A 56372-nucleotide genomic window follows, 5' to 3' on the forward strand; every position below is an offset into this window, starting at 1 on the left:
GTCTGGTGTCCTGGCTGTTCCAGCGGCCGGTCGAGTCGACGATCACGTTCCTGGAGACCAAGTTCGCGAGCAAGCCGGACATCCGGGACGCGAACATCGCGGCCTTCCGGGCCGGCTACAACTTCGGCGAGACCGCCGAGGAGTTCTCGGTCCGGTACGAGGTGAAGCCGGCCAGCATGCCGAGCGGCACGTACCGCAACATCTCCGGCAACCTCGCGCTGGCGTACGGCCTGGTGGCGGGCGCCCAGCGGGCCGGGCTGCCGCTGGTCCTCGGCGCGTATCCGATCACGCCTGCGTCCGACGTACTGCACGAGCTGTCGAAGCTCAAGCGGTTCAACGTCACCACGATCCAGGCCGAGGACGAGATCGCCGGTGTCGGCGCCGCCCTGGGCGCGTCGTTCGGCGGGGCGCTCGGCGTCACCACGTCGTCCGGCCCGGGCATCAGCCTGAAGTCCGAGACGATCGGCCTCGGCGTGATGCTCGAGCTGCCGCTGGTGGTCTGCGACATCCAGCGCGCCGGCCCCTCGACCGGTATGCCGACCAAGACCGAGCAGGCCGACCTGCTGCAGGTGATGTTCGGCCGCAACGGCGAGGCGCCGCTGCCGGTGCTCGCTGCCCAGTCCCCCGCGGACTGCTTCGCGATCGCGATCGAGGCCGCCCGGATCGCGGTCACCTACCGCACGCCGGTGATCGTGCTGTCCGACGGCTACCTGGCCAACGGCTCCGAGCCGTGGCAGATCCCGGCCGTCGACGAGCTGCCCGCGATCGAGCCGAACTTCACGCTGGAGCCGAACGCGACCGGCGACGACGGCGCCCCGAAGTACCTCCCCTACCTGCGCGATCCGGAGACCCTCGCCCGAGCGTGGGCGGTGCCGGGGACGCCGGGTCTGGACCACCGGATCGGCGGTCTGGAGAAGGAGGACAAGACCGGGAACATCTCCTACGACCCGGCCAACCACGACCTGATGATCCGCACCCGGCAGGCGAAGGTGGACGCGGTCGCGCGGTCGATCCCGCCGGTCGAGGTCGACGACCCGGACGGTACGGCGAAGGTCCTGGTGCTCGGGTGGGGTTCGACGTACGGCCCGATCGGCGCCGGGGTGCGCCGGGTCCGCCGGGTCGGCGGCAAGGTCGCGCAGGCGCACCTGCGGCACCTGAACCCGTTCCCGGAGAACCTCGGCGACGTGCTGAAGTCGTACGACAAGGTCCTGGTCCCGGAGATGAACCTCGGCCAGCTGGCGCTGCTGCTGCGCTCGAAGTACCTGGTCGACGTGGTCTCCTACGCGCAGGTCCGCGGGATGCCGCTCGGCGCCGCGGAGCTGGCCGAGGTGATCGGCAACCTGGTCGAGGAGACCGCGGGGATCGACGACGACGCCCGCCACCTGGGGGCGGCCGCGGCTGCCGTCAAGCACGGCGAGGCACTGGCCGACCAGAACGGCCACGGCCACCTGAAGGAGGGAGCACGATGAGCACCGTCGAGCTCGGCATGCCGAGCCTGCCGAACGGTCTGCGCGGCGTCCCGGCCGCGACCGAGCCGCAGAACCGCAAGGAGTACGTGTCGGACCAGGAGGTCCGCTGGTGTCCCGGCTGCGGTGACTACGCGGTCCTCGCGGCCTTCCAGGGCTTCCTGCCCGAGCTGGGGATCAAGCGCGAGAACGTCGCGATCGTCTCCGGTATCGGCTGCTCGTCGCGGTTCCCGTACTACCTGTCGACGTACGGCATGCACTCGATCCACGGCCGCGCGCCGGCGATCGCGACCGGCCTGGCGACGGCCCGCCCGGACCTGAGCGTGTGGGTGGTGACCGGTGACGGCGACGCGCTGTCGATCGGCGGCAACCACCTGATCCACACCCTCCGGCGGAACGTGAACCTCAAGATCCTGCTGTTCAACAACCGGATCTACGGCCTCACCAAGGGGCAGTACTCGCCGACGTCGGAGCCCGGCAAGGTAACGAAGTCGACGCCGATGGGATCGGTGGACAACCCGTTCAACCCGGTGTCGCTGGCGCTCGGCGCGGAGGCGACGTTCGTGGCCCGGACGGTCGACTCCGACCGCAAGCACCTGACCTCGGTGCTGCGGGCCGCGGCCGAGCACCGCGGTACGGCGTTCGTGGAGATCTACCAGAACTGCCCGATCTTCAACGACAACGCGTTCGAGGCGTTCAAGGACCCGGAGACCCGGGACGACGCGATCATCCCGCTCGTGCACGGCGAACCGATCCGGTTCGGCACCGACGGGCGGCTCGGTGTGGTCCGCGACGGGTTCGCTTCGCTGGCCGTGAAGGAGATCGCCGACCTGCCGAACGGCGAGGCCGACCTGGTCGTGCACGACGCCCACACCGAGGACCCGGCGTACGCGTTCGCCCTGTCCCGCCTCACCGACGGCGGCGTGCTGCACCGAGCACCGGTCGGCGTGTTCCGGTCCGTCGAGCGTCCGTCGTACGACGACATGGTCCGCCAGCAGATCACCACCGCCCAGGAAGCCCAGGGCCCCGGCGATCTGCAGGCGCTCGTCACCGGTTCGGACACCTGGACGGTCAACTGATTGCGGCCACCTGGTGACCCCGGCCTCCGAGAGGCTTGGCCGTGTGATTGACATCAGCGATTCGATCGCCAAGAAGACGGTGAAGTTCGATCGGCCACTCAAGGGCAGCGAGGTGATCGAGGCGGTGCGGGCCGCGTGCGGTGACGACCGGTCGTTCGTGCAGCAGCATCGGTACGACGACGGTCATCTGTACGCCGTGGGGCGGTCGTCGTCGTACGAGTACGACAACGTGCTCGTCACGCCGAACAAGACCGACGCCTACATCCGGGCGGACGAGACGTACGACTCCGCGGTGGTCGTGAGTCACGATCTCGGCGGTGGGCAGCGGTACGGCGTTCGCGGGAGCGACGGCGCGGAGATCGAGGCCGTCCTTGAGTTCGCCGGGCAGCTGGAGCAGCACCTGCCGTCCGGGCGCCAGGAGGACCTCGGCCGTGGCCGTGACCCGTACGCACCGGCGGCCGGCGCCGTCGCCCGCCGGCCGGACGCCGCACCCGCTCCGCGCCAGGACGGCGCGGCGGCGAGCCATCAGCAGGGCCCCAAGTGGAGCAACCTCGCGCGCTGAACTCGGAGCAGATCGGTGAGCACGGTCCCGGCCGCGCGGTCCAGGTGGCGCGCGGCCAGGCCGGCTGCTCGGGCGGCCAGGACGTCCAGGTCGAGGTTGTCGCCGATCATCAGTACGTCGGACGGCTCGCAGCCGAGCGCTTCGCAGACGCGCTGATAGGCCAGCGGATCGGGCTTGCTGACGCCGAGTGACTCGGACGTGCACACCACGTCGACGAGCTCCGCCAGCCCGGTCGCGGCCAGCTTGGCGTTCTGTTGGGTCGTGCTGCCGTTGGTGAGTACGCCGATCCGCCATCCGTTGCCGCGAGCAACTTCCAGGGCCCGGCGGGCGTCCGGGTAGGCGGTCCAGCTGGCCCGGTAGAGTCTGAGGTACCGCTCGAAGAACTCGTCCTGCGCGTCCTCGGCCGACGGCACCGGGTGGCCGATCAGCGGCAGGAACTCGTGCAGCCTGGCGCGCCGCTGGCCCTGGTGCGTGAGTTCACCGGAGAGCCAGCGCGGGTAGACGCGGTCCTCGATCACGAACCACTCGGCGACCAGCTCGTCGGACGGCGGAACGCCCAGCTCCGCCACCCAGCGGCGAAGGGCGGTCGTCGCCGAGCCCGTGTGATCGAACAGTGTGTTGTCCAGATCGAACACGACCGCCTTCACGCGCGGACCACCGAGTCGCGGTTGAGTTCTCGGTGGTTGGCGTAGCCGGAGAGGGCGAGGGTGAGGTCGAGTTCGGCGAGGAAGCAGCGCAGGACGTGTTCGACTCCGGCTCGGCCGGCCAGGGCGAGGCCGTAGAGGAGCGGGCGGCCGAGGAGAACCGCCTTGGCGCCCAGGGCGAGAGCCTTCGCCGCGTCGGATCCGGTGCGGATGCCGGAGTCGAAGAGGATCGTCAGCTGTTCACCGACCGCGTCCGCGATCGCCGGCAGCGCGTCCAGTGCCGCGATCGCGCCGTCGACCTGGCGGCCGCCGTGGTTCGAGACCACGACGCCGTCCACGCCGTGCTCGGCCGCGAGCTTGGCGTCCTCGACGTGGGTGATGCCCTTGAGCACGATCGGCCCGTCCCAGTTGTCGCGCAGGAACGACAGGTCGTCCCAGGACAGCCCGACGTTCGGGAACATCTGCGCCCAGTGCATCACCGCCGCGCCGGCGTCCTCGTCGATCGGCTTGGCCAGCTTCGCCCGGAACGCCGGGTCGCTGAAGTAGTTCGCCAGGCCCTCGCCCTTCAGGAACGGCAGGAACCCGCGGTCCAGGTCGGCCGGCCGCCAGCCGATCGTCCCGGTGTCGAGCGTGACCACCAGGACGGCGTACCCCGCGGCCTTGGCGCGCTGCAGGAAACTCAGGCAGACGTCCCGGTCGGTCGGGTAGTAGAGCTGGAACCACTTGTTCGAGGCCTCGATCTGCTCGATCGCGTGACTCGCCTGCGTCGAATGCGTGTAGGTGAGGCCGAGGGTGTCGGCCGCGCGGGCGGTCGCCAGCTCGCCGTCCGGGTGCGCGAGCGTCTGGACACCGATCGGCGCGACCAGCACCGGCGCCGGCATCGGCGTCCCGAGGATCCGGCAGGACAGGTCGCGCTCGGTGCTGCCGCGAAGCATCCGCGGCACCAGCCGCCAGCGGTCGAAAGCGGCCCGGTTCGCCCACGCGGTGGAGCCTTCGCCGGCGCTCGGCACGATGTACCCCATCGCCTCGGCCGGCAGCTTCCCGGCGGCCTGCGACTCCAGCCGCGCCAGGTCGGTGGTGATCTCCGGCGTCACCCCCTGCAGCATGCCCTGCAGGTAGATCTGCAACTGGTAGTCCCCGAAGTTGGCCATGCCGGATGCTTTCACAACGCCATGACATCCGTCAGCAGCGTGTTTGCGACAATCAGGTGTGAAAAGTTCAGTGGCTCCTGACGAGCGCACGGCGCGGCACGTCAACCTGGCGTTGTTCGCGCTGGCGACCGGCGGCTTCGCGATCGGGACCACCGAGTTCGTCACGATGGGGCTGCTGCCGCAGATCGCCGACGGCGTCCAGATCTCGATCCCGACGGCCGGGCACGTCGTCTCGGCGTACGCGCTGGGGGTCGTGGTCGGCGCCCCGCTGATCGCGGCGCTCGGCGCGCGGACCGGACGGAAACGGTTGCTGCTCGGGCTGATGGCCGTCTTCGTGGCCGGCAACGTGCTGTCGTCGGTTGCCTCGAACTACGAGTTCCTGCTGGCCGCGCGGTTCCTGTCCGGCCTGCCGCACGGCGCGTTCTTCGGGATCGGCGCGGTGGTCGGCGCGTCGATGGTGCCGCCGGGCCGGCGGGCGCGCGCGGTGTCGATGACGATGGTCGGACTCCCGGTTGCCAACATCATCGGCGTACCGGTCACGACGTTGCTGGGCCAGCGACTCGGGTGGCAGGTGCCCTTCCTCGCGGTCGGCGTCCTCGGCCTGCTGACGCTGGTCGCCGTCTGGTTCTGGGTGCCGCCGCAGCCGGTCGGGAGCGACGTGAACGTGCGCAGCGAGCTCAGCGCACTGGCCCGGCCGCAGGTGTGGATGGCGTTGCTGGTCGGGATGGTCGGCTTCGGCGGCATGTTCGCGACCTACTCGTACATCACGCCGACGATGACGGAACTGTCCGGTTTCTCCGAGTCCGCCGTGACGATCGTGCTCGGCGTGTACGGCGTCGGCATGACGGTCGGCACCGTCCTCGGCGGCCGACTGGCCGACCGCTCACTGATGGGCAGCGTGTACGGCGGGCTGGTCGCGGTGGCCGTCGTACTCGGAATGTTCGGCTGGCTGGCGCAGAGCAAGCCGGGGGCGCTGGTCGCGGTGTTCGCCCTGGGGTGCTCGGCGAGCATCCTGGTACCCGCGCTGCAGACCCGCCTGATGGACGTCGCGCACGAGGGCCAGTCGCTGGCCGCGTCGCTGAACCACTCCACGCTCAACATCGCCAACGCGCTCGGCGCCTGGCTCGGCGGCGTCGTCCTCGCCGCCGGCTACGGCTACGAATGGCCGAGCCGCCTCGGCGCCGGCCTCGCGGTGGCCGGCCTCGCCCTGGCCGCGATCTCCGGCCTGATGGAGCGCCGGGGGTCGACTCAGGTACTTGCCTGAGGGTTTCGTCACCGCTCACTTGGTTAGATCAAGGTATGGCGACCTTGACGTTGGGCGCCGCCGATCTGGTACGGCGGCGCGGGCTGCGGCGGATGCGCTCGGTGGCATTGTCGCTGCTGGTGCTGGCCGCGGCGATCTATGTGGCGACCCTGCACCGCGACGGCGGCTGGGCGTACCTCAACGCGGCGGCCGAGGCGGCGATGGTGGGTGCGCTGGCCGACTGGTTCGCGGTGACCGCGCTGTTCCGGCGGCCGCTCGGGCTGCCGATCCCGCACACCGCGATCGTGCCGACGCGCAAGGACAGCCTGGCCGAGAGCCTGGAGCAGTTCGTCACCGAGAACTTCCTCTCCGAGGAGGTCGTCGCGGAGAAGATGCGCACGGCGGCGGTGAGCCGGCGGGCCGGTGAGTGGCTGGCCGCCGGGAACCACGCCGAGCGGATCGTGGCCGAGGGCGCGCGGACGGTCGGGGCGGCGCTGCCGAAGCTCGGCGACGAGGACGTGACGGCCTTCGTCCGCGGGTCGTTGCTGCCGCGGTTCGTGAAGGAGCCGTTGAGCCCGATCGCGGGCCACTTCGTGGAGTCGGTGGTGAAGGACGGCGCCCATCACGCGCTGTTCGACCTGCTGCTCGTGGAGGCGTACGACTGGCTGGCCGCCAACCGTGACCTGCTGGCCGACGTCGTCGGGCCGCGGGCGCCGCGCTGGTCGCCGCAGTGGGTCGACCGGCTGGTCATCGACCGGATCCACCGCGAGGCGCTCGCCTGGCTGGCCGACGTCCGGGACAACCAGTCGCATCCGGCGCGGCGCGCGGTCGACCGGCTGCTCGGGCAGCTGGCCGACGACCTGCAGCACGACCCGGACACGATGGCGCGGTTCGAGGCGTGGAAGGCGCGAATGCTGACGCACCCGGACATGGGCTCGAGCCTGGCCGCCGTCTGGGACGCGATGCGCACAGCGCTGATCGACGCGATCAACGACCCGGACAGCACGCTCCGGACCCGGGCGATCCGGGCGCTGCAGGATCTCGGCAAGCGGCTGCAGGACGAGGAGGGGCTGCGCGCGAAGGTCGACGCCCGGGCGAGCGAGGCCGTCGGGTACGTCGTGCGCACGTACGGCCGCGAGATCGTCTCGGTCATCTCCGACACCATCGAGCGCTGGGACGGCCGCGAGGCCGCCGCCCGGATCGAGCTGCACGTCGGCCGCGACCTGCAGTTCATCCGCATCAACGGCACCGTGGTCGGCGCCCTCGTCGGCCTGACCATCCACACCCTCAGCCAGCTGCTGTGACCCCGACCTACATCCGCAAGCGCAAGCGCCCGCGCGGTTCGGGCCTGTGGCCGGCGTACCTGCTCGACACCGATGCCTTCGGCACCTGGTTCTACACACCGACGCGTTCGCTGTTCCGCGCCGACGACGGCGAGTTCTGCGAGATGGCCCAACTCGGCCCGGGCGGGCCGGGCGAGCACTGCGTACAGCTCGCACCGCACGACGGGTGGTGGTTCGCCTACTTCCGGCAGAGCGGACTCCTGCACGTCGACGTGAGTACGACGCCGGCGCTGGTCGGGGCCGAGTGGACGTTCGACGACCTGGAGCTGGACCCGTTTCGGCAGCCGGACGGAACGATCGGCACCGAGGACTGGGAGGAGCTCGCCGAATCTCACGCGGCCGGTCTGATCAGCGATGCCGAGCGGGACGCGGCCGAGGACGCCGCGCGCGGTCTGGAGCGAGACTTCGCGGCCGGCGTGGAGCCGTTCGGACAGGTCGGCTGGGAGCGGCTGGCCGCGGCGGTAGCTCTCGGGCTACCGCCGCTGACCGAATTCGGGGACCGTCCGCTGGATTAGATGCCGCAGTTCGGGGCGCTCCAGCTGTTGGAGGTGCGGATGTCGACGTGGGTGTGGTCGTTGTGGCCGGGGTAGCCGGGGCCGAAGATGCCGCCGAAGCCGTGGTAGCGGGCCTGCTTGGCGAGCGTGCACAACGACGGGTTGCCGACCAGGTCGGCGGACCGGCCGTACAGGTGCTGGCTGTCGCTGGCGCCACCGACCTGGCTGTTGCACGAGTAGCTGCGGAAACCGCTGCTGATGTTGAGCGGCACGTCGCCGAGTGCGTGCCGCATCGCCTCCAGGTGCCACATCGTCTCGAGCGCGTTGGCCCTGGTCGCCGCCTCGGACAGCGGGCCGCCGTCGTACCCGGACCCGCCGCAGCCGTCGTCGAGCTCGGCGTACGTGAAGTGGATCGGCGTGCAGTCGTCGTCCTGCAGCGCATAGATCTTGCTGAACGTGGCGGACCCGGCGATGCCGTCCTGGGCCAGCCCGTACGCCGCCTGGAAGCGCTGCACGGCGGCCTTCGTGGCCGGGCCGAACTCGCCGTCGATCGCCAGGTGCGCGCCGTACCCGGGATAGCCGGAAACACGGATCTGCAACTGCCGGACGTCAGTTCCGGACATGCCCTGGCTGAGCGTCCGGCCCCACGTGTAACAGCCGTCGGCGTGCGCGACGGTCGCGGAAACGACTTGCGACGCGGTCAGCGTCGCCAGGAACAACAGGAGGACGGCCAGTAAGCGCGGTAACGGCCTGGTCAGGGACATCGGACACCTCCGGGGCGGTGAAGGAACCTCTCTCGGACAGGATTCCGTCACTTTCCGCCGTTTGACCAGTACTCGGCGGAACTTTCCGCCAAACTGCCGGGCAACTTTCCGGGGTGGCCGGGTGGTCCCTCAGGATGTGAGCATCGACGACGGTGTACTGGCCACGGGGGTGACCGCGGTGCGCGACGGCACGGAGAGCTTCGACCGGTTCGTCGCCGCCCGCTCGCGGGCCTTGCTACGGACCGCCTACCTGTTGACCCGTGACCACGCGCTCGCCGAGGACCTCGTCCAGACCGCGCTGGCCAAGGCCTGGTTCCACTGGTCCCGGATCCGCGAGGACAACCCGGAGCCGTACGTCCGGCGGATCCTGGTCACGACGTACGCCTCCTGGTGGCGGCGCCGCTGGAACGGTGAGATCCCGACCGAGGAGCTGCCCGACGCGCCGACCCCGAGCGACGCGGACGGGCTCGACCTGTGGGACGCCATCGGCCGTCTCCCCCGCCGGCAGCGCGCGGTCGTCGTCCTCCGCTTCTACGAGGACCTCACCGAGGCCGAGACGGCCCGGCTGATGGGCAGCTCCGTCGGCACCGTGAAGAGCCAGACCGCCAAGGCCCTCGCCAGGCTCCGCCTCGACCCCGCCATCGCCACCCCGGCAGATCTGGAGACGCCGCGATGAACCTCCAGGACCTCCGCGACGAGCTCAGCAGTCGCGCCGCTGACGCCGACCACCACGCCGGCGACCCGCTCCCCGGCGTACAGCGGAAGATCCGCCGCACCAAGCGGCGCCGCGCCGTCACGGCACTCGGCGCCGCCGCCGTCCTCGCGGCCGTCGCCGCCGGGCTCGCCCCGACCCTGACCTCGACGACGCCACCGGCCGACACGCCGCCCGCGGACTACACCCGCGACGGCCAGACGGTCCCCGGCACGGTCCGCAACGACAAGTTGCTCAAGGCATGGATCGGCGACCGCGGCCAGGACAAGGTGTCGTTCGTCTGGACACCGACGACGGACTCGATCGCACTGCACTCCAACTGTGAGACCACCGGCAGCGGCATGTTCGCGATCCGCTACACGATCAACGGCTGGTACGTCGGTTCGGGCGTGTGCGACACCGGCCCGGACGCCTGGTCGATGGGCAGCACCGCCACGGTCGAGCCCGACGATGCCCTCTGGCTGGACTCACCCGTCGGGAAGCCGGCCCGGGTGACCGCCGAAGTGGTCGACATGGACACCCACCGGACCGACGCGGAGAATGCCCGGATCTCGCTCGGCATCTACTCCACGGAGCCGGCCTCGGTCGTCAACGGCGCCCCAGTCCGCATCGCGCCGCCCGGTCCGGACGACTATCGCAAGGACGGCCTGACCTACCGGACGAGGATCGGCGGCAACACCCTGGCCGCCGCGCAGATCGGGGACCCGGGTCAGAACGAGGTGCGCTTCAGCTTCACCGCGACCGGAGCCAAGCTGGTCCTGCACGACTTCTGTACGGCGAACGCCGGCTCGGACTCCGCGGACCCACCGTACGCGGTGTCGATGCGCATCGGCGGCCGGCCCTACGGGTCCATCTGCCAGGCTGCCTCCGTCGACGCGGGCTCGCAGGGCAGCAGCCTGACCGTCGACTCGCCGGTGCCGGCCGGGCAGCGCGTCGACGTGGTCGCGCGCGTTGTGCCGACCCACCCGAAGGGCCCGGCGGTCCCGTCGAACGTCCGGCTCGGACTCGGCGTGTACTTCGAGGGGCCGCAGCGCGTCGTCGACGGGACGCAGCTCCCGGAGCGGACCGAGATCGGCGGTTACACGTACAGGCTCGCCGAGCTGAAGACCGCACCCGCCCCCGACGGCCGGCTGACGACCGAGACCCCCGCGGACCGGCCGTACGTGGTGGCCTACAGCGCCTCGGCGCTCGGCACCGGCCGGTTCCGGACCGCACTCACGGTCGGCGAGACCGAGATGAGCGCCGAAGTCGCGGCGGGCGCCGCCGGCCCGGGCGTCGGCTGGGACCCGCACGGCGCCGGCCCGGCCGGGCACGCCACGCTGACGATCTCCGAGGACAAGCCCACGAAGGGCACCTTGATCCTCGCGATCTACGTGCCCGACTAGGGCATGTCTGATAATCCAGCGCCGTCGCGAGGAGGTGCTCGGTGCGGTAGCTCGGCGTGCGGGAGCGAAGGTCTCGATGCGGCGCATCGTGGCCTTTGCTCACGTGCGGCGAGCTGCCGTGCCGAGTGCCCCGCAGTAGGCGCTGGATTATCAGACATGCCCTAGGGCCTAGACCCAGCTGTGCAGGTCCGCGGCGTCCTTGGTGAGCTGGTCGGGCGAGTCGTCGGCGACGAACTCGAGCAGCGCGTTGATCTCGCGGGGCTCGGCCGCCAGGCGGTCCAGGACCGGGCGCCACAGTGACTCCCGAGCCGCGAGCGGCAGCCGGTTGTTCGACGGCCACCACGAGAAAACGTGCACCGTGCTCAGCCAGGGCATCAACGACTCGAGCTGCTGCAGGCACGCCGCGTCGTCGAGGTCGACCGGCGGCTGCCAGTACGTCGTGAGGTTCGGCGCGCCCACGTCGAGCAGCAGGGTGATCGTCGAGTCGACCTCGTCGGTCAGCGTGTTGCGGTGGAACTCCATCGCGATCTCGATCCCCGCGCCGGCGGCCATGTCGGCGAGCTCACCCAGGCCGCGGGTCACCGCCATCCGGTCCCCGACGCCCGCGTCCGCCGTACCGACGTTGCCGGCCCAGACCCGGATCCGGGGCGCGCCGAGCGCCTGGGCGGTGGCGACCGCGGAGCGCATCTCCTCGCGGTCGACGCTGCCGGCCCGCAGGTACGAGCCGTACGCCGCGACCTGCAGGCCGTGCACCTCGGTCAGGTTGCGGACCCGCTTGGCGTTGACCAGATTGCCGAGCGGGACGTGCACGTCACCGCCCCACTCGATCGCCGCGAGCCCCGACTTCGCCGCCACCTCCACCACCTGGTCGACCGGCAACTGGCGAAACGTCACCGAGACCAGACCGGTCCTCACACCCACGCGCGCCTCCTGGTGTCCACCCCTCCATCCAACCGCATCACACCAGCGGCCTCACGCCCCGCGTCAGCCGATGGACGGGCCGTGGCCGTCTCACGTCATGAGCAAAGCCGGTGGATGCGAATGTCAGGCGATTAGGCTGGCCGGGTGCCGGAACAGCGACGAGGGTTCATCTACGGGTTCGCCGCCTATCTGATCTGGGGGCTGTTCCCGCTGTACTGGAAGCTTCTCGACCAGTCCGGCCCGCTCGAACTGCTCGCCCACCGGGTGCTCTGGTCGCTGGTGACGCTCGTCGTCCTGGTCGCAATGCTGCGCAAGTTCGCCGCGGTGAAGGCCCTGCTCGCGGAGCCGCGCCGGCGGTGGCCGTTGATCGCGGCGGCGTTCCTGATCTCGGCGAACTGGGGGACCTACATCTGGGGCGTGCGCACCGGTCACGTCGTGGAGACCTCGCTCGGCTACTTCATCACGCCGCTGTTCACGGTCCTGCTCGGCGTCTTCGTCCTGAAGGAACACCTCCGCCCGGTCCAGTGGACGGCGCTCGGGATCGCGTTCGTGGCCGTCGCCGGCCTGACGATCGAGAACGGGCGGCCGCCGTGGGTGGCGATCATCCTGACCTTCTCGTTCGGGTTCTACGGGCTGGCGAAGAAGCAGGCCGGCGCCGGCGCGATCGAGGGGATGGCGATCGAGTCCGGCACCGTCGTACCGTTCGCGATCGCGGGGATCGTCGCGCTCGGGATACACGGCGACACGACGGTCACCGAGCACGGGACGGCGTACCTCGTGCTGGTGATCCTGACCGGGCCGATCACGGCCGTACCGCTGCTGCTCTTCGGCGCCGCGGCGACCCGCAGTTCGATGACGACGCTCGGGCTGCTGAACTACATCGCGCCGATCATGCAGTTCGTCTTCGGCCTGGTGGTCTTCCGCGAGCACATGACTGCGATGCGCTGGCTGGGCTTCGGCCTGGTGTGGCTCGCGCTGGCGCTGTTCACCGTCGACAGTTTGCGCACCCGCCGCCGCCGGACGGTCGCCCTCGAACGTACGGCGGTGACCGCGTCGGCGGTCTGACTTGCCGGGCATCTCATCGGCTCAGGTCTCTCTTGACGCACCGTATTCAGGACATCTAATATCCAGATTATGCGGATGAACGAAGGCGTCGAGTGGGTGATGCACAGCTGCGTGAATCTGAGCTGGATCCCCGGCGAGGCGGTCACCGCCAAGCGGCTCGCGGCCTTCTACGACCTGCCCACGGCCTATCTGAACAAGCAGCTCCAGGCGCTCACCCGGGCCGGCATCCTCACGTCGGTCTCGGGACCGAAGGGCGGCTTCCAGCTGGCTCGCGACCCGCGTGACATCAGCCTGCTCGACATCGTCGTCGCGATCGACGGGCCCGACGAAGCGTTCCGCTGCACGCAGATCCTGAAGGGCGGCCCGGGCGCGGACGCGAAGGCCGATTACACCAAGGTCTGCGTGATCTCGCAGGCGATGCGCGGCGCCGAGCTGACCTACCGCCGCGAGCTCGCGGACCGGTCGATCGCGGACATCGCCGACGGGGTGGTCCGCCTCAACCCGGAGGCCCCCGGCAACACCCGGAACAGGTTCGCCAACCTCTGAGCCTCCTCCCGCGACCTGCTCTCATGCATCGATTCTGGACATTCAATATCCCGAACAAAGGAGACTCCGATGACCGTACTGATCCGCGCCGGTGAAGCCGAGACGTTGTCCGCGAGCGGAGTCACGTTGCTGGCCGACGTGAGCGACACCGGCGGGCACCTGACCAGCCACCGGTCGATCTTCCGGCCCGGCACGGAAGGCGCTCCCCCGCACCTGCACCGCGAGGCCGCCGAACTGTTCTTCGTTCTCGGTGGTACGTTGCGCGTCCTCACCGGCGAGAAGCTCGTCGAACTGAACCAGGGCGACTACCTGCTCGTTCCGCCGGGCACGCCGCACGCGTTCGAGGCCGCGGGCAACGAAACGGCCGAGGTCCTCTTCGTCCTCACCAACGCCAAGCCCCGCTTCGGCTACTACCGCCTCCTCGAATCCGCCTACCGAGGCGAAACCGACTGGCCCGAGGTAGCCAAGACCAGCGACCTCTACGACAACCACTACGTCGAAAGCCCAACCTGGCAGAACCGCTGACGACATTCGGCCGGCCGGCGGCCATCCTGGCCCATTCACCTTACGCACAAGGGATTCCCAGCCATTGCCGGTTTGGCCGTAACCTGTTCGTGATCTACAATCGAACACATGTTCGAGTCCGATCTGGATGAACTCAGCGACACGGCCTTGCTGGCCGCGGCCGCTGAGTACGGTCGAGATCAGGAACACGCCGCGGTCGGGGTCTTGCGGGCAGCGCTGGCGTTCGCGGACCGCAATGCCACGATTCCGGGTTACCAGCGGCTGCCCGGGTGTGAGCGGTTCGTCGTGTACGGCGGTGACGGCTGTCCGGAGGTGGCGGAGTTCGCGCCGGTCGAGTTCGGTGCCGTGCTGGGCATGTCGAGTGGTGCGGCGGCCTCGTTGATGGGCGAGGCGCTGGCGCTGCGGCACCGGCTGCCTCGCGTATGGGCAGCGGTGCTGTCCGGGCACGCGCTCAGCTGGCGCGCCCGCAAGATCGCCGAGGCGTGCCTGTCGCTGTCCTTGGAGGCCGCAGCGATCGTGGACCGCAGGGTTGCGGGGATCGTGAACACCGTCACTCCGCGCAAGCTCAAGTCCATCGCCAGCGCGGCGATCTGGGAAGCCGATCCCGAGCAGGCCAACGCGAATGCAGAGGCGGCCGCCAAGGCCCGCGGTGTGTTCGTCGCTCAATCCGATGAGCACGGCACCAAACGGATCTGGGTGCGCGCAGCCGCCGGCGATGTGATCCGGTTCGATGCCACCATTGACGATCTGGCCTGGGCCCTGAAGATGCTCGGCGATACCGACGGCCTCGATCAGCGCCGGGCGAAGGCGATCGGCTGGATCTGCGATCCCGCCGCCGCGAACCAGTTGATCGAGGTCGCACGCCATCTCGCCCGCACCCGTCCCACAGCCACAACCGCGCCAGGCGAACCGGCCCGCACGGACGCTACGGACACCGCTGCACCAGATACCGAGGCGAATCACGCCGACTGTTCCGACGGCATGGACGCGTTCACGCGGCAGGCGCTGGGCGGGAGCCTGCCGGCTCGGCTGGCCACGATCAAATGCGATGCCTACAGCAACGGTCTTGGCGCAGCGAGCGGCGGACCCGGCCGCCGGCGCCAACACACGCTGTATGTGCACCTCACCGACAAGACTCTTGCCACCGGCACCGGCGTACTTCGGGTCGAGGACCTCGGCCCCCTGCTCGCTAGCCAACTCAGCGAACTGCTCGGACACGACCAGGTGATCATCAAGCCCGTGATCGACCTGCACGACCAAGTCAGCGTGCACAGCTATGAGATCCCCGACCGCATCCGCGAACGCGTCCGCCTACGGCACCCGGTCGACATGTTCCCGTACAGCGGCGCCGAAGCCACGGTCTCGATGGATCAGGACCACATCAGGCCGTACGACCACACTGGCCCAGCACCAGCACCTGTGCGGCCAGCGCCTGCGGCACCGATGCGGTCGGCATCGGCAAGGCCACCGGGCTCAACGCGCCCACCTGCGACTCCGGTCCCGCGCGCCGGAGCGCGGACACCTGGCCGGAGACGCTCACTGGACGGCACCGGCTTGCCCGGTCAAACCAGCGTCGACAACCTCATACCGCAGAGCCGGCTCCATCACCGCGCCAAAACCTTCGGCGGCTGGAGAAGCCGACGCCTGCCCACCGGCGGAATCGAATGGACCAGCCCGCACGGATTCCGCTTCGTCGTCGACCACACCGGCACACACCAAGTCCCACCTCGGCCACACCCACACGCCGGCCCCTGAAGTTGGGCTTCGGAGGTTGCCGACTCAGCGCTGGGGTGGGTATTGGGCGGCCTGACGCGCGAGGTCGGCGGCCAGTGCCTGGACCTCAGCAGCGGGCGGGCTGCCTTTGTCGTCCGCTTGTTCGAGCTTGGTCTCGATCACCACGTTGTCGAACAGGCTCTCGACGCCGACACCCGAGGTGTCCTCGGAGTTGAGGTAGCTGTCGTACAGGTACCAGTAGGACTGGTCGTCGTACACGAGCGCGGTGACCCCGTGGCCGTCGTCCCACCCACACCGAGCGGCGGTTCACTCAGGACGTAGCGGCCGTTACCCAGGGTGCGTTCGGTCACGCCCAGGACCTTAGCTGCCCACAGTTCCACCGTCGCCGAACTTGCAGAGACCGTCCGGCAACCGTCCGCAACCGGCCATGGCCCGCGCACGTGAGGTGCAGCACGTCGCGTCACAGTCGCGTGCGCTGCGGTGTCGTATGTATGACCGAGGGAGGTCGAGCATGCAGAGTCGACTGGGCAATCTGCGAGCGAGAGTGTTTCCCGACCACTGGTCGCTGTTGTTCGGCCAGATCGCCTTCTACAGCTTCGTCGTGATCATGATCAGCGGCGTCGTCCTGATGGTGGACTACAAGCCGTCCGTCGAGCCGGTCGTGTACGACGGGCCGTACGGACCACTGCGCGGCACCGAGATGTCGCGGGCGCTGGACTCGACGCTCGCGATCACCTTCGAGACCCGTGCCGGGCTCCTGGTCCGGCAGGTCCACCACTGGGCCACGCTGATCATGGTCGCGGCGATCATGCTGCACCTGCTGCAACTGTTCTTCACCGCGGCCTTCCGCCGGCCGCGACGGCTGCACTGGCTGGTGGTCTTCGGCTTGCTCGTCCTCACGCTGGGCGCCTGCCTCACCGGGACCTCGCTCCCGGACGACATGGCCTCGGGCACCAGCCTCGCCGTCCTGGACGGTGTCCTGCAGGCGACGCCGTTCGTCGGCTCCGCGCTGTCGCACCTGCTGTTCGGCGGCGAGTTCCCGGGCGACGTGATCTCGCGGTTCTACCCGCTGCACATCGTCGTACTTCCGGTGGCGATCATCGGGCTCTTCGTCCTGCTCGCGCTCCGCAAACCCGCGAAGCAGACCGCGCCGAAGCCCGAACGCACCGCCGGACGCGTCGACGTGGTGAAGAGCGCCGGCCTGTTCTGCTTCGTCGTCGGGGTCTCGCTCGTCATGGCCGCGACCGCGACCATCAACCCGGTCTGGCTGTACGGTCCTGCCGACCCGGCGGACACCTCGGCCGGCGTCGGCCCGGCGTGGTACCTCGCGTTCCTGGACGGGTCGCTCCGGCTCGCGCCCGGCTGGGAGGTCGTCTGGTGGGGAAAGACGATCAGCCTGGCCGTCCTGTTGCCGGTCGCGCTCTGCACGCTCTTCCTCCTGCTCGTCGCGGTTTACCCGTTCATCGAGGAACGGGTGACCGGTGACCGCTCGGATCACTACGAGCTCGAGCGACCGCGCGCCAACCCGACGCGCACGGGCATCGGCGTCGCGGGCATCGTGTTCTACGGCGTCCTCTGGGCCGCCGCCGGCGCCGACACGATCGCCGTACAGTTCCATCTCTCGTTCAACACGCTGCTGCGGCTGTTCCAGATCCTGCTGATCGTCGGTCCGCCCGCCGCCCTCTTCATCACCCGCCGCGTCTGCCTCGGCCTGCAGCAGCAGGAGCAGGAGATCGCGACGCACGGCATCGAGACCGGCCGGATCGTCCGGCGCCCCGACGGCGGGTACGTCGAGGACCACCGCCCGTCGGTTCGTCAGCTCACGTCGCGATGAGCGCGCCGTGAATCGCGCCGTGAATCCGGCCCGTCGTGGTGGACAGCGGACGCGCACTGGCCGCGCTGCGGGAGGCGATGATCTCGGCCGCGATCGAGATCGCCGTCTCCTCGGGCGTCCGGGCGCCGAGGTCCAGGCCGGTCGGTGACGTCAGCCGGGCCAGCTCGTCCTCGGTGACGCCCGCGGCGCGCAACCGCGACAGCCGGTCGAAGTGGGTACGCCGCGACCCCATCGCGCCGATGTAGCCAGCGTCCGTCCGCAGCGCCACCTGCAGCAGCGGTACGTCGAACTTCGGGTCATGGGTCAGCACGCACAGCGCCGTCCGGCGGTCTACCTGGTCGAGGGACCCGGCGAGGAACCGGTGCGGCCAGTCGACCACGACCTCGTCGGCCTCGGGGAACCGTGCGCGGGTCGCGAAGATGCCGCGCGCGTCGCACACCGTCACGTGGTAGCCGAGGAACTTGCCGACCCGCGCCACGGCCGCCGCGAAGTCGATCGCCCCGAACACGAACATCCGCGGCGGCGGCGTCAGCGCCTGGACGAACACGGCGACGTCGGTCCGCCCGCAGTCCCCGTGCACGCCGTACTCGCGGATCGCGGTCGAACCGCTGCTGATCATCGCCAGCGCGTCCTGCACCACCGCCGCGTCCAGACCGGCGTCCCCCAGGGTGCCCTGGACATCGACGGGGACATCGACGGGGACCTCGACCGCGCCGGTGACCGAAGGGCCGATGACGAGGCGCCGGCCGAGGCGCTCGCCCGCCGTGACCACGGTCGCCACCGCCATCGGCCGGCCTGTCGCGATCGCCTCCGCGACCGCGCCGAACTCCGGGTACGACGCCGGGTCGACCGGCTCCACCAGGACGTCGAGCAGACCGCCGCAGGTCAGCCCGATCGTGAACCCGTCGTCGTCGGAGATCCCGTACCGCCGGACCACCGGCACCCCGGTCCGGATCACCTCTTCGGCCACCGCGTACACGTCGGCCTCGACACAGCCGCCCGAGACGCTGCCGACCACCGTCCCGGCGCCGGACACCGCCATCGACGCGCCCGGTTGCCGCGGCGCCGAACGGAACGTGCCGATCACCGTGGCGAGTGCGAACCTCTCGCCGTACCAGGGGCGGACCTGCGCGACGACGTCACGCACCCATGTCCTCCGCGCCGGCCTTCACGGCCTCGCGAATCCGGGAGTACGTGCCGCAGCGGCAGATGTTGCGCAGCTCGTCGAGGTCCGCGTCGGTGATGTCGCGGCCCTCCGCGCGGGCCTGCTTCACCTTCGCGACGGCCGCCATGATCTGACCGGGCTGGCAGTAGCCGCACTGGGCGACGTCGTACTTCAGCCAGGCCTCCTGCATCGGGTGCAGGTCCTTGCCGACCGTCGCCGGCAGGCCTTCGATCGTGGTGACCTCGTCCGTCGGCTCGATGTCCTTCACCTGGACCGAGCACGGGTTGAACGCCTTGCCGTTGATGTGCGAGGTGCACGACTTGCACACCTCCAGCGCGCAGCCGTACTTCGGCCCGGTGACGCCGAGCAGGTCGCGCAGGACCCACAGCAGCCGGACGCTGTCCTCGGCCTCGACGCTGATCTGCCGGCCGTTGAGCTTGAAAGTGTGCGTTGGCATGGGATTCCTCAGAACGTGTGGTCGAGGCCGTCGGTCGGCGACTGCGGAGTGGACGGCTGCACCGGCAACGGCTCGAAGCTCAGCGTGCCGTGGTTGATCGGGAAGTACGTCGGCAGCGTGCCGGTGGCCCGCGCGTACGCACAGGCGACCGCGGCGAACGCCGGGGCCACCGACAGCTCACCGGCGCCGCTCGGGCTCTCGCCGGTGTTCGGCATGATCACCACCTCGACGTCCAGCGGCGTGTTCCACTCCCGGGTGTAGAAGTAGTTGTCCCAGCTGCCCTCGAGCGGGATGCCGTTCCTGATGTGCAGGCTCGACGTCAGCGCCAGCGCGATCGCGTCCTGCAGGCCGCCGATCATCTGGGCCTCCAGGCCGCGCGGGTTGATGCAGAACCCCGGATCGACGGCGATCACCGCCTTGGTCACCCGCGGACCGGTCACCGCTTCGCCCTCGACCGGCCGGTTCACGGTCTCCGGCCGGCAGTCGATCTCGACCAGGGTCGCGACCGCGGCCCGGTACTCCGAATGCACCGCGATGCCCTGCGCCGTACCCTTCGGCATCGCCTTGCCCCAGTGACCGACCTCGGCCGCCTTGTTCAGCACGGCGAGCAACCGCTGGTCCTTGAGGAAGTTCCGCCGGAACCGGACCGGGTCCTGGCCCATCTTCCTGGCGAGCTGATCGACCACCAGTTCCTCGGCGCAGACCACGTTCGGCGAGTAGATGTTGCGCATGCTGCCGGTGTTGAACTTCAGCGGGATCTCGTTGAGCAACTGCGTGGTGACCCCGAAGTTGTACGGCGAGGACTGGGTCAGCGCGAAGATCGTCTCCGCGAACGACAGGTTGCCGCCGACCGGCAGGTCCGCCGCGAACGCGGTGATCATCTCGCCGAGACCGTGGCCGAAGTCGGTCTGCACACTCGTATGGCGCTGCTCGTAGCTGAGCACGTTGCCGGCCATGTAGTTCACCCGGACGCGGGACGTGCACATCGGGTGCGTGCGGCCCTGGCGGAAGTTGTCGGTCCGCGACCAGGACAGCTTCACCGCCTTGCCCATCTTCTGCGAGATCTCCGCCGCCTCGGCCGCCACGTCGTGGAACAGGTGCCGGCCGAACGAGCCGCCGCCCTGGACGACATGCACCTTGACGGCGTCGATCGGCAGGCCGAGCTGCTTGGCGATGTCCTCCTGGGCCACGATCGGGACCTTCAGGCACGACCAGATCTCGGCGCCGTCCGGGCGGACGTCGGCGATCGCGCAGTCCGGTTCGAGCGGGCTGTTGCTGGCGAACGCGAACACGAACTCGGCGTCGATGGTCTGCGCCAGCACCGGCGGAACGGCCATCGGCAGCTGCGCGGCCCGCAGCTTGGCCAGCACCGTCGCGTCGGACTCGTCGTCGACGGTGCCCGGGCCCCAGGTCGCGTCGACCTTCTGGATCGCGTCGATGCACTGCCCGAAGGTCTCGCCGCGGATCGCGACGCCGTGGGTGATACCAACGACATCGGTGATCCCCGGCATCGCCCGCAGGGCCGCGAGGTTGTTGATCGACCGCAGCGTCCCGTTGATCGTCGGCGGCCTGGCCACCATCGTCGGCTTCGCGCCCGGGACCTGCAGGTCCATCGCGAACTCCTTGCGACCGGTGACGATGTCGTGGCCGTCGACCCGGTTCCGCGGCTGCCCGAGGACCTTGAACTCGGACGGATCCTTGAGCTCGGCGGCGAACGCGACCGTCTTGAGCGTCGCCGCTGCCTTGGCCAGCGATCCGTACGACGCCGTACGACCGCTCGGGCCGCTGACCACGCCCTTGCGGGTGGTCAGCCTGCCGGCGTCGACGTCCCAGTGCGCGGCGGCCGTCTCCACCAGGCGCTGCCGGGCGAGCGCGGCCGCCGTCCGGACCGGGAGGTACATGCTGCGCATCGAGTTCGAGCCGCCGGTGAGCTGGTTCATCAACAGCTCCGGCCGCGCGTCGGCGAGGGTGATCTCGACCTTGCTCATCGGGAGATCCAGCTCTTCGGCCACCATCATCGCGAACGCGGTCGTGATGCCCTGGCCGACCTCGCAGCGCGGCACCGCGAAGTGCGCGGTCCCGTCGGTCTTCAGCTCCACGGTGATCAGGCCGGATGTCGGCGCCGCGGCGAGATTCTGCAGATCGCCCAGGTCGAAGATGTCCTCCGGCTGCGGCAGCGAGGGAACCGCCGCATCCGCGGACCGCGGGTCGGATTCGTTGGTGACCCAACTGACCCCGACCGCGAGTGTGGGGGCGGCGATCAGGTACCCGAGCACCTTGCGTCTGCCCAGCAGGCGCCGTCCGCCGGCCGGCTTCTCGCTGCGTTCGGTCATCTGGGTCCTCCGTGCTCGAGCAATGCTGGGAACGCAGTCTGGCACCGCCGCCGCGGCGGCGGCATGGCCGCAATGCCCAGGTTTTGCGGGGGTTCACTGTGCACAACGCACAGGCACACCCATCGGTCACGCAGGGAAGAGCTTGAACGCCCGCAGGGCAAGGCCGAGCTCGAGCTGACAACCGTCCTCGGTGACGTCACGGCCGGTGATCTGATGCACCCGGTGCAGGCGGTTGATGACCGTGTTCCGGTGACAGTGCGCGAGATCCGCCGTCCGGCGGACGGATCCGGCCGCTGTCACCCATTTGTCCAGGGTGTCGAGCAGGAGGTCGCGTTCCGATGCCGGCACCGTGGTCAGGGGAACCAGCCAGGTCTGGACCAGTTGCCCGGCCAACTCCGGTGCGCTGAGCAACAACGCCTCGGGCAGCCGCTCCGTCAGAGCTGCCACGTCGATCTGACCGGCCGGCAGCGTACGCCGGGCCAGCATCGCCTGCCGGTACGCGAGATTGACCTCGACCAGCCCGTTCACCACACCGGACAGACCCGCGGGTGCGTGCACGACGTCGCGCAGGATGCCGAGTGCCTTCGGCAGCGATTCGGTGCCGAGCGCAAGCAAGCCGACGACGGTCTGCGGACGCACCTGCCACGCGGAGGCGACCCGGACTGCCGCGAACCGGCGTACGAACGAGGATGTCGTGCACTCGTCGTCGACCAGGTTGTCGATCGCCACGACCAGGTAGCGGCCGTCGATCGGTACGTCGAGGACCGTGGCGGCTTCCTGGACGAATGCGCGGTCTTTCCCGCGGCCGTGCAGCAGCCCCTCCCAGAGCGTCGACCTGCGGCGCTCGTCGGCCCGGACGAGTTGCCGCTCGGCGACGTGATAGGCCGCGGCGACCTGCGACGACGTCCGGTCGACGACCTCCCAGACCTTGGACGCGACGTCCAGCAGCGCCTCCGAGTCGACCGCCCCCTGGGCGCGGGCCTCCTCGATCATCGCCTCCCACACCAGCCGCCCGCCGAGCCGGAACGACTTCAGGACGTCGTCCAGCGGCATCCGCTGCTCGGCGCGCCGCCGCCCGGTCGCCTGCGCCGCGTCGAAGCGGTCGTCGTTGTCGGCGATCATCTGCACGACCCGAGCCACGTTGTCATGACACGACCGCCACAGATCCTGCCGCGGCACCGCATCCATCACCCGGTACGCCGGGCTCTGCGCGTAGATCGTCTCGACCAACGCGTCGGTCAACGCCGGCAGATGCAGCAACACACTCTCGGCCAGCGACTCCACCGACAGCCCGACCACCGGCAACACAACATCCCGCTCACCCATAGTCGGCACAGCATCGCACAGAGTCGCGAAGCGGCCCAGGGCTCAGGTCAGACGGAGCGGGTGGCCACCAGGTCGCAGAGGGTGTCGAGGGCCTGGCGGCCGGGGCCTTCGGGGAGGGTGCTGAGGAGTTTGCGGGCGTCGGCGGCGCGGCGGCGTACGTCGTCCTCTGCCTGGCGGAAGGCGGCGTGGGAGCGGAGCAGGTCGAGCGCCTCGGACAAGCGGGCGTCGTCGGACAGGTCCGAGTCCAGCAGCTCCAGGAGGCGGGCGTCCGTGGGGTCCGCCGGGTCTGCCTGGGCGCGGAAGATCAGCACGGGCAGCGTGGGCACACCCTCACGCAGGTCGGTGCCGGGCGTCTTACCGGACTGACCGGATTCCGACGCGATGTCGAGCAGGTCGTCGGCCAGCTGGAACGCCACGCCGATCTCCTCGCCGAACGCCCGCAGCGATTCCTGGATCTCCTCCGAGGCGCCGGCGTACCGGGCGCCGAAGAGGACGGACGTCGCGATCAGCGAGCCGGTCTTGTCGGCGACCACCGACAGGTAGTGCGTGAGCGGGTCCTGCCCCTCGCCGACGCCGAGCGTCTCGCGGATCTGGCCCTCGACCAGCCGGCCGAAGGTCCGGGCCTGGATCCGGACCGCTTCCGGCCCGAGGTCCGCGACCAGGTCCGACGCCCGGGCGAACAGCCAGTCGCCGGACAGGATCGCCACCGAATTGTCCCAGCGCGCGTTCGCCGTCGACGAGCCGCGGCGCAGCGCCGCCTCGTCCATCACGTCGTCGTGGTGCAGCGTCGCGACATGGGTCAGCTCGACGACCACGGCCGCCTTCACCACGTCGTCCGCGCCGGCGTCAGCGCCGAACTCCGCCCCCAGCAGGACCAGCAGCGGCCGGAACCGCTTGCCACCGGCAACCATGACGTGCCGCGCGGCGGCGGTGACGAACGGCGCCTCGGACTCGGTCGCGTCGAGCAGGGCCTGCTCGACGAGCTCCAGCCCAGCACGGACCCGGGACTCGAGGCCTGCGTCGGCGAACTCGAATCCCAGGCTCTCGGCCGGCAGCGGGGTCGGACTCAACGGATGAACTCACCAGCTCGGGCCGCCAGGTCCAGCACCGGTCCGGGGACCAGACCGAGGACGACGGTGGCAGCGAGACCCAGCGCCACGGCGCTCGTGGTCTGCCAGCCCGGCAGCGCCACGTCCGGCGCGTCGGCCGGCAGGTCGGAGAAGAACATCAGCACGATCACGCGGACGTAGAAGAACGCGGCGACCAGGCTGGACAGGACAGCGACGACCACCAGAGGCCACGCGCCGCCGGTCCACGCCGCGCTGAAGACCGCCCACTTGCCGGTGAAGCCCGCGGTCAGCGGGATGCCGGCGAAGGACAGCAGGAAGAACGCGAAGATCCCGGCCAGTAGCGGCGACTTCTTGCCCAGGCCCGCCCAGCGGGACAGGTGCGTCGCCTCGCCGCCCGCGTCGCGCACCAGCGTCACGACGGCGAACGCGCCGATCGTCGGGAAGCCGTACGAGACCAGGTAGAACAACACCGCCTGCGTCGAGGTGATGCCGTTGTGCACGCCGCTCCCGGCCTGCGCCAGGCCGACGAACGCGGTCAGCAGGAAGCCCGCGTGCGCGATCGACGAGTACGCCAGCATCCGCTTCACGTCGGTCTGCGTGATCGCGACGATCGAACCGACCACCATGGTGAGGATCGCGACGATCCACATCATCGGCGCCCAGTCCCAGCGCGTCCCGCCGAGTGCGACGTAGAAGACCCGCATCAGCCCGACGAACGCGGCGATCTTGGTGCAGGCCGCCATGAAGCCGGTGACCGGCGTCGGCGCGCCCTGGTAGACGTCCGGCGTCCAAGAGTGGAACGGTACGGCGCCGACCTTGAACAGCAGGCCGACTCCCAGCAGGCCGGTGCCGGCGAGCAGGATGGCGTCGCCGCCGGTCTGCGTGCCGAGCGCGTCCGCGATCCCGCCGAGCGACATCGTGCCGGCGTACCCGTACAGCAGCGCGATCCCGAACAGCAGGAACGCCGACGAGAAGGCGCCGAGCAGGAAGTACTTCATCGCGGCTTCCTGCGAGATCAGCCGGCGCCGGCGGGCCAGCCCGCACAGCAGGTACAGCGGCAGCGAGAACACCTCGAGCGCGACGAACAGCACGAGCAGGTCGTTCGACGCCGCGAACAGCATCATGCCGCCGACCGCGAACAACGTCAGCGGGAAGATCTCGGTGTGCTCGATGCGTGCCGCGGTGCCCTCGCGCTCGGCCTCGGAGCCCGGTACGGCGGCCGCCTGACCGGCGAACGCGGACAGGCCGCCGTCGATCGAGCGCTCCGCGAACAGCAGCACGCTGATCAGCGTCAGCGCCAGCAGGACGATCCAGGTGAACAGCGCGGGGCCGTCGACCGAGATCGCGCCCTGCGCGGCGACCAGCTCCTTCTTGTCGTTCATCAGGATGCCGGTCAGGACACCGGAGACGACCAGGGCGACCACCGTGATCGCCAGCTGCACCAGGTGCCGCAACGGCCGCGGCAGGAACGCCTCGGCCAGGACGCCGACGCACGCCGCGCCGAACACGACGAGCAGCGGAGCCAGCTCGTTGTACTCGATCTTCGGCGCCGTGAAGTCCGCCAGCGGCAGCAACAACGCGCTCACTTCTGTCCCTCCGTCGCGGGGATCTCCGGTGCCGGGTCGGTGACGCCCACATGCTGCATGGTCGCCTCGACCGCGGGCTTGATGATGTCGACGATCGGCTTCGGGAAGATTCCGAGGCCGATGATCAGGACGATCAGCGGTGCGATCGCGAAGACCTCACGCACGTTCAGGTCCTTGAGCTTCTCGATCCCGTCGCGGACCGGGCCGGTCATCGTGCGTTGGTACATCAGCAGGATGTACAGCGCGGCCAGCACGATACCGACCACCGCGATCACCGCGATCGTCCGGTGCTTGCTGAAGGTCCCGGCCAGCACCATGAACTCGGAGATGAACGGCGACAGACCGGGCAGCGCGAGGCTGGACAGGCCGGCGAACAGGAAGGTCCCGGCGAGCACCGGTGCGACCTTCTCCACCCCGCCGTAGTCGGCGATCCGGGCGGACCCGCGCCGGGACACGAGGTACCCGGCGACCAGGAACAGCGCCGCGGTCGAGAGACCGTGGTTGAACATGTACAGCGTCGACCCGGTCAGGCCCTGCGACGTCAGCGCGAAGATGCCCATCACGATGAAGCCGAAGTGCGAGATCGAGGTGTACGCGATCAGCCGCTTGATGTCGGTCTGCCCGATCGCCAGCAGGGCGCCGTACAGCACCGAGATCAGCGCCAGCACCAGCACCACCGGGGTGGCCCACTCGGACGCGTTCGGGAACAGGCCCAGGCAGAACCGGATCATCCCGAAGGTGCCGATCTTGTCCAGGATGCCGACCAGCAGCACCGACGTCCCCGGCGTCGCCTCACCGGCCGCGTCCGGCAGCCAGGTGTGGAACGGCACCATCGGCGCCTTCACCGCGAACGCGAACATGAAGCCGAGGAACAGCCAGCGCTCGGTGTTCTGGCTCATGTCCAGCTTCATCATGTCCGACAGCAGGTACGACGGGTCGCCCTGCCGCGCGGAGACGACGTACAGACCGACGACGGAGGCCAGCATCAGCAGACCGCCGAGCAGCGAGTAGAGCAGGAACTTCACCGCGGCGTACGAACGCTGCGGGCCGCCGAAGCCGCCGATCAGGAAGTACATCGGGATCAGCGTGGCCTCGAACAGCACGTAGAACAAGAACACGTCGGTGGCCGCGAACACGCCGATCGACAGCGCCTCCAGGCCCAGGATCCAGGCGAAGAAGGACTTCTCCGACCAGCGGCCCTGCTGCGCGTCGTTCCAGGACGCGATCATCACGATCGGCGTCAGCAGCGCGGTCAGCACCACCAGGACGATGCCCACGCCGTCCAGGCCGAGCGCGTAGTGCGCGCCGAAAGCCTTGATCCAGGTGTGCGTCACGGCGTAGTCCTCGGCGCCGTTGCGCTGGTAGCCGATCGCGACGATCGCGGTCAGCACCAGCGTCACGAGCGAGAACCCGAGCGCCACCTGCTTGGCCGTCAGCGCCTTCGCCTTCGGCACCAGCATCGTCGCGATGGCCCCGACGAACGGCAGGAGCAGTAACAGGGTCAGCCAACCGATGTTCACGACAACCTCACCGCGAGGAGGGCGACGACCACGAATGCGGCGCCGAAGACCATGCTGAGTGCGTACGAACGGACGAAGCCCGTCTGGACCCGGCGGAGCCGGCCGGACAGCCCGCCGAAGAGTGCGGCCAGGCCGTTGACCAGGCCGTCGACGCCCCGGTTGTCGAGCCAGACCAGCGTCCGGGTCAAGTACTGGCCCGGGCGCATGAAGACCGCCTCGTTCAGCGCGTCGCCGTACAGGTCACGACGCGCGAACTTGGTCAGCGGCGAGCCGGCCGGAGCCTCCCGCGGCACCTCCCGGCGGTACATCAGCACCGAGATCGCGATGCCGACGGCAACCACCGCGAGGGTGATGATCGTCATCACCACGGCGCTCACCGGAGCGTGCTCCTCCTCGTGCCCGACCACCGGCTCGAGCCAGTCGACGATCCAGTGACCGGCGAAGTACAGCGCACCGCCGGCCAGCGAGAGCGCGGCCAGGATGATCAGCGGCCACGTCATCACCTTCGGCGACTCGTGCGGGTGCACGTCCTCGGCCCAGCGCTTCTTGCCGAAGAACGTCATGATCATCACCCGCGTCATGTAGAACGCGGTGAGCCCGGCGCCGAGCAGCGCGCACAGACCGATCACCGTGTTGTCCGCGAACGCGGCCTCGATGATCTTGTCCTTGCTGAAGAAGCCGGCGAACGGCGGGATGCCCAGGATCGCCAGGTAGCCGAAGCCGAAGGTCACGAAGGTGATCTTCATCGCCGTCCGCAGCGCGCCGTAGTGGCGCATGTTCACGTCGTCGTTCATGCCGTGCATGACGGATCCGGCGCCGAGGAACATGTTGGCCTTGAAGAAGCCGTGCGTGAGCAGGTGGAAGATCGCGAACACGTACCCGGCCGGGCCGAGGCCGGCGGCCAGCATCATGTAGCCGATCTGGCTCATCGTCGAACCGGCCAGCGCCTTCTTGATGTCGTCCTTGGCGCAACCGATGATCGCACCGGCCAGGGCGGTGACCGTACCGACGATGACCACCGCGGTCGAGGCCGCTTCGGTCTGCTCGTAGATCACCCCGGACCGCACCACCAGGTAGACGCCGGCGGTGACCATGGTCGCCGCGTGGATCAGCGCCGACACCGGGGTCGGGCCCTCCATCGCGTCCAGCAGCCAGGACTGCAGCGGCACCTGGGCGGACTTGCCGCAGGCAGCCAGCAGCAGCATCAGGCCGAGCAGCGTGGCCCAGGTCTTCGACAGCTGGTCGGCGCCGGCGAACACCGTGGAGAAGGCCGAGGAGCCGAACAGCACCCACATGCTCATCACCGCGAGCGACAGGCCGATGTCACCGACCCGGTTCACCACGAAGGCCTTCTTCGCGGCGACCGCGGCCGAGGTCTTGTGCTGCCAGAAGCCGATCAGCAGGTACGACGCCAGACCGACGCCCTCCCAGCCGACGAACACCAGCAGGTAGTCGGCCGCGAGCACCAGCAGCAGCATCGCCGCGATGAACAGGTTCAGGTAGCCGAAGAACCGCCGCCGGCGCGGGTCGTGCTCCATGTAGCCGATCGAGTAGACGTGGATCAGCGAACCCACACCGGTGATCAGCAGCACGAACAGGATCGACAGCGGGTCGATCAGCAGGCTGAACTCGACCTTGATGTGGCCGACCGAGAACCACTCGAACAGGTTGACCGTCTCGGACCGCTCTTCGCCGGACAAGCCGCGCATCTGGACGAACAGCACGACGCCGAAGACGAAGGAGATCACCGGCGCCAGCGTGCCCAGCAGGTGACCCCACGCGTTGGTGGCCTTGCCACCGAGCAGCAGGATCGCCGCGGACACCGCTGGTACGGCAACCAGCAGCCACGTCAGCTCATGACTCATGGGGTGCTTACCTCAGTACTTGAGCAGGTTGGCGTCGTCGACCGAGGCCGAGCGACGGGTGCGGAAGATGGCCATGATGATCGCCAGCCCGATCACGACCTCGGCCGCGGCCACCACCATCACGAAGAAGGCGGCGATCTGGCCGTCGAGGTTGCCGTGCTGGCGGGCGAAGCTGACGAACGCGAGGTTGGTCGCGTTCAGCATCAGCTCGACGCACATGAAGACGACGATGGCGTTGCGGCGGACCAGCACGCCGAGCGCGCCGATACTGAACAGGATCGCCGCGAGCACGATGTACGGCTCGGTCGTCATTTCTTGTCCTCCTCGCCGACGAAGCCGGTCGTGTCGGTGCTCTCCGCCTCGGACGGGTACGCCTCGCCCAGGTCGAGCTCGCGCACCTCTTCGACGTCCGCGCGCTCCTCGGTCTCGGGGAACACGGTGCCACGTGCCTGGAGCACGCGCGAAACCGAGGTGGGTGCGATCGACCCGTCCGGCAGCAGGGCCGGGGTGTCGACGGCGTTGTGCCGGGCCAGCACACCGGGGGTCGGCAGCGGGCCGGGGTGGATGCCCTGCTCGGCGTACTTGCGGATCCGCTCCTCGGCGTGGTCGCGCTGGGTGCGCTTCTTGGTCAGCCGCTCGCGGTGGGCCAGCATCATGGCGCCCATCGCCGCGGTGATCAGCAGCGCCGACGTGACCTCGAAGGCCCAGACGTACTTGCTGAACAGCAAGTTCGCGATCGCCTTCGGGTTCCCGTCCGGCTGCGCGCCGGCCAGGCCGATCGGGTTGCCGTAGACCGCGTTGCCGACCGCGGCGACCAGCAGGACGCCGAAGCCCAGGAACGCGATCCCGGCGAGCAGCCGCTGGCCGCGGATCGTCTCGACCAGCGAGTCGGACGCGTCGACGCCGACCAGCATCAGCACGAACAGGAACAGCATCAGGATCGCGCCGGTGTAGACGATGATCTGGACGGCGAACAGGAACGGCGCGTCCTGCGCGGCGTACTGCACCGCGAGACAGACCATCACCGTCGCCAGCAGCAGCGCCGAGTGCACCGCCTTGCGGACCAGGACCATCCCGATCGCGGCCAGGATCATGACCGGAGCCAGCAGCCAGAACGCGACCTGCGGGCCGGTGACGAGACCGATCACTTCGCGTCACTCCCCTGGGTCTGGATGTCCTGGCCGTTCGAGGCCGCGCCGGTCAGACCGAGGTAGTAGTCCTTCTCGGTCTTGCCCAGCTGCATCTCGTGCGGCGGCTCCTGCATGCCCGGGAGCAGCGGCGCCAGCAGGTCCTTCTTCTCGTAGATGAGGGACGCGCGGCTGGTGTCGGCCAGCTCGTACTCGTTGGTCATCGTGAGCGCCCGGGTCGGGCACGCCTCGATGCACAGGCCGCAGAGGATGCAGCGCAGGTAGTTGATCTGGTACACCCGGCCGTACCGCTCGCCCGGCGAGAACCGGTCGCCGTCGGTGTTGTCCGCGCCCTCGACGTAGATCGCGTCCGCGGGGCAGGCCCACGCGCACAGCTCACAGCCGACGCACTTCTCCAGACCGTCCGGCCAGCGGTTCAGCTGGTGCCGGCCGTGGAACCGGGGCGCGGTCGGCTTCTTCTCGAACGGGTACTGCTCGGTGAACACCTTGCGGAACATCGTCCGGAAGGTGACCCCGAACCCGGCTACCGGGTCCCAGAGGGACTCTTTGACACTAGCCATTTCTGCCATCCTTGCTAAGACCCGCAGTCTCGCTTCGGCTCGGAGTGTTGACGGCCATCGGGGGTGGCACCGGGAAGCCGCCGGCGAAGGCGTCGAAGTCCTTCGCGCGGTCCGCCTCGGTCACCTTCTCGGGCTTGGGCTTCTGCGGAGCGAACATGCTGGCCACGGCGAGCACCAGCACGATCGCGGCCGCGACCAGCAGCGTCGTCCGGCTGAAGTTGGTCTCCCGGCCGACCGCGCGGACGGTGGCGACCAGCAGGATCCAGACCAGCGAGACCGGGATCAGGACCTTCCAGCCGAGCTTCATGAACTGGTCGTAGCGCAGTCGCGGCAGCGTTCCGCGCAGCCAGATGTAGAAGAAGATGAAGCCCATCAGCTTGCCCATGAACCACAGCACCGGCCAGTAGCCGGAGTTCGCGCCGTCCCAGAGCGAGATCGGCCACGGCGCCCGCCAGCCGCCCAGGAACAGCGTGGTGGCCAGCGCGGACACGGTCGCCATGTTGATGTACTCGGCCAGGAAGAACATCGCGTACTTGATCGAGGAGTACTCGGTCAGGAAGCCCGCGACCAGCTCGCCTTCGGCCTCGGGCAGGTCGAACGGCGCCCGGTTCGTCTCGCCGACCATCGAGACCACGTAGATCACGAACGACGGGAAGAGCAGGAACGCGTACCACCCGGGCAGCGGGATGTCGGCCCCGAACAAGTGCACGGTCTGGTGCGACTGCGCCGCCACGATCTCCGAGGTGGACATCGAGCCGGCGAACAGGAACACGGTCACCAGCGCCAGGCCCATGCCGACCTCGTACGAGATCATCTGCGCGCTGGAGCGCAGACCGCCGAGCAGCGAGTACGTCGAGTTCGACGACCAGCCGCCGAGGACGATGCCGTAGATGCCGATCGAAGCGACCGCCATCACGTACAGCACCGAGACCGGCAGGTCGGTGAGCTGCAGCCGGGTGTAGGTGTCGGTGAACGGGATCTTCACCGTCGGCCCGAACGGGATCACCGCGAAGGTGAGGAAGGCCGGCACCGCGACGATCGCCGGCGCCAGGACGAACACCAGCCGGTCGACGCCCTTCGGCATCAGGTCTTCCTTGAGCATCAGCTTCACACCGTCGGCCAGCGACTGCAGCAGACCCTGCGGGCCGTGCACGTTCGGGCCGATCCGGTGCTGCATCCGCGCCACCACCCGGCGTTCCCACCAGATGTTGAACAGCGTCAGCACCACGAGGAAGACGAAGATGAACAGCACCTTGATCAGGATGACCCACCACGGGTCGTGCCCGACCCCGGCGTCCGGTACCGCAAGCGGCATCATGCGTTCCCTCCGGCGATCGTCACGATCGAGCCATGGTCTGCGTGCAGCGACCGGCGCACGTGCGAGTCGGCCGAGTTCGTCGGCAGCCAGACCACGTTGTCGGTCATCGGGGTGATGACGACCGGCAGCCGGATCGATCCGGCGTCGGTGCTCACCACCAGCTCGTCGCCGTCGGCGACCCCGATCCGGTGTGCGGTGGTGAGCGAGATCCGGGCCACCGGCTTGCGCGCGGTCGCGGTCAGATGCGGCTCACCGTCGCAGGCGCGGCTGTCGTCGATCAGCATCCGCCAGGTCGCGAGCCGGGTGGAGTCGAACGCGCCGAGGGCCGGACCGGCCTGGTACGTCGGCTCCTGGGCCCGGTCGCCGTCCCAGCGGCCGAGCTCGTCGTACTCCCGCTTCGCGCCGTCGGGCGTGCTGAAGCCGAGCGAGCGGCCCATCTCCTGCGCCAGCGCGGCCAGCGCGCGGACGTCCGGCATCGCGGCCGGCACCTTCAGCGCGACCGGGAACGGCCGCTCGCGGCCCTCCCAGTTCACGAAGGTGCCGGACTTCTCCACCGGCGGTACGACGGGGAAGACCACGTCGGCGTACTCGGTCACCTGGGAGTTGCGGACCTCGAAGCTGACCACGAACGGCGCCGCCGCGAGCGCGGCCAGCGCCGCGGCCGGGTCGGGCAGGTCGTCGATCTCGACGCCCGCGACGACCAGCGCCTGCAGCGATCCGGCGTCCCGCACGATCTCGGTGAGGTCCTTGCCCGGCTGGGCCGGCAGGCTCTCCACGCCCCAGGCGGCCTGCAGGTCGACCCGCGCCTGCGGGTCGGTGACCAGACGGCCACCGGGCAGCAGGCCCGGCAGGCAGCCGGCCTCGAGCGCGGCCCGGTCACCCGCACGGCGCGGGATCCAGGCCAGCTGGGCGCCGGTGTCGAGCGCGAGCCGGAGCGCCGTCGAGTACCCGCCCGGCACCGCGGCCAGCCGCTCGCCGACGATGATGATCGAGTCCGGTCCGAGCGCGGCCCGGGCAGCGGCCCCGGCCTCGCCGGCGTTGCCGAGGTCCGCGAGCACGGCGGCCTCGGTGCCCGGCGACGCGTGGACGACGACGCCGTCGAGCTTCTCCACGCCGCGCGACGCGTACGCCGCGATCGTGAACACCTTGGTGCCGTGCGCCTTCACACCCTTGCGAACCCGGAGGAACACCGACGGCGCCTCCTCCTCGGGCTCGAACCCGGCGAACAGCACCGAGCCGGCCTTCTCGAGGTCCGCGAACGTCGTTCCGAGGCCGGTGCCGGCCACCGCGGCGGCCAGGAAGTCCGCCTCCTCCGCGGAGTGCGGGCGGGCCCGGAAGTCGATGTCGTTGCTGCCCAGCGCGACCCGCGCGAACTTCGAGTACGCGTAGGCGTCCTCGAGCGGCAGCCGGCCGCCGGTCAGCACGGCGGCGTTGCCGCGCGCGGCGTTCAGCTTCTCCGCCGCGAAGGTCAGGGCCTCCGGCCAGGACGCCGGCCGCAGCGCGCCGTCCTCCCGGATCATCGGGTGGGTCAGCCGGTCGCCGGTGCTCGCGTACTGGAACGCGAACCGGTCCTTGTCGGAGATCCACTCCTCGTTGACCTGCGGGTCGTCACCGGCCAGCCGGCGCATCACCTTGCCGCGCCGGTAGTCGATCCGGATCGCCGCACCGGACGCGTCGTGCTCGGCCACCGACGGCACCGACACCAGGTCGAACGGCCGCGAGCGGAAGCGGTACGCCGCACTCGTCAGCGCACCGACCGGGCAGATCTGGATCGTGTTGCCGGAGAAGTAGCTCTCGAAGGGCTCCTTCTCGTAGATGCCGACCTGCTGCAGCGCGCCGCGCTCGATCAGCGCGATGAACGGGTCACCGGCGATCTGCTCGGAGAACCGCGTGCAGCGCGCGCAGAGGATGCAGCGCTCGCGGTCCAGCAGCACCTCGGCCGAGATGTTGATCGGCTTCGGGTAGGTCCGCTTGATCCCGTGCGACTCGTGGAACCGGGACTCGGCGCCGCCGTTGCTCATCGCCTGGTTCTGCAGCGGGCACTCGCCGCCCTTGTCGCAGACCGGGCAGTCGAGCGGGTGGTTGATCAGCAGGAACTCCATGATCCCGTGCTGGGCCTTGTCGGCCACCGGCGAGGACACCTGGGTCCGGACCACCATGCCGTCGGCGACGGTGATCGTGCAGGAGGCCTGCGGTTTCGGCATCCCCCGGCCGTTCCCGGCATCGGTGATCTCGACCAGGCACTGCCGGCAGGCGCCGACCGGATCGAGCAACGGGTGGTCGCAGAACCGCGGGATCTGGATCCCGATCTGCTCGGCGGCCCGGATCAGCAGGGTGTTCTTCGGAACCTTGACCTCGATGTCGTCGATGGTGACCGTCACCAGATCGGTGCGCTCCACCTCGGACCCGGCCGGCGGGTTCGCTTGGATCGTCATGCGCTAGCTCCAGCAGTCGCGAAGACAGTGCTTGCCATCGGGTCGAACGGGCAGCCGCCGTTCTCGAAGTGCGCCAGGTACTCGTCCTTGAAGTGCGCGATCGAGCTGGCGATCGGTGCGGTCGCACCGTCGGCCAGCGCGCAGAACGACCGGCCGGTGATGTTCTCGCACAGGTCGAGCAGCTCGACCAGGTCTTCCTCGGTCCCCTGGCCCTTCTCCAGCCGCTCGAGGATCTGCACCAGCCACCAGGTGCCCTCGCGGCACGGCGTGCACTTGCCGCAGGACTCGTGCTTGTAGAACTCGGTCCAGCGCAGCACGGCGCGCACCACGCACACCGAGTCGTCGAAGATCTGCAGCGCCTTGGTGCCGAGCATCGAGCCGACCGAGCCGACGCCCTCGTAGTCCAGCGGGACGTCGAGGTGCTCCGAGGTCAGCAGCGGCGTCGACGAACCACCCGGCGTCCAGAACTTCAGCTGGTGGCCCTCACGGACCCCGCCGGCCAGGTCGAGCAGCTCGCGCAGCGTGATGCCCAGCGGCGCCTCGTACTGCCCCGGGCGGGTGACGTGCCCGGACAGCGAGTACAGCGTCATGCCCTTGGACTTCTCGGTGCCCATCGAGGAGAACCAGTCCGCGCCGTTCTTCAGGATGACGGGAACGGATGCGATCGACTCGACGTTGTTGATGACAGTGGGGCAGCCGTACAAGCCCGCGACCGCGGGGAACGGAGGACGCAGACGGGGTTGACCGCGACGACCTTCGAGCGAGTCGAGCAGCGCCGTCTCCTCGCCGCAGATGTAGGCGCCGGCGCCGGCGTGCACGACCACGTCGAGGTCGTAGCCGCTGCCGAGGATGTTCTGGCCGATGTAGCCGGCGTCCTTGGCCTCCTGGACCGCCTGCTGCAGCCGGCGGATCACGTGCAGGACCTCTCCGCGGACGTAGATGAACGCCACCGACGCGCGGATCGCGTAGGACGCGATGACGACGCCCTCGACGAGCGTGTGCGGCGAGGCCATCATCAGCGGGATGTCCTTGCAGGTGCCCGGCTCGGACTCGTCGGCGTTGACGACCAGGTACTTCGGCTTCGGGTTGTCCTGCGGGATGAACGACCACTTCATCCCGGTCGGGAAGCCCGCGCCGCCGCGGCCGCGCAGACCGGAGTCCTTGACCGCGGCGACGACGTCGGCCGGTTCCATCCGCAACGCCGTGCGCAGCGCGTCGTACCCGCCGGTTCGCTGGTACGACGAGAGCTGCCAGGCGTTGATCTGGTCCCAGTTGTCGGACAGTACGGGGGTCAGCATCGTCAGTCCTCCTTCCGGGAGTCGTCACCGTCGACTGCCTGCGATTCCTTGCCCGGCTGGTCGGACGGCCGCGGACCGGCCGCCGCCTCCGGCGACACCGTGGTCTCGGCCGCGCGGCCGGAGCCGCCGCCGTTGCCGCCCGGCGCCGACCAGTTGCGCTCGCGGGCCAGGCGGAGGCCGGCCAGCGAGGCCTTGCCGCCGGTCGGGCCCTCGTCGGCGCGGCCGTCCGGGAACCCGGCCAGCACCCGCTCCGCCTCGCGCCAGGTGCAGATCGTCGCACCGCGCGGCGACTTCACCTCGTTGCCCTCGCGCAGGTCGTCGACCAGCTGGGTCGCGGACTCCGGCGTCATGTCGTCGAAGAACTCCCAGTTGACCATCATCACCGGCGCGTAGTCACAGGCGGCGTTGCACTCGAGGTGCTCGAGGGTGATCTTGCCGTCCTCGGTGGTCTCGTCGTTGCCGACGTCCAGGTGCTGCTTGAGCCGGTCGAAGATCAGGTCGCCGCCCATCACCGCGCACAGCGTGTTGGTGCAGACGCCGACGTGGTAGTCGCCGACCGGGCGGCGCTTGTACATCGTGTAGAAGGTGGCCACCGCCGACACCTCGGCGCCGGTCAACCCGAGCACGTCGGCGCAGGCCTCGATGCCCTCCGGGGTGACCCGGCCCTCGACCGACTGCACCAGGTGCAGCATCGGCAGCAGCGCGGACCGGGCGACCGGATACCGGGCCGCGATCTCGCGCATCTCGGCGAGCGTGGCATCGGTGATCTTCGAGTCGCCGGTGCTGTAGGGCACCGTCTTGTCGGTAGAAGTTGTGTGGTTCTCGGCCATTTAGCGGTCCACTCCACCCATCACCGGGTCAAGGCTGGCGACGGCGACGATCACGTCGGCGACCTGGCCGCCCTCGCACATGATCGGCATCGCCTGCAGGTTTGCGAAGGACGGGTCACGGAAGTGCACCCGGAACGGCTTCGTGCCGCCGTCGGAGACGACGTGCGCGCCCATCTCGCCGCGCGGCGACTCGATCGGCACGTAGGCCTGGCCGGCCGGCACCCGGAAGCCCTCGGTGACCAGCTTGAAGTGATGGATCAGCGCTTCCATCGACTCGCCCATGATGTGCTTGATGTGGTCGAGCGAGTTGCCCATCCCGTCGGCGCCGACCGCCAGCTGGCTCGGCCAGGCGATCTTCTTGTCGGCGACCATCACCGGCTTGCCGTCCATCTTCTCCAGCCGGTCGGCGCACTGCTCGACGATCTTCAGCGACTCGTGCATCTCCTGCAGCCGCACCCGGAACCGCCCGTAGGAGTCCGAGGAGTCCCAGGTCGGTACGTCGAAGTCGTACGTCTCGTAGCCGCAGTAGGGCTGGCTCTTGCGCAGGTCCATCGCGTAGCCGGTGGAGCGCACCGTCGGGCCCGAGATGCCGAGCGCCATGCAGCCGGCCAGGTCCAGGTAGCCGACATTCTGCAGCCGGGCCTTGAAGATCGGGTTGGCGTTGCAGAGCTCGGCGTACTCCTTGAGGTGCCGGTTCATCCACGTGATGTACTCGCGGATCTTGTCCAGCGCACCCGGCGGCAGATCCTGCGCGACACCGCCCGGGCGGATGAACGCGTGGTTCATCCGCAGGCCGGTGATCAGCTCGAACAGGTCCAGGGTCTTCTCGCGCTCGCGGAAGCCGATCGTCATCACGGTCAGCGCGCCGATCTCCATACCGCCGGTGGCGATGCAGACCAGGTGGCTGCTGATCCGGTTGAGCTCCATCAGGAGCACCCGCATCACGTTGGCCTTCTCCGGGATCTGGTCCTCGATCCCGAGCAGCCGCTCGACCGCCAGGCAGTACGCCGCCTCGTTGAAGAACGGCGACAGGTAGTCCATCCGGGTGCAGAACGTGACGCCCTGCGTCCAGGAGCGGAACTCCATGTTCTTCTCGATGCCGGTGTGCAGGTAGCCGATGCCGCAGCGGGCCTCGGTCACGTTCTCACCGTCGAGCTCGAGGATCAGCCGGAGCACGCCGTGCGTGGACGGGTGCTGCGGACCCATGTTGACGACGACGCGCTCTTCCGGCTCCTCGCCGAGACCGGAGACGACCGAGTCCCAGTCCTGGCCGGTGACGGTGAAGACCTTGCCCTCGGTGGTGTCCCGGGTGGTCGCGTAGGGGTCTGTAGTGGTCATCAGTTGTACGACCTCCGCGTGTCGGGCGGTGGGATGACAGCGCCCTTGTACTCGACGTCGATACCGCCGAGCGGGTAGTCCTTGCGCTGCGGGTGACCCGGCCAGTCGTCCGGCATCTGGATCCGGGTCAACGCCGGGTGTCCGTCGAAGACGATGCCGAAGAAGTCCCAGGTCTCCCGCTCGTGCCAGTCGTTGGCCGGGTAGACCGCGACGATCGACGGGATGTGCGGGTCGCTGTCGGGCGCCGCCACCTCCAGCCGGATCCGGCGGTTGTGGGTGATCGACATGAAGTGGTAGACCGCGTGCAGTTCGCGGCCGGTCTCGTGCGGGTAGTGCACACCGCTGACACCGGAGCAGAACTCGAACCGCAGCGCCTCGTCGTCGCGCAGGTGCTGACACACCTCGACGATGTGCTCGCGCTTGACGTGCAGCGTCAGCTCGCCGCGGTCGACGACGACCTTCTCGATCGCGCCGTCGGCGACCAGGTCCTCGAGGCGGTCCACCGCACCGTCGAACCAGGAGCCGTACGGCCGCGGGGTGCTGCCCGGCAGCGCGACCTGGCGGCGCAGGCCGCCGAAGCCGGAGGTGTCGCCGGTGCCGCGGACGCCGAACATGCCCTCGCGCTGGTCGATCACCTCGGCGCCCGGGGTCTGAGCGTCCCCGGCCGCGGACGTCGCCGGAAGGTTCTCAGGTTGGGAGTCACTCACCGGAGCAGACCCTTCATCTCGATCGTCGGGGCGGCGGTCAGGGCCGCGGCCTCCTGCTCGGTCTGCAGCGCCTTCTTGTGCGCGCCGAGCTTCATGTGCTGGATCTGGTCGTGGATCTTCAGGAACGCGTCCAGCAGCATCTCCGGCCGCGGCGGGCAGCCGGGCAGGTACATGTCGACCGGTACGACGTGGTCCACGCCCTGGACGATCGCGTAGTTGTTGAACATGCCGCCCGACGACGCGCAGACGCCCATCGCCAGCACCCACTTCGGGCCGGGCATCTGGTCGTAGATCTGGCGCAGCACCGGGGCCATCTTCTGGCTCACCCGGCCGGCCACGATCATCAGGTCGGCCTGCCGCGGCGAGGCCCGGAAGACCTCCATGCCGAACCGCGCGGCGTCGTACCGCGGGGCGCCGGTGGTCATCATCTCGATGGCGCAGCAGGCCAGCCCGAAGGTTGCCGGCCACAACGAGGCCTTGCGCATGTAGCCGAGCAGTCCTTCGACGGTGCTCAGCAGCACGCCGGCCGGAAGCTGTTCCTCAAGACCCATGTCAGTCCCACTCCAGTCCGCCGCGGCGCCACACGTAGGTGTACGCGATGAAGACGGTGACGATGAAGATGACCATCTCGACCAGCCCGAACAGCGCCATCTGGTCGAAAGCGACCGCCCACGGGTAGAGGAAGATGATCTCGATGTCGAACACGATGAACAGCATCGCGGTGATGTAGTACTTCACCGGGAAGCGGCCGCCGCCGACCGGCTGCGGGGTCGGCTCGATGCCGCACTCGTACGAGTCCAGCCTGGCCCGGTTGTAGCGCTTCGGGCCGACCAGCGCGCTGACGGCGATACTGCCCGCGACGAAGAGCGCCGCGAGCACACCTAGAGCGAGAATCGGTGTGTAGGGGTGCATCGCTGCGTGCTCCCTCCTTCAGCCGGTTGGTTCTGTCTATCGGGTCAGCCCTGTACCAGGACTGTGTTATCAGTTGCGTTGTGGCTCAGCTCACCCGCCCCGCCGTTTTCAGGCCGCGGGAGCGAGCTTCGTGAGGCCGTTGATGATCTTGTCCATCACGTCGCCGTCGCGCGGGTCGGTGAGGTTGGCCAGCAACTTCAGGGTGAACTTCATCAGGGTGGTGCGCGGCAGACCGTACTTGGTGCACAGCCGCATCACCTCCGGATTTCCGATCAGCTTCACGAAGATCCGGCCGAGCGTGTAGTAGCCGCCGTACTCCTGCTTGAGCGCCTTCGGGTACGCCGACAGCGCGCGCTCGCGCTGGTTCGGCTGCCGGCGCAGGGCCTGGGCGGCGACCTCGGCGGCGAACGCCCCGGACTCCATCGCGTACGGGATGCCCTCGCCGTTGAACGGGTTGACCATGCCGCCGGCGTCGCCGAGCAGCATCAGGCCGCGGGTGTAGTGCGGCTGCCGGTTGAAGCCCATCGGCAGCGCGGCCCCGCGGATCGGGAGGGTCTGGAACTCGTCGGTGAACTGCCACTCCGGCGGCGTGTTCCGCAGCCACGCCTTCAGCAGGTCGGCGTAGTCGACCTTGCCGAACGCGTCGGAGGTGTTCAGGATGCCGAGCCCGACGTTGACCGTGCCGTCGCCCATCCCGAAGATCCAGCCGTACCCGGGCAGGAGCACCTTGCCGCCCGGCTGCTTCGGGTCGTCGGCCCACAACTCCAGCCAGGACTCGAGGTAGTCGTCGTTGGTCCGCGGGCTGGTGAAGTAGGTCCGGACCGCGACGCCCATCGGGCGGTCGTCGCGCTTGTGCAGGCCCATCGCGATGCTCAGCCGGGACGAGTTGCCGTCGGCCGCCATCACCAGTGGCGCCCGGAACTCGAGGTCGTCGCCGGCCCGCCGGCCGTTGTCGTCGACCGGCTTCGCGGTGACACCGACGATGTGGCCGCGGTCGTCCAGGATCGGCCCGCTGACGTTGGTCCGCTCGCGCAGCCGCGCCCCGGCCTTGACGGCCTGCCGGGCGAGCATGTCGTCGAAGTCCATCCGGTTGCGGGTCAGGCCGTAGTTCGGGTGGCTGGCCAGATCCGGCCAGTCGAGCTGCAGCTGGTGCCCGGCACCCTGGATCCGCAGGCCGTAGTTGCGGATCCAGCCGGCCTCTTCGGAGATGTCGATGCCCATGTTGATGAGCTGCTTGGTGCCGCGCGGCGTGAGCCCGTCACCGCAGACCTTCTCGCGCGGGAAGGCGGTCTTCTCCAGCAGCAGGACGTCCAGTCCGGCGTTCGCCAGGTGGTACGCCGCAGCCGATCCGGCGGGTCCGGCACCGACGACGATCACATCGGCGGTCTCCGCCTGCTGCCCGCTCGGCACGCTCTGGCTCATCTCTTCCCGGCCTGGATGTTGGGGGCGTTGTGCGCTCGTGAAGGCATTCACGAACCCTCTTCACTCGACAGTCTAGGACTGCCTGACGCGGACACGAAACTCGCCCCGACCCCCTTGCGGACAAGCGATTTTCGCATAACTTCCGTTGCGTAATTAACTGGGCTTGACCCCGCGGTGGATCGCCACCAGGCCGCCGGTCAGGTTCCGCCACTGCACCCGGATCCAGCCGGCGTCCTCGATCGCGCGGGCCAGCGGCTCCTGCGGCAGCCACGCCCGGGTCGACTCCGCGAGGTACTCGTACGCCTCGGGGTTGGTCGACACCACCTTCGCGACCGCCGGCACCGCCCGCATCATGTACTCCAGGTACACCACCCGGAACGGCTTCCAGGTCGGGTGCGACTGCTCGAGGACGACGAGCCGCCCGCCCGGCCGGGTGACCCGCAGCATCTCCCGCAGCGCGGCCGCCACGTCGTTCACGTTCCGCAGCGCCCAGGAGATCGTCACCACGTCGAACGTGTCGTCGGCGAACGGCAGCCGGAGCGCGTCGCCCGCGACCAGGTCCAGCTCGGGATGCCGGCGCTTGCCGACCCGGAGCATGCCGACCGAGAAGTCGCAGGACACCACCTCGGCGCCGGCCGCACGCAGGTTGATGCTCGACGCACCGGTCCCGGCCGCCAGGTCGAGGATCTTCATCCCCTTCCGCGGCGCGATCTCCTTGAGGGTCTCCGGTCGCCAGTAGTACTTCTCCAGCCCCATCGTCGCGACCGCGTTGGTCCGGTCGTACCCCTCGGCCACGTTGTCGAACATGGCCGCGACGGCCTGCGGGTCCTTGGTCAGATCTGCGCGGGTCACCTGTCTAGTTCATCACGCGAGGGGTGGGCGGACGGACAGGAGGCATACGCTTGCATCTCGTGAGTGCATCTCCAGGTAGCCGTGCGGCCCTCGCGACCCGAGGCCCCGCACCGCAGTTGGTGGTTCGCAGTCAGCCGGTGGACGGGGTGTCGGCGCACCTGATCGACCATCTGCCGGCCGAGGGCGGACTCGCGTGGGTACGGCGGGGCGACGGCCACGTCGGCTGGGGCGTCGCCGCCCGGCTGGACGTTGCTGGTAGCAACCGCTTCCAGCAGGCCGTGACCTGGTGGCGGGAGCTGACCGGCGCCGCGGTGGTCCGCGACGAGATCGGCGTACCGGGCTCCGGGCTGGTCTGCTTCGGGTCCTTCGGGTTCACCGACTCCGACCCGAGCGAGCTGGTGGTGCCCGAGGTGATCGTCGGCCGGCGCGGCGACACCACCTGGGTGACCACGATCTCGCCGGCCAGTTCGCTGGCCGCGCCGCCGGAGCTGGTCCGGCACGAGCCGTCGCCGGTGTACGGCGTGACGTTCGCGGACGGGGCCCGGACCGGTACCGACTGGTCGACGATCGTCGCCGACGCGGTCCGGCGGATCACCGCCGGCGAGCTCGACAAGGTGGTGCTGGCCCGCGACCTGATCGCGATCGCCGAGCAGCCGATCGACCAGCGCTGGCCGCTGCACCGGCTCGCCACGGCGTACCCGAACTGCTGGACGTTCTCCGTCGACGGCCTGATCGGCGCCACGCCCGAGTTGCTGGTCCGCCGGGAGAAGGGCCTGATCACGTCCCGCGTGCTGGCCGGGACCATCCGCCGCACCGGTGACGACGCGCACGACCTGGCGCTGGCCGCGTCGCTGGCCCGGTCGTCGAAGGACCTCGAGGAGCACGAGTTCGCGGTCCGGTCGGTGGCCGAGGCGCTCGAGCCGCACTGCACGTCGATGAACGTGCCGGAAACCCCCTTCGTGCTGCACCTGCCGAATGTGATGCACCTGGCCACCGACGTCGCCGGGGTCGCGAACAACGGCGCCTCCGCCCTCGGCCTCGCCGCCGCACTGCACCCGTCCGCGGCCGTCTGCGGTACGCCGACGCCGGTCGCGCGGGACCTGATCGGTGAGATCGAGGGCATGCAGCGCGGCCGGTTCAGCGGACCGGTCGGCTGGATGGACTCCGCGGGCGACGGCGAGTGGTGCATCGCGCTGCGCTGCGGCCAGGCCGACTCCGACGACCCGCGCCGGATGCGCCTGTTCGCCGGCGCCGGCATCGTCGCGGGGTCCGACCCGGACGCCGAACTGGCCGAGACGAACGCCAAGCTGGTGCCGATGAGAGACGCGTTGGGAGACTGAGGGTGAAGCTGACGAAGTTCGCACATGCCTGTGTCCGGCTGGAGAAGGACGGCAAGGTGCTGCTGATCGATCCCGGAACGTTCAGCGAGGACGCCGCGTTCGAGACCGCGGACGCCGTGCTGATCACGCACGAGCACCCGGACCACGTCGACGTCGAGCGGCTGCGTGGGCTGCAGGCGCCGATCTTCACCACCGCCGGTGTCGCGGGCCAACTGGGCGACGAGCGGGTCACGGTGGTGTCGGACGGTCAGTCCTTCGACGCGGCCGGGTTCGTGGTCCGTGCCTACGGCAAGGACCACGCGGTGATCCTGCCGGAGCTCGGCGTACCGTGCGAGAACATCGGGTACCTGGTCGACGACGCGGTCTATCACCCCGGTGACTCGTTCACCCGGCCGGACCGCGAGGTGCACACCAACCTGGTGCCGATCTCCGGCCCGTGGTTCGCACTGCCGGCGGCGGTCGAGTACGCACGCTCGGTCAAGGCGGAGCAGACCGTCGGCATTCACAACGCCCTGCTGAGCGACATCGGCCTCGGCATGATGAAGCGCTGGATCGGCGAGGCCGGCGGCCGCCCGTACCACGGCCTGGCCCCCGGCCAGTCGCTCGAGCTCAGCTGAGCTCGGCCTCGACGAAGTCGGCCACCGGGCGGTAGCCCGCCTGGTGGTAGATCTTGTTCGAGGTCGGGTTGGCGAGGTCGGTGAACAGGCACGCCTGGTTGCCGTCGGCAAGGATCAGCGCGGTCACGTGACTGGTCAGCGCGCCGGCGTACCCGTGCCTGCGCCGTTCCGGAGGCGTGTAGACCGGGCCGACCCGGCTGACACCGAACACCGGCCGGTGGAAACCGACCATGCTGACCGGCTCGCCGTCGACCTCCCAGATCCACAGGGTCCGGTGCTCGAGGTGCCCTTCGGCCCATTCGCGGTAACCGATGCGCAACTCCTCGGCGAACCCGTCCTTGCCCCACCCGGCGACCAGGTCGACCTCGTCCGCGGTCATCAGCCGCGGGCCACCGGCGTCGGCCGCGGTCGGGGTGAGCTCCATCAGTTTGTGCAGCCGGGTGCCGCGCACGACGTCCATCCGGCCGCCGCGATGCTCGCGCCACCGCTCGCCGAACGCGGTCACGACGGGCCGGTCTCCCGCGACGCCGGGGACCTCCTGCGGCAGTACGCCGGCGAACGCGTCGGCGACGGATACGGCGAGGTCTTCGCGCAGCGCGCCCAGGTACACGTAACGTCCTGGGGTCCGCATCGCGACACCGACCACGTCCGGGTCGTGCACCGAGACGTAGAACGCCGGCTCGGTGTCGCGCATCCGGCCCGTCACCCGCTCGTGGACGACGGTCATGACCAGGTTGTGCAGCACCGGATCCTGTTGCAGGAAAGGGAATGCGGTCTGCTCGAAGGCACGCGGATCACTCGTCACCCGGACGTCCATGTCCTGGAGCGTACGCCTGCGGCGCCCGGCCGGTCCTGCGGATTTACACTGCGGGCATGTCCACCACGCGGTTGTTGCTGCTCGGCGTCGTGCGGATCTTCCAGCCGGCGTACGGGTACCAGCTGCGGCGCGAGCTGATGACGTGGCAGGTGGAGAACTGGGCGAATATCAACCCCGGCTCGATCTACACCGGCCTTCGGACCCTGGCCAAGCACGGGTACCTGCAGGAGCTGGAGCAGGACGGTGCGCACCGGCCCGGGCGTACGTCGTACAAGCTGACCGCGGACGGCGAGACGGAGTACTTCTCGCTGTTGCGCGGCATGCTGTGGACCGTGGACGGGTTCCATCCCGACAAGATGCAGGCCACGATCAGCTTCCTGTGGTCGCTGCGCCGCGACGAGGTGATCGCGGCACTCGAGGCGCGGATCACCCAGATCGAGTCCTGGCTCAAGTCGGAGCCTTTCGCCGAGCGCCAGATCCAGGAAGACCCCGGGACGCCGAACCACGTGGTCGAGATGTTCCGGATCACCAAGGCCCGCGACGCGGGCGAACTGCGCTGGACCCGCGAGTTCCTCGACCGGATCCGCGGCGGCGCCTACGCCTTCGCCGGCGAGCCCGCCGACTGGGAGCCGTACCCGGGCATGGTGACCCACTGGGGCAAGATCCCGGACGCCCCCGATCGCGATAATCAAGATTGACTAGTCAAAGTTGATTAGTCACACTGGCCCGCATGATGATCGAAGCGCGCGGGCTGGTGCGGACGTTCAAGACGAAGAGAGGCCCTGTACAGGCGGTGCAGGGGGTTGATCTCGAGGTGGCCGACGGGGAGATCGTCGGGTTCCTGGGGCCGAACGGGGCCGGCAAGACCACGACGATGCGGATGCTGGCGACCCTGATCACGCCGACGGCGGGGACCGCGACGGTGGCCGGTTGCGACCTGGCGAAGGACCCGGTCGGGGTCCGGCGCGGGATCGGGTACGTGCCGCAGAGCGGGTCGACGCTGCCCGAGGCGATCGCCGGCGACGAGGTCGTCGACCACGCCCGGCTGTACGGCGTACCGAAGGCGAAGGCGGCCGCGGACGGGCAGCGGCTGTTCGAGGAGCTCGACCTGCCCGGCCTCTGGCGCCGGCAGTGCAAGACGCTGTCCGGCGGTCAGCGTCGGCGCCTGGACATCGTGATGGGCCTGATCCACGACCCGAAGCTGATCTTCCTCGACGAGCCGACCACCGGCCTCGACCCGCAGGCGCGGGCCAACCTGTGGGAGCACATCCGCGGCCTCCGCGACCGGGGCGCGACGATCTTCCTGACCACCCACTACCTGGACGAGGCGGACGCGCTCTGCGACCGGATCCTGGTCATCGACCACGGCCGGATCGTCGCCTCCGGAACGCCGGAAACCCTCAAGGAGCAGGTGTCCGGGGACGCCGTCCGGCTGCGTCTCGCGGACGGTGCACAGGCGCCCGCGGTGATGAAGATCGTCCGCGAGCTCGACGGCGCCGGCGAGGTCGAGGCGGCGGACGACGTGGTCGGTTTCCGGATCCCGCGCGGCGGTTCGGTGCTGCCCGGCCTGCTGCGCTCGATCGATGCCCAGGGCATCGAGTTGCACGGTGTCGAGGTGCATCGGCCGACCCTCGACGACGTGTTCCTGACCATGACCGGCCGTTCCCTCCGCGACGAGGACACGGCCCCCGAAGCTGACGAGGAGACCGCGGCATGACCGTCCTGCGTGAGACCTGGATCGTCTTCCACCGCGCGATGCGGCTGTCGCTGCGAAACCCGATGTGGTCGATCCTGATGCTCAGCCAGCCGTTGATGTACCTGTTCCTGTTCGGCCCGCTGCTCAAGCCGATCACCGCCCAGATCAGCCAGGGCGCGACCACGAACGCCTACCAGGTGTTCATTCCCGGCCTGATCGTGCAGCTCGGCATGTTCGGCGCGATGTTCGTCGGCTTCGGCCTGATCGCGGAGTACCGGGCCGGTGTCATCGAGGCCGACCGCGTCACCCCGGCCTCCCGGATCGCGCTGATGGCAGGACGGGTACTGCGTGACGTCGTCGTCCTAGTGGTGCAGTCGATCCTCCTGCTGCTCGCCGCGCTCCCCCTCGGTCTGCGGGCCCCGTGGAGCGGCGTACTGCTGTCGCTGGTGATCGTCGCGCTGCTCGGCGCCACTTTCGCCTCGCTGTCGTACTCGGTCGCGCTCATCACCAAGAGCGAGGACGCACTGGCGCCGCTGCTCAACGGCATCGCCATGCCGCTGCTGCTGCTGTCCGGCATCCTGCTACCGATGCAGATCGGCCCGGCCTGGCTGCAACACCTGTCCGACATCAGCCCGCTGAAGCACGTGGTGAACGGCGTCCGCGCACTGTTCCGCGGCGACATCGGCAGCTCGTCCTCGCTCTGGGGCCTGTTCTGGGTGGTCCTGCTGACAGTCATCGGACTCGCTGTCGGCGCAAGAACGTTCCGCAAGGAATCCGCTTGATGTTCATCGGTGTGTCGTATGGGCGGGCTACGGTCCGCTCATGCGCTCGCCGGTGGTCCGTGGGGTCGTCGGCTCTGTCGTAGTCGCGGTGGCGAGCCTGGTGACGTCGGTGGTGCCGGCGTCGTCGTGGGTCGCCGCGGTTCCGCTTCGCCACTCGTTACCCGGTCGGATGGTCGGCTTGACGTTCATGGTCGCCGGGCTCGGGCTGATGGCCTGGGCCTGGTTGACCGTGGGCAGGCAGGTAATAGCCGGCGTACGTACCCCCCTGCTCCGTATGACGGCGTGCTGGAGCGCACCGCTCCTCCTGACCCCGCCGCTGTTCAGCCGGGACGCCTGGAGCTACGCCGCCCAGGGCGCCCTGGTCGCCGAGGGCTACAACCCGTACGACGTAGGCCCCGGCGTGCTGTCCGGCCACATCATCGAGGCCGTCGACCCGATCTGGATGCAGACACCCGCGCCGTACGGTCCCCTGCCGCTCGCGTACGGCGGTCTGCTCGCCCACCTCACCATGGACCCGTACGCGCTGATGCTGGCGCACCGCCTCCTCGCCGTACTGGGCATAGCCCTCATCGCCTGGGCCGTGCCGCGGCTGGCAATCGCATGCCGCGTCGACCCAGCCGTCGCCACCTGGCTGGTCGTTCTGAACCCGATGCTGATCACCCACGGCATCGGCGCGGCGCACAACGACGTACTGATGCTCGGGCTGGCCTGCAGCGCCTTCGCGCTCGCACTGACCGGCCGCTGGGGTACGGCGGCTGTCATTGCCGGCGCAGCGGCCGCAGTGAAGCTTCCCGGTGGCCTGGTGGCGATCGCGATTGCCGCAGTGATGAGCCCGCTCGCCGGACGGCTGCACCGGTTCGCCAGCCTGGTCGTTGCCGGTGCGGTGTCTGTACTCACGCTCGTCACCATCGGCGCGCTGACCGGAGTGGGCTCCGGCTGGCTCGGGGCGCTCGACGTCCCTGGACTGGTCCGTTCACCGTTCTCCATCGCCAACCTGATCGGCATGGCCGCGTCCGGCGTCCTCGGCTGGCTCGGTGCGGACACTGCGGCCGAACAGGCTCTCCAGATCGTCCGCCTGGTCGGTATGGTCGCAGCGCTCGGCCTGATCGCGTGGCTGAGTCTCCGGTCGTCCATCCACTACGCGGCGAGGGCTGTGGGCGTCGCACTGCTCGCGGTCGTCGTCCTCGGGCCGAGCGCGCACGACTGGTACTTCCTGTGGTGTCTGCCGTTCCTGGCCGTCGCCCGGCCCGGTCGCCGGCTGACCACGGTCATCACCGCGGTCAGCCTGATCTTCACCATCGCCGCCCCGCTCAACTCGTCACTGCGCGGCGCGACGATCCCGATCCTCACCACCACCGCACTGGTGATCGCGATGGCCGTACCGCTGCTCAGCCACCTCAGGACCTTGCAGCCCGCGCGAAAGGTGCCGGTTACAGCTGCCTGAGCGCCGCGACCAGCGCCGCGCCGATCGGGCGGTGACCGTCCCGGGAGATCCGCACCTCGACGACGTCCAGGCCGGCGACCGTGGGCGCCAGCGCGGCCTGCAACTCGTCGACGGTCTCCACGAGCGTGTACGGCGTACCGCTGGCCGCGCACAGCGCGCCGAGGTCGACGTTGTGCGGTGTGCCGAAGACCCGCTCGAAGTGCGTCGCGTGGTCCGGGTCGCCTTGTTCCAGTGTGGAGAAGATCCCGCCGCCGTTGTCGTTCACGACCACGATCCGCAGGTCTGGCCGGGCCTCGTCCGGCCCGATGACGAGCCCGGTGCTGTCGTGCAGGAAGGCCAGATCGCCGATCAGCGCGTACGTCGGGCCCGCGTTCGCGAGCGCGGCGCCGACCGCGGTCGAGACGGTGCCGTCGATCCCGGCCAGGCCGCGGTTCGCGATCGTGCGGATCGGGACGACCGGTGCGAGGTCGAGGTCGCGGACCGGGTTCGAGGAGGCGACCACGAGCATCCCGTCGGCGCCGACCGCCGCACCGACGAGCGCCGCGACGCGCGGTCCGCTGAGGCCGTCCGCGAGCACCTTGTCGATCTCCGGACGGGCCGCCTGGTCGGCGTCCTGCCACCTCTGCAGCCAGTCGGTGGTGTCGGGTCCGGTGACGGTCAGCCCGGCGACCACGGAGGCCGCGCGGCGGGCCGGGTCCGGCCACAGGCCGGTCGGCGCGACCACGATCAGCTCGACATCGGCCCGCGCCAGCAGTTTCGCGATCGGTCGCGACAGGGTCGGGTGCCCGAAGACCAGCACCCGCTCGATCTCACCGGCGAGGGGGCTTGCCTGCAGCAACAGCCGGTACGCACTGACCACCGCCGGGCCCGTCCGCGCCCGGCTGGACGGCTCCGCGAACAACGGCCACCGCCCCGCCTCAGCAGCCAGCCGCGCCGCTTGCGAGGCCCCGTCACCAGCAACAACCACGGTCCTCGGCCCTGGAGACACGGCCGCGGGTTGAGCACTCGCAGCGTGCACAGCAGTCCACGGTCCCGTGCTGCGTCCGTGCAACGGCTCCGGCCACTCAGGTCCGTCAGTAGGCACCAGCGGCTCACTGAGCGGGCAGTTGAGCTGTACCGGCCCAGGGTCTGCAGAACGCGCACCTGTCGCGTTGGCCACGGCACGCGCGACCTGCGACCGCCAGTACGCCACCTGACCGGCCTCACGCACCGGCGTACCCATCTCGTGGAACAGGCGGACCGCAGAGCCGAACACCTTGATCTGATCGGTGGTCTGGTTCGCGCCGCTGCCTCTCAGCGCGGGAGGCCGGTCCGCGCTCAGCACGATCAGCGGGAGACCGCTGTGCGACGCTTCGAGTACGGCGGGGTGCAGGTTCGCCACCGCAGTGCCCGAGGTCGTGACGACCGGCACCGGCAGACCGCTGCCGCGCATCAGGCCGATCGCCAGGAAGCCCGCCGTACGCTCGTCGATCCGCACGTGCAGCCTGAGCCGGCCGTCCCGGTCGGCGGCCGCGAACGCCAGCGCCAGCGGGGCGCTGCGCGAGCCGGGGCACACCACTGCCTCGCGTACGCCGCAGCGGATCAGCTCGTCGACCACGACTGTCGCAAACGCCGTGGAGGGGTTCATCCGACACTCCTTACTCGGGACAGGCGTTCTTCCCACACCTTGGTCCGGTCCGCGTCGGCCCGCGCTTGCTGGAACAGCTCGGGATCCGGTGCGACGCGTCTGACCGGCAGGTAACCGTCCTTGGCCAATAACGGCTCAGTGGTGACCTCCCGGGTGAACATCGACACCGTGGCCAGGCCGCAGGCGTAGGGCAGCTCCGGCAGCGCGGCGGCGAGCGCGACGCCGGCTGCGATGCCCACCGAGGTTTCCAGTGCTGACGAGACCACGACGGGCAGTCCGATCTGCTCCGCGATGTCCAGGCACGCACGGACGCCACCGATCGGCTGCACCTTCAGTACGGCGATGTCCGCCGCGTCGAGCTTCTTGACCCGCAGCGGATCCTCGGCGCGCCGGATCGACTCGTCAGCCGCGACCGGTACGTCCGTCCGGCGCCGGACCTCGGCCAGCTCTTCCACGGTTGCGGTCGGCTGCTCGACGTACTCCAGGTCGAATCGCTGCAGCTGCTTGAGGTTCTGGACGGCCTGGTCCACCGACCACAGCCCGTTGGCGTCGATGCGTACCTGTCCGCTGCCGATGGCGTCCCGTACTGCTTCCACGCGCTCCAAGTCGTCAGCGAGCGTCTGACCCGGCTCAGCCACCTTCACCTTCGCCGTACTACAGCCAGATGCTCTGACGATCTCGGCTGCCTTCTCAGGGCCAACCGCGGGCACAGTGCAGTTGACGGGCACACGGTCGCGTACTGGTGCCGGCCAGCCGACCTCGGCCGCCTCGCGAGCGGCCCGCAGCCAAGACACGCAGGTGGCATCGTCGTAGTCCAAGAACGGGCTCCACTCCGCCCAGCCCGCAGGGCCTTCGTACAGCATCCCTTCGCGCACTGTGATGCCACGGAACTTGTTCTTGAGGCCGAGCGAGTACGTGATCACCGCACGCCCTCCCGGAGCCGTTGCCGATCCACCTTGCCCGAAGCAAGCATCGGCAACGCCTGGAGCTGTACGACGTCCTGCGGAGCCCAGGTTCGCGGCAGGGTCTGGCTGACCCAGTCCCGAGCCTCGTCGCGCGTCGGCTCGCCGACGACGAACGCCACGACGCGCGTCCCCCACTCAGCATCCGGAACGCCCAGTACTACGGCGTCGTTCACCCGCGGGTGCTCGAGCAGGCGGGCCTGCACCGTCGTCAGCGTGACGTTCACGCCACCGGAAATGACCACGTCGTCGACGCGGCCGATCACCCGCAGCCGACCGTCCACCAGCTCACCGCGATCCTGGGTCCGGAACCACCCGTCGCGCAGCACCTCCGCGGTCAGCTCCGGCCGCAACCGGTAGCCGGAGAACAGCGTGCTGCCCTTGATGAGGATGCGTTGATCGGCGCCGAGGTCGATCGCGGTGCCGTCCAGCGGCACACCGGCGTACACGCAGCCGCTGCCGGTCTCGGTCATCCCGTACGCCGGGATCGCCGTCACGCCGGCCTCCGCGGTGCGTTGTTTGAGCGGCTCCGGCGTCGACGCCCCGCCGATGACGATCGCGTCGAACGAGCGCAGCGCCTGGAGGTCGGTCTCGAGGTACCGGGCCAGCTGCGTCGGCACCATCGCCGTGTAGCGCCGTACGCCGGTCAGCTGCCGGGCGGCTTCGGTGAAGCTGTCGCCGAGCAGCACCGGCGTCGTACCGGCGACCAGCGAGCGCGTGAGGATCTGCAGCCCGCCCACGAAGTACGGCTTCATCGGCAGCAACCACTGCCCCGGGCCGCCGAGCCGCTCGTGCGTCGCCGTGGCCGAGGCGACCAGAGCGTCCCGCGACAGCAGCACACCCTTGGGCTCCCCCGAGGACCCAGATGTGGTCAGCACCACTGCGGTCCCGTCCTCGACCGGCTCGTCCGGCCTGGCCGCCTGCTGCACCCGCGCGGCCCCGACCGCGTCCTCCGGCACCGGCGCGAACGCCGTACCACTGCCGTCGAGCACACCGGCGAGCGCCGCCAACACCCCGTCCGGCGTCCCCGGAACCAGCCGCAACCTAGACATGTCCTTCCGAGCGTACGGCCCACCCGCCCAGCCGGTCGCATCGGACCGGCCTACCGGCGGCCGCCCGCCGGGGCGGCGGGAGGGCGCTTCGGGCGGTCGGCCGTGCGGCTGACAGAATCGACGGTCATGGCTACCCCTGCCCAGTGGATCGAAGGCGCCCGCCCCCGCACCTTGCCCGCCGCGATCTCCCCCGTGCTCGTCGGCACCGGCGCCGCCGCGTACCTCGACGGCTTCGTCTGGTGGAAGGCGCTGCTGGCCCTCGGCGTCGCGCTGGCGCTGCAGATCGGCGTCAACTACGCCAACGACTACAGCGACGGCATCCGCGGCACCGACGAGAACCGCGTCGGCCCGCTCCGCCTGGTCGGCTCCAAGGTCGCCACGCCACGGGCAGTCAAGACCGCGGCCTTCACCTGCTTCGGTATCGGCGCCGCCCTCGGCATCGTCCTCTGCGCAACGTCGAGCTGGTGGCTCCTGGTCGCCGGCGCCGCGTCCCTGCTCGGCGCCTGGTTCTACACCGGCGGCAAGCGTCCGTACGGCTACCGCGCCCTCGGCGAGGTGAGCGTGTTCCTGTTCTTCGGCCTGGTCGCCGTCCTCGGTACGACGTACGTCCAGGCGGAGGCCCTGAGCTGGACCGCGGCGGCCGGCGCCGTCTCGATCGGCGCCATCGCCTGTGCTCTCCTGGTCGCGAACAACCTCCGCGACATCCCGACCGACTCGGTCACCGGCAAACGCACGCTGGCCGTGGTCCTCGGCGCCGCACTCTCCCGCCGCTTCTACGCCGCTTTGATCGCCCTGGCGTTCGTCCTGGCCGCCGTCTCCGTCATCGCGACGCCCTGGACCCTGCTGGCGTTCATCGCGCTCCCCCTGGCCGTGAAGTCCACCCGCATCATCCTGAGCGATGCGGTAGGCCCCGCCCTGATCCCGGTGCTGAAGTTCACCGGCCTGACGGAACTCCTCTACGCCATCGGCCTCGGCGTGGGCCTCGCCCTGGGCAGCTGACGGATACTCGGGCAGGTCCAGCGCGGTGTCCGCTTGCCTTCGTCGAGCAGCCCTTCCACGGTGTCGGCAAGGTCAGCGACCGACCGCCGCCCGTCGAGCTCAAGCGCCGCGCCGCATACCGGTGATCAGGATGCGGGTCATGCGGCGAGGGTGTCCCAGGCAGCCATCGCGCAGGTGATGACGGTTTCCAGTTCGGCGCGGGTGGCGCCGTCGCGGGCCTGGATCGAAAGGCCTTGTACGACGGTGGCGTAGTACCTGGCCATCGCCTCCAGGCCGACAGTCGGGGCGAGGTCGCCGTCGGTCACGCCGCGGGACAGCCGGTCCTTGATCTCCACGTACTGGCCGTGGCGTCCCTCGGCCAGAAACTCGCGTACTGCGTGATTCTCGATGGCCCCGGTCGGGGCGGCGAGGACGAGCATGCAGTAGTGCGGATGTTCGGGGTGGGTGATCTGCTCCGCGGTCGCCTGCAGCATGGTGTGAATCGCTTCGCGGGCGGTCGGTCCTTCGCGGAGGGCACGGCGCGGCGGCTCGCCTGCGGTGGTCCCGTACAGGGCCATGACCTGCCGGAACAGGTCTTCCTTGCTGCCGAAGTACGCGTAGATGCTCGCGGACCGGATCCCCATCGCACCGCCGAGATCGCTGAGCGACGTGCCTTCGTACCCGCGTTCCCAGAAGACGTCCAAGGCCTGACGCAAGGCGACGTCCGGGTCGAACGTCCGCGGCCGGCCGCGGGTTGCCATCGGTCCTCCCCGACTTTGTTGGTCGATCGACCAAGTTTATCTTGACCGGCCCACACGGCGGTGTCACGATTTGTTGGTCAATCGACCAACAAAGGAGGGGCGCCATGCGGGCACTGCAGCAGATGTCGCTCAACGGACCCCAGGATCTGCAACTGAGCGACGTACCGATCCCGGAGCCCGGCCCCGGCGAGGTTCTCGTGCGAGTCACAGCCGCCGGCCTCAACTACGTCGACATCTCCCAGTCCCGCGGCACCTTCGCAGGCGGCCCGAACCCGCCATACGTCGCCGGCATCGAGGCCGCCGGTGAGGTGGTCGCCGTCGGTGACGGGGTGAAGCTCGCGGTCGGCACTCGCGTGATCGGCGTCAGCATCGGCGGCGGAGCGTTCGCCGAGTACCTGGTGCTGCCCACGGTCGCGGCCGTGCCGGTGCCTGCGGGATGGACCGACGAGCAGGCACTGGGTCTGGTCGTCAACTGGCCGACCGCCTTGGCCGCGCTCCGGCCGTTGGGCAGGCTGACCGCCGGCCAGACCGCGCTGGTCCACGCCGCGGCAGGTGGAACCGGCCAAGCCGCCGTGCGGCTGGCAAAGCACTACGGCGCAACGGTGATCGCAACTGCCTCCCCCGAGAAGCACGACGTCGTGCGCGCCCTTGGCGCCGACCACGTCCTCAACTCTCGCAGCACCGACCTGGCCGCCGAAGTGCTGCGGTTGACGCACGGCGCCGGTGTCGACCTGACCCTGGAGTCGATCGGCGGCCCCGCCCTCGAGACCAGTCTGACCGCCACCAAACGCGTCACCGGCCGGGTAGTCGTCACCGGCCTCCCCGCCGGAGAAGCCACGATCACCAACTGGGACCTGGTCTACAAACACCAACTCCACCTCATCGGCCTCAACATCGGCACCCTGATCCGGCACACACCACAGATCTTCGGCGAGGTGATGGCAGAACTGTTCCACCTCATCGCCACCGGGGTATTCCCCCCCGGCCCAGCCCACGACCTACGACCTGGCCGATGGCCCGAAAGCCCTCGCCGAACTCGATTCCCGAGCCACGGTGGGCAAAGTCGCACTCCTGCCCTGACCGAGCACGGCTGTTTACTCCGGTTCGGTCCAGTGGCCGGTGGTGGCGAAGGTTTCGAGGGTGGTGGTGTAGGGGGTGATGTCGATGCCGGCGGTGCGGAGCCAGGTGTCGTCGTAGTAGGTGTTGCCGTAGCGTTCGCCGCTGTCGCAGAGCAGAGTGACGATGCTGCCGCGGGCGCCGGTGCGGCGCATCTCGGCGGCCAGGCGGAGGGCGCCCCAGAGGTTGGTGCCGGTGGAGCCCCCGACGAGGCGGCCGGTGACGCGGGAGCAGAAGCGCATCGCGGCGATCGAGGCGGCGTCGGGGACCGAGATCATCCGGTCGACGACGCCGAGGACGAAGGACGGCTCGACGCGCGGGCGGCCGATGCCTTCGATGCGGGACGGGCGGCCGGTGGAGAAGTCGTGGTCGCCGGCCTCGAAGGCGGGGAAGAAGGCGGAGTTCTCCGGGTCCACCACGGCGACCGACGTGTCGTACCGCTGGTAGCGCACGTACCGCCCGATGGTGGCCGACGTGCCGCCGGTGCCTGCGCCGACCACGATCCAGGTCGGGATCGGGTGCGCCTCGAGCGAGAGCTGCCCGAAGATCGACTCGGCGATGTTGTTGTTGCCGCGCCAGTCGGTCGCCCGCTCGGCGTACGTGAACTGGTCCATGTAGTGCCCGCCGGTCTCCTCGGCCAGCCGCTTGGCCTCGCCGTAGATCTGGCCGGAGCGTTCGACGAAATGGCAGCGGCCGCCGTAGAACTCGATCAGCTCGACCTTTTCGCGGCTCGTGGACGCCGGCATCACCGCGATGAACGGCAGGCCGAGCAGCCGGGCGAAGTACGCCTCGCTGACGGCCGTGGAGCCGCTGGACGCCTCGATGACCGTGGTGCCCTCGTGGATCCAGCCGTTGCACAGCGCGTACAGGAACAGGGAGCGGGCGAGCCGGTGCTTGAGTGAGCCGGTCGGGTGGACGGACTCGTCCTTGAGATACAGGTCCACGCCGGAACCTTCCGGCATCGGGAACACGTGCAGATGCGTGTCGGCGCTGCGGTTCGCGTCGGCGTCGACGATCCGGATCGCCTCGGAGACCCAGGCCCGCGCCTTGTCGTCGCGCCGGTCGACCTCACGGCACACCCCGTCTACCTCACTCATGCGGGCCAGGCTAGGACGTACGGCGCGATTTGAGTATTCCTACGCTCTGCAACCACCCGCCCCGGCCGCGAGGATCGGTCCCATGATCGATTTCCCTGACTGGTTCGTCGCGCTCATGGTCGCGGCGCTGGCGCTGGGCGGCGCGCTCCCGGTGAGCGGCCCGCTCGCGGTCGTCGGGTACCTGCGCGCCGGCCGCCACCCGTACCGGAACGCCGTCTGGTACTGGGCGTGGAGCACCGTGGTCTCGGCCGCGATCATGTCCGCGTGCATCGTGCTGCGGATCTTCTTCGTCGCGGCCGTCCTGGACTGGGCGCTGCTTTGGACCGTCGCCTGGTATCTGCTTCCGGACGAGCACCGTGCCCGGCTCCTGCACCGCCGCCCACCCCACCCGCATCCCCAGAACCAGTCGTACCAACCGCGGTACCCGCCGTACCAGCCGTACCAGCCGCTGCACGCCCAGCAGTACGCCGGGC

General features: G+C 69.6%; 53 protein-coding genes and 1 pseudogene (2 of these 54 only partly in view). 22 read left to right on the plus strand and 32 right to left on the minus strand.

The window, feature by feature from the left end; all coding sequences use genetic code 11:
* The 3 genes in view from ABZX12_RS18105 to ABZX12_RS18115 are tightly spaced (at most 43 nt apart) and all read left to right on the plus strand, a layout consistent with a single transcriptional unit that may run on beyond the window.
* Window positions 1-1469, plus strand: the 3' portion of a protein-coding gene (locus tag ABZX12_RS18105) for a 2-oxoacid:acceptor oxidoreductase subunit alpha (RefSeq protein WP_355694412.1). 517 nt of this gene lie to the left of the window's left edge; only the last 1469 of its 1986 coding nucleotides appear in the window; the start codon falls outside the window, past its left edge; it ends in the stop codon at window positions 1467-1469.
* Window positions 1466-2545: a 2-oxoacid:ferredoxin oxidoreductase subunit beta gene (locus ABZX12_RS18110; protein ID WP_355694413.1), complete on the plus strand. Its 1080-nt coding sequence runs from the start codon at window positions 1466-1468 to the stop codon at window positions 2543-2545. The genes ABZX12_RS18105 and ABZX12_RS18110 overlap by 4 nt, the downstream gene beginning before the upstream one ends.
* Before the next feature lie 43 nt (window positions 2546-2588).
* A complete protein-coding gene (locus tag ABZX12_RS18115; RefSeq protein WP_355694415.1) occupies window positions 2589-3107 on the plus strand; it encodes a hypothetical protein in 519 nt (172 codons plus the stop codon).
* On the opposite strand, the gene ABZX12_RS18120 is transcribed toward ABZX12_RS18115, so the two are convergent.
* The gene (locus ABZX12_RS18120; RefSeq protein ID WP_355694417.1) at window positions 3071-3754 is read right to left on the minus strand and encodes an HAD family hydrolase; all 684 of its coding nucleotides are present in this window, start codon (window positions 3752-3754) and stop codon (window positions 3071-3073) included. The genes ABZX12_RS18115 and ABZX12_RS18120 overlap by 37 nt on opposite strands.
* The gene (locus ABZX12_RS18125) at window positions 3751-4902 is read right to left on the minus strand and encodes an alpha-hydroxy-acid oxidizing protein (protein WP_355694419.1); all 1152 of its coding nucleotides are present in this window, start codon (window positions 4900-4902) and stop codon (window positions 3751-3753) included. The genes ABZX12_RS18120 and ABZX12_RS18125 overlap by 4 nt, the downstream gene beginning before the upstream one ends.
* Before the next feature lie 70 nt (window positions 4903-4972).
* Between ABZX12_RS18125 and ABZX12_RS18130 the strand changes: the two genes are divergently transcribed.
* From ABZX12_RS18130 to ABZX12_RS18140, 3 genes are read left to right on the plus strand one after another with little or no spacing between them, the layout of a single operon-like run.
* The gene (locus ABZX12_RS18130; RefSeq protein WP_355694421.1) at window positions 4973-6166 is read left to right on the plus strand and encodes an MFS transporter; all 1194 of its coding nucleotides are present in this window, start codon (window positions 4973-4975) and stop codon (window positions 6164-6166) included.
* A 35-nt stretch (window positions 6167-6201) separates the two neighbouring features.
* Window positions 6202-7449 carry a DUF445 domain-containing protein gene (locus ABZX12_RS18135; RefSeq protein WP_355694422.1) on the plus strand — a complete coding sequence of 416 codons (1248 nt, stop codon included), beginning with the start codon at window positions 6202-6204 and terminating at the stop codon, window positions 7447-7449.
* The gene (locus ABZX12_RS18140; RefSeq protein ID WP_355694424.1) at window positions 7446-8003 is read left to right on the plus strand and encodes a DUF402 domain-containing protein; all 558 of its coding nucleotides are present in this window, start codon (window positions 7446-7448) and stop codon (window positions 8001-8003) included. Before ABZX12_RS18135 ends, ABZX12_RS18140 begins: the two co-directional genes overlap by 4 nt.
* Here ABZX12_RS18140 and ABZX12_RS18145 read toward each other — a convergent pair.
* Window positions 8000-8746 (minus strand): D-Ala-D-Ala carboxypeptidase family metallohydrolase, encoded by a 747-nt coding sequence (locus ABZX12_RS18145; protein ID WP_355694426.1) that lies wholly within the window; start codon window positions 8744-8746, stop codon window positions 8000-8002. The genes ABZX12_RS18140 and ABZX12_RS18145 overlap by 4 nt on opposite strands.
* 136 nt (window positions 8747-8882) lie before the next feature.
* Between ABZX12_RS18145 and ABZX12_RS18150 the strand changes: the two genes are divergently transcribed.
* A complete protein-coding gene (locus tag ABZX12_RS18150; protein ID WP_355694428.1) occupies window positions 8883-9422 on the plus strand; it encodes a SigE family RNA polymerase sigma factor in 540 nt (179 codons plus the stop codon).
* Window positions 9419-10843, plus strand: coding sequence for a hypothetical protein (locus tag ABZX12_RS18155; protein ID WP_355694429.1), 1425 nt, complete (start codon window positions 9419-9421; stop codon window positions 10841-10843). The genes ABZX12_RS18150 and ABZX12_RS18155 overlap by 4 nt, the downstream gene beginning before the upstream one ends.
* Before the next feature lie 168 nt (window positions 10844-11011).
* Here ABZX12_RS18155 and ABZX12_RS18160 read toward each other — a convergent pair whose 3' ends face one another.
* Window positions 11012-11764, minus strand: a complete 753-nt coding sequence (locus tag ABZX12_RS18160; RefSeq protein WP_355694431.1) for a TIM barrel protein — start codon at window positions 11762-11764, stop codon at window positions 11012-11014.
* Window positions 11765-11908: 144 nt separating this feature from the next.
* On the opposite strand from ABZX12_RS18160, the gene rarD reads away from it, so the two are divergent.
* The 4 genes from rarD (at window position 11909) to ABZX12_RS18180 (ending at window position 15655) form a co-directional block, all read left to right on the plus strand.
* Window positions 11909-12829 carry an EamA family transporter RarD gene (gene rarD / locus ABZX12_RS18165; RefSeq protein ID WP_355694433.1) on the plus strand — a complete coding sequence of 307 codons (921 nt, stop codon included), beginning with the start codon at window positions 11909-11911 and terminating at the stop codon, window positions 12827-12829.
* A 69-nt stretch (window positions 12830-12898) separates the two neighbouring features.
* Window positions 12899-13375: an Rrf2 family transcriptional regulator gene (locus ABZX12_RS18170; RefSeq protein WP_355694435.1), complete on the plus strand. Its 477-nt coding sequence runs from the start codon at window positions 12899-12901 to the stop codon at window positions 13373-13375.
* Window positions 13376-13444: 69 nt separating this feature from the next.
* Window positions 13445-13900: a cupin domain-containing protein gene (locus tag ABZX12_RS18175; RefSeq protein WP_355694437.1), complete on the plus strand. Its 456-nt coding sequence runs from the start codon at window positions 13445-13447 to the stop codon at window positions 13898-13900.
* A gap of 108 nt (window positions 13901-14008) precedes the next feature.
* Entirely contained in the window at window positions 14009-15655 is a 1647-nt protein-coding gene (locus ABZX12_RS18180) for a hypothetical protein (RefSeq protein ID WP_355694439.1), read from the plus strand.
* A gap of 24 nt (window positions 15656-15679) precedes the next feature.
* On the opposite strand, the gene ABZX12_RS18185 is transcribed toward ABZX12_RS18180, so the two are convergent.
* Window positions 15680-15892, minus strand: a complete 213-nt coding sequence (locus ABZX12_RS18185) for a hypothetical protein (RefSeq protein WP_355694441.1) — start codon at window positions 15890-15892, stop codon at window positions 15680-15682.
* Between the two features lie 253 nt (window positions 15893-16145).
* Here ABZX12_RS18185 and ABZX12_RS18190 point away from each other — a divergent pair, with 253 nt between their 5' ends.
* Entirely contained in the window at window positions 16146-17468 is a 1323-nt protein-coding gene (locus tag ABZX12_RS18190) for a cytochrome b N-terminal domain-containing protein (RefSeq protein ID WP_355694443.1), read from the plus strand.
* Here ABZX12_RS18190 and ABZX12_RS18195 read toward each other — a convergent pair.
* The 21 genes from ABZX12_RS18195 to ABZX12_RS18295 all read right to left on the minus strand — a co-directional run bounded on the left by ABZX12_RS18195 (window position 17455) and on the right by ABZX12_RS18295 (window position 41610).
* A complete protein-coding gene (locus ABZX12_RS18195; protein WP_355694445.1) occupies window positions 17455-18615 on the minus strand; it encodes an XdhC/CoxI family protein in 1161 nt (386 codons plus the stop codon). The genes ABZX12_RS18190 and ABZX12_RS18195 overlap by 14 nt on opposite strands.
* A complete protein-coding gene (locus tag ABZX12_RS18200) occupies window positions 18608-19090 on the minus strand; it encodes a (2Fe-2S)-binding protein (protein WP_355694447.1) in 483 nt (160 codons plus the stop codon). Before ABZX12_RS18200 ends, ABZX12_RS18195 begins: the two co-directional genes overlap by 8 nt.
* Window positions 19091-19098: 8 nt before the next feature.
* Complete coding sequence (locus tag ABZX12_RS18205) at window positions 19099-21423, minus strand: molybdopterin cofactor-binding domain-containing protein (protein WP_355694449.1); 2325 nt, start codon at window positions 21421-21423, stop codon at window positions 19099-19101.
* A gap of 126 nt (window positions 21424-21549) precedes the next feature.
* Entirely contained in the window at window positions 21550-22749 is a 1200-nt protein-coding gene (locus ABZX12_RS18210; RefSeq protein ID WP_355694450.1) for a helix-turn-helix domain-containing protein, read from the minus strand.
* Window positions 22750-22796: 47 nt separating this feature from the next.
* The gene (locus ABZX12_RS18215) at window positions 22797-23738 is read right to left on the minus strand and encodes a polyprenyl synthetase family protein (RefSeq protein WP_355695439.1); all 942 of its coding nucleotides are present in this window, start codon (window positions 23736-23738) and stop codon (window positions 22797-22799) included.
* Window positions 23739-23815: 77 nt separating this feature from the next.
* Window positions 23816-25405, minus strand: coding sequence for an NADH-quinone oxidoreductase subunit NuoN (nuoN, locus tag ABZX12_RS18220; protein ID WP_355694452.1), 1590 nt, complete (start codon window positions 25403-25405; stop codon window positions 23816-23818).
* The gene (locus tag ABZX12_RS18225) at window positions 25402-26925 is read right to left on the minus strand and encodes an NADH-quinone oxidoreductase subunit M (protein ID WP_355694453.1); all 1524 of its coding nucleotides are present in this window, start codon (window positions 26923-26925) and stop codon (window positions 25402-25404) included. The genes nuoN and ABZX12_RS18225 overlap by 4 nt, the downstream gene beginning before the upstream one ends.
* Window positions 26922-28790, minus strand: a complete 1869-nt coding sequence (nuoL, locus tag ABZX12_RS18230; protein WP_355694455.1) for an NADH-quinone oxidoreductase subunit L — start codon at window positions 28788-28790, stop codon at window positions 26922-26924. The genes ABZX12_RS18225 and nuoL overlap by 4 nt, the downstream gene beginning before the upstream one ends.
* 12 nt (window positions 28791-28802) lie before the next feature.
* The gene (gene nuoK / locus ABZX12_RS18235; protein ID WP_130384807.1) at window positions 28803-29102 is read right to left on the minus strand and encodes an NADH-quinone oxidoreductase subunit NuoK; all 300 of its coding nucleotides are present in this window, start codon (window positions 29100-29102) and stop codon (window positions 28803-28805) included.
* Window positions 29099-29938: an NADH-quinone oxidoreductase subunit J gene (locus ABZX12_RS18240; protein ID WP_355694457.1), complete on the minus strand. Its 840-nt coding sequence runs from the start codon at window positions 29936-29938 to the stop codon at window positions 29099-29101. The genes nuoK and ABZX12_RS18240 overlap by 4 nt, the downstream gene beginning before the upstream one ends.
* A complete protein-coding gene (gene nuoI, locus ABZX12_RS18245) occupies window positions 29935-30498 on the minus strand; it encodes an NADH-quinone oxidoreductase subunit NuoI (RefSeq protein WP_355694458.1) in 564 nt (187 codons plus the stop codon). Before nuoI ends, ABZX12_RS18240 begins: the two co-directional genes overlap by 4 nt.
* Window positions 30491-31816, minus strand: coding sequence for an NADH-quinone oxidoreductase subunit NuoH (gene nuoH / locus ABZX12_RS18250; protein WP_355694459.1), 1326 nt, complete (start codon window positions 31814-31816; stop codon window positions 30491-30493). Before nuoH ends, nuoI begins: the two co-directional genes overlap by 8 nt.
* Window positions 31813-34251, minus strand: coding sequence for an NADH-quinone oxidoreductase subunit G (locus ABZX12_RS18255; RefSeq protein ID WP_355694461.1), 2439 nt, complete (start codon window positions 34249-34251; stop codon window positions 31813-31815). Before ABZX12_RS18255 ends, nuoH begins: the two co-directional genes overlap by 4 nt.
* A complete protein-coding gene (gene nuoF, locus ABZX12_RS18260; RefSeq protein ID WP_355694463.1) occupies window positions 34248-35549 on the minus strand; it encodes an NADH-quinone oxidoreductase subunit NuoF in 1302 nt (433 codons plus the stop codon). Before nuoF ends, ABZX12_RS18255 begins: the two co-directional genes overlap by 4 nt.
* 2 nt (window positions 35550-35551) lie before the next feature.
* Window positions 35552-36379 (minus strand): NADH-quinone oxidoreductase subunit NuoE, encoded by an 828-nt coding sequence (nuoE, locus tag ABZX12_RS18265; protein ID WP_355694465.1) that lies wholly within the window; start codon window positions 36377-36379, stop codon window positions 35552-35554.
* On the minus strand, window positions 36380-37717 hold the full coding sequence (locus tag ABZX12_RS18270) for an NADH-quinone oxidoreductase subunit D (protein WP_355694466.1): 1338 nt from the start codon (window positions 37715-37717) through the stop codon (window positions 36380-36382).
* Complete coding sequence (locus ABZX12_RS18275; protein WP_355694468.1) at window positions 37717-38424, minus strand: NADH-quinone oxidoreductase subunit C; 708 nt, start codon at window positions 38422-38424, stop codon at window positions 37717-37719. The genes ABZX12_RS18270 and ABZX12_RS18275 overlap by 1 nt, the downstream gene beginning before the upstream one ends.
* Entirely contained in the window at window positions 38421-38975 is a 555-nt protein-coding gene (locus ABZX12_RS18280) for an NADH-quinone oxidoreductase subunit B (RefSeq protein WP_131286677.1), read from the minus strand. Before ABZX12_RS18280 ends, ABZX12_RS18275 begins: the two co-directional genes overlap by 4 nt.
* A 1-nt stretch (window position 38976) precedes the next feature.
* Window positions 38977-39336 carry an NADH-quinone oxidoreductase subunit A gene (locus tag ABZX12_RS18285; RefSeq protein WP_355694469.1) on the minus strand — a complete coding sequence of 120 codons (360 nt, stop codon included), beginning with the start codon at window positions 39334-39336 and terminating at the stop codon, window positions 38977-38979.
* A 108-nt stretch (window positions 39337-39444) separates the two neighbouring features.
* A complete protein-coding gene (locus ABZX12_RS18290; protein ID WP_355694471.1) occupies window positions 39445-40758 on the minus strand; it encodes a geranylgeranyl reductase family protein in 1314 nt (437 codons plus the stop codon).
* A 153-nt stretch (window positions 40759-40911) separates the two neighbouring features.
* Entirely contained in the window at window positions 40912-41610 is a 699-nt protein-coding gene (locus ABZX12_RS18295) for a demethylmenaquinone methyltransferase (RefSeq protein WP_355694473.1), read from the minus strand.
* Window positions 41611-41669: 59 nt separating this feature from the next.
* On the opposite strand from ABZX12_RS18295, the gene ABZX12_RS18300 reads away from it, so the two are divergent.
* Window positions 41670-42950, plus strand: a complete 1281-nt coding sequence (locus ABZX12_RS18300) for an isochorismate synthase (protein ID WP_355694474.1) — start codon at window positions 41670-41672, stop codon at window positions 42948-42950.
* A gap of 2 nt (window positions 42951-42952) precedes the next feature.
* Window positions 42953-43567, plus strand: coding sequence for an MBL fold metallo-hydrolase (locus tag ABZX12_RS18305; protein WP_355694475.1), 615 nt, complete (start codon window positions 42953-42955; stop codon window positions 43565-43567).
* Here the strand turns inward: ABZX12_RS18305 and ABZX12_RS18310 are convergent.
* Window positions 43560-44384: a GNAT family N-acetyltransferase gene (locus ABZX12_RS18310; protein ID WP_355694477.1), complete on the minus strand. Its 825-nt coding sequence runs from the start codon at window positions 44382-44384 to the stop codon at window positions 43560-43562. The two genes, ABZX12_RS18305 and ABZX12_RS18310, sit on opposite strands and share 8 nt — an antisense overlap.
* 56 nt (window positions 44385-44440) lie before the next feature.
* Here ABZX12_RS18310 and ABZX12_RS18315 point away from each other — a divergent pair, with 56 nt between their 5' ends.
* The 4 genes from ABZX12_RS18315 to mptB are packed head-to-tail and all read left to right on the plus strand — an operon-like array spanning window position 44441 to window position 48306.
* Window positions 44441-45082, plus strand: a complete 642-nt coding sequence (locus ABZX12_RS18315) for a PadR family transcriptional regulator (RefSeq protein ID WP_355694479.1) — start codon at window positions 44441-44443, stop codon at window positions 45080-45082.
* 32 nt (window positions 45083-45114) lie between these two features.
* On the plus strand, window positions 45115-46101 hold the full coding sequence (locus ABZX12_RS18320; RefSeq protein ID WP_355694481.1) for an ATP-binding cassette domain-containing protein: 987 nt from the start codon (window positions 45115-45117) through the stop codon (window positions 46099-46101).
* Window positions 46098-46862 carry an ABC transporter permease gene (locus ABZX12_RS18325; RefSeq protein ID WP_355694483.1) on the plus strand — a complete coding sequence of 255 codons (765 nt, stop codon included), beginning with the start codon at window positions 46098-46100 and terminating at the stop codon, window positions 46860-46862. The genes ABZX12_RS18320 and ABZX12_RS18325 overlap by 4 nt, the downstream gene beginning before the upstream one ends.
* A gap of 40 nt (window positions 46863-46902) precedes the next feature.
* On the plus strand, window positions 46903-48306 hold the full coding sequence (gene mptB, locus ABZX12_RS18330) for a polyprenol phosphomannose-dependent alpha 1,6 mannosyltransferase MptB (protein WP_355694484.1): 1404 nt from the start codon (window positions 46903-46905) through the stop codon (window positions 48304-48306).
* On the opposite strand, the gene menD is transcribed toward mptB, so the two are convergent.
* From menD to menE, 3 genes are read right to left on the minus strand one after another with little or no spacing between them, the layout of a single operon-like run.
* The gene (gene menD / locus ABZX12_RS18335; RefSeq protein WP_355694486.1) at window positions 48293-49933 is read right to left on the minus strand and encodes a 2-succinyl-5-enolpyruvyl-6-hydroxy-3-cyclohexene-1-carboxylic-acid synthase; all 1641 of its coding nucleotides are present in this window, start codon (window positions 49931-49933) and stop codon (window positions 48293-48295) included. The two genes, mptB and menD, sit on opposite strands and share 14 nt — an antisense overlap.
* Window positions 49930-50856, minus strand: a complete 927-nt coding sequence (locus ABZX12_RS18340) for an o-succinylbenzoate synthase (protein ID WP_355694488.1) — start codon at window positions 50854-50856, stop codon at window positions 49930-49932. The genes menD and ABZX12_RS18340 overlap by 4 nt, the downstream gene beginning before the upstream one ends.
* A complete protein-coding gene (gene menE / locus ABZX12_RS18345) occupies window positions 50853-51947 on the minus strand; it encodes an o-succinylbenzoate--CoA ligase (protein ID WP_355694489.1) in 1095 nt (364 codons plus the stop codon). Before menE ends, ABZX12_RS18340 begins: the two co-directional genes overlap by 4 nt.
* 126 nt (window positions 51948-52073) lie before the next feature.
* On the opposite strand from menE, the gene ABZX12_RS18350 reads away from it, so the two are divergent.
* Window positions 52074-52946: a 1,4-dihydroxy-2-naphthoate polyprenyltransferase gene (locus ABZX12_RS18350; protein WP_355694491.1), complete on the plus strand. Its 873-nt coding sequence runs from the start codon at window positions 52074-52076 to the stop codon at window positions 52944-52946.
* A 137-nt stretch (window positions 52947-53083) separates the two neighbouring features.
* Here ABZX12_RS18350 and ABZX12_RS18355 read toward each other — a convergent pair whose 3' ends face one another.
* Complete coding sequence (locus ABZX12_RS18355) at window positions 53084-53686, minus strand: TetR/AcrR family transcriptional regulator (protein ID WP_355694493.1); 603 nt, start codon at window positions 53684-53686, stop codon at window positions 53084-53086.
* 122 nt (window positions 53687-53808) lie between these two features.
* Here ABZX12_RS18355 and ABZX12_RS18360 point away from each other — a divergent pair.
* A pseudogene (locus tag ABZX12_RS18360) lies at window positions 53809-54609 on the plus strand (zinc-binding dehydrogenase); the annotation flags it as partial.
* A gap of 171 nt (window positions 54610-54780) precedes the next feature.
* Here ABZX12_RS18360 and ABZX12_RS18365 read toward each other — a convergent pair.
* Window positions 54781-55899, minus strand: a complete 1119-nt coding sequence (locus ABZX12_RS18365; protein ID WP_355694495.1) for a PLP-dependent cysteine synthase family protein — start codon at window positions 55897-55899, stop codon at window positions 54781-54783.
* An 82-nt stretch (window positions 55900-55981) separates the two neighbouring features.
* Between ABZX12_RS18365 and ABZX12_RS18370 the strand changes: the two genes are divergently transcribed.
* Window positions 55982-56372, plus strand: partial view of a hypothetical protein gene (locus ABZX12_RS18370; protein WP_355694497.1) — the 5' portion only. The gene runs 11 nt beyond the window's last position; only the first 391 of its 402 coding nucleotides appear in the window; its start codon is at window positions 55982-55984; the stop codon falls past the right edge of the window.

It is taken from the genome of Kribbella sp. NPDC003505 (genome assembly GCF_040610875.1).
Taxonomy (GTDB): domain Bacteria; phylum Actinomycetota; class Actinomycetes; order Propionibacteriales; family Kribbellaceae; genus Kribbella.

What these genes read in the sequence shown, in the direction of transcription:
- ABZX12_RS18110 (WP_355694413.1), top strand. Translation starts at nt 1,466, where the DNA reads ATGAGCACCGTCGAGCTCGGCATGCCGAGCCTGCCGAACGGTCTGCGC.
- ABZX12_RS18125 (WP_355694419.1), bottom strand. Translation starts at nt 4,902, where the DNA reads ATGGCCAACTTCGGGGACTACCAGTTGCAGATCTACCTGCAGGGCATG.
- ABZX12_RS18135 (WP_355694422.1), top strand. Translation starts at nt 6,202, where the DNA reads ATGGCGACCTTGACGTTGGGCGCCGCCGATCTGGTACGGCGGCGCGGG.
- ABZX12_RS18145 (WP_355694426.1), bottom strand. Translation starts at nt 8,746, where the DNA reads ATGTCCCTGACCAGGCCGTTACCGCGCTTACTGGCCGTCCTCCTGTTG.
- ABZX12_RS18155 (WP_355694429.1), top strand. Translation starts at nt 9,419, where the DNA reads ATGAACCTCCAGGACCTCCGCGACGAGCTCAGCAGTCGCGCCGCTGAC.
- ABZX12_RS18170 (WP_355694435.1), top strand. Translation starts at nt 12,899, where the DNA reads ATGCGGATGAACGAAGGCGTCGAGTGGGTGATGCACAGCTGCGTGAAT.
- ABZX12_RS18175 (WP_355694437.1), top strand. Translation starts at nt 13,445, where the DNA reads ATGACCGTACTGATCCGCGCCGGTGAAGCCGAGACGTTGTCCGCGAGC.
- ABZX12_RS18180 (WP_355694439.1), top strand. Translation starts at nt 14,009, where the DNA reads ATGTTCGAGTCCGATCTGGATGAACTCAGCGACACGGCCTTGCTGGCC.
- ABZX12_RS18190 (WP_355694443.1), top strand. Translation starts at nt 16,146, where the DNA reads ATGCAGAGTCGACTGGGCAATCTGCGAGCGAGAGTGTTTCCCGACCAC.
- ABZX12_RS18200 (WP_355694447.1), bottom strand. Translation starts at nt 19,090, where the DNA reads ATGCCAACGCACACTTTCAAGCTCAACGGCCGGCAGATCAGCGTCGAG.
- ABZX12_RS18205 (WP_355694449.1), bottom strand. Translation starts at nt 21,423, where the DNA reads ATGACCGAACGCAGCGAGAAGCCGGCCGGCGGACGGCGCCTGCTGGGC.
- ABZX12_RS18210 (WP_355694450.1), bottom strand. Translation starts at nt 22,749, where the DNA reads ATGGGTGAGCGGGATGTTGTGTTGCCGGTGGTCGGGCTGTCGGTGGAG.
- nuoL (WP_355694455.1), bottom strand. Translation starts at nt 28,790, where the DNA reads ATGAGTCATGAGCTGACGTGGCTGCTGGTTGCCGTACCAGCGGTGTCC.
- nuoK (WP_130384807.1), bottom strand. Translation starts at nt 29,102, where the DNA reads ATGACGACCGAGCCGTACATCGTGCTCGCGGCGATCCTGTTCAGTATC.
- nuoI (WP_355694458.1), bottom strand. Translation starts at nt 30,498, where the DNA reads ATGGCTAGTGTCAAAGAGTCCCTCTGGGACCCGGTAGCCGGGTTCGGG.
- nuoH (WP_355694459.1), bottom strand. Translation starts at nt 31,816, where the DNA reads ATGATGCCGCTTGCGGTACCGGACGCCGGGGTCGGGCACGACCCGTGG.
- ABZX12_RS18255 (WP_355694461.1), bottom strand. Translation starts at nt 34,251, where the DNA reads ATGACGATCCAAGCGAACCCGCCGGCCGGGTCCGAGGTGGAGCGCACC.
- nuoF (WP_355694463.1), bottom strand. Translation starts at nt 35,549, where the DNA reads ATGCTGACCCCCGTACTGTCCGACAACTGGGACCAGATCAACGCCTGG.
- nuoE (WP_355694465.1), bottom strand. Translation starts at nt 36,379, where the DNA reads ATGGCCGAGAACCACACAACTTCTACCGACAAGACGGTGCCCTACAGC.
- ABZX12_RS18270 (WP_355694466.1), bottom strand. Translation starts at nt 37,717, where the DNA reads ATGACCACTACAGACCCCTACGCGACCACCCGGGACACCACCGAGGGC.
- ABZX12_RS18280 (WP_131286677.1), bottom strand. Translation starts at nt 38,975, where the DNA reads ATGGGTCTTGAGGAACAGCTTCCGGCCGGCGTGCTGCTGAGCACCGTC.
- ABZX12_RS18285 (WP_355694469.1), bottom strand. Translation starts at nt 39,336, where the DNA reads ATGCACCCCTACACACCGATTCTCGCTCTAGGTGTGCTCGCGGCGCTC.
- ABZX12_RS18290 (WP_355694471.1), bottom strand. Translation starts at nt 40,758, where the DNA reads ATGAGCCAGAGCGTGCCGAGCGGGCAGCAGGCGGAGACCGCCGATGTG.
- ABZX12_RS18310 (WP_355694477.1), bottom strand. Translation starts at nt 44,384, where the DNA reads ATGGACGTCCGGGTGACGAGTGATCCGCGTGCCTTCGAGCAGACCGCA.
- ABZX12_RS18315 (WP_355694479.1), top strand. Translation starts at nt 44,441, where the DNA reads ATGTCCACCACGCGGTTGTTGCTGCTCGGCGTCGTGCGGATCTTCCAG.
- ABZX12_RS18320 (WP_355694481.1), top strand. Translation starts at nt 45,115, where the DNA reads ATGATGATCGAAGCGCGCGGGCTGGTGCGGACGTTCAAGACGAAGAGA.
- ABZX12_RS18325 (WP_355694483.1), top strand. Translation starts at nt 46,098, where the DNA reads ATGACCGTCCTGCGTGAGACCTGGATCGTCTTCCACCGCGCGATGCGG.
- mptB (WP_355694484.1), top strand. Translation starts at nt 46,903, where the DNA reads ATGCGCTCGCCGGTGGTCCGTGGGGTCGTCGGCTCTGTCGTAGTCGCG.
- menD (WP_355694486.1), bottom strand. Translation starts at nt 49,933, where the DNA reads ATGAACCCCTCCACGGCGTTTGCGACAGTCGTGGTCGACGAGCTGATC.
- menE (WP_355694489.1), bottom strand. Translation starts at nt 51,947, where the DNA reads ATGTCTAGGTTGCGGCTGGTTCCGGGGACGCCGGACGGGGTGTTGGCG.
- ABZX12_RS18350 (WP_355694491.1), top strand. Translation starts at nt 52,074, where the DNA reads ATGGCTACCCCTGCCCAGTGGATCGAAGGCGCCCGCCCCCGCACCTTG.
- ABZX12_RS18355 (WP_355694493.1), bottom strand. Translation starts at nt 53,686, where the DNA reads ATGGCAACCCGCGGCCGGCCGCGGACGTTCGACCCGGACGTCGCCTTG.
- ABZX12_RS18365 (WP_355694495.1), bottom strand. Translation starts at nt 55,899, where the DNA reads ATGAGTGAGGTAGACGGGGTGTGCCGTGAGGTCGACCGGCGCGACGAC.